Raw genomic sequence first — 57,671 nt, 5'->3', positions numbered from 1 at the left:
CCCACACCCCCCGTCAACGTGCTCGCGGTGGCCACCCGAGAGCCTTTGCACCGCAAGCAGCTCGGCCAGCTCCGGCAGGTCGCCGAGCGGCTGAGCGCCAAGGTCCTCGTCATGCCGCTGCTCAGCGGCGTGCACGACGAGTCGCTCGTCCGGGCGCTGCTGGCCGTCCGCAAGGAGCTGCCGGACGGCGCCCAGATCGTCCCCGTGCCGCTGCCGTCGCGCGGCGACCCCGAGCGCGACGTCCTGCTCCGCGCCCACGTCGCCGCCGCGTACGGCGCCACCCACCTGCTCGCCGAGCGGGAGATGGACGGCACCGCGATTCCGCTCGTCGTCCCCGAGCCGTGGGCCTACGACGCCGACGTCGAGGTCTGGCGGCCGGTCGTGCGCATCGAACCCGACCACGTCCAGGCCGAGCTGACCCCGGAGCGGCTGAACGAGCTGCTGGACGCCGGCGAGCCCGTCCCCGACTGGTTCACCCCTCCCGCGGTCGCCGCCGAGCTGGCCCTGGCGCGGCCCCCGAAGCACGCGCGCGGCATCACGGTGTTCTTCACCGGCCTGTCCGGCTCCGGGAAGTCCACGGTGGCGCGCGGCCTGGCCGACGCCCTGATCGAGCGGGGCGGCCGGACGGTCACGCTGCTGGACGGCGACGTCGTCCGGCGCATGCTGTCGGCCGGGCTGACGTTCTCCCGCGCCGACCGCGACCTCAACATCCGGCGGATCGGGTTCGTCGCGGCCGAGATCACCCGGCACGGCGGCACCGCCATCTGCGCGCCGATCGCCCCCTACGCGGCCACCCGCGCCGAGGTGCGGCGGATGGTGTCCGCGGTGGGCGACTTCATCCTCGTGCACGTCGCGACGCCGCTGGAGGAGTGCGAGCGCCGCGACCGCAAGGGCCTGTACGCCAAGGCGCGCGCCGGGCAGATCCCCGAGTTCACCGGCATCTCCGACCCCTACGAGGTGCCGGACGACGCCGACCTGACCCTCGACACCTCGGCGATGACGCCCGGCGAGGCGGTCGCCGAGGTGCTCGGCCTGCTGGTGGACGGCGGCTGGGTGCGTCCCGAATAACCCTTCCGCCTCGTTTGCCCCTCCCTACCCGGGTTATCAGCCCGGGGGGCGCGTCCCTTACCGTGGTACGGGAGTTTTCCTATATGTCAGGTAGGTCATGCCAATGGACTTCGATTGGACGATGGCGCTGGGGTCCTTCCTCGTCGCCATCATCGTCGGGCTGACCGGCATGGGCGGCGGCGCCCTGATGACGCCGATGCTCGTGACGTTCTTCGGGGTCAGCCCGCTCGCCGCCGTGTCCAGCGACCTGGTCGCCGCCGCCGTGATGAAACCCGTCGGCAGCGCCGTCCACTACCGGCAGGGCACCATCGACATGCGGCTGGTCGCCTGGCTGTGCGCGGGCTCGGTGCCCGCCGCGTTCTCCGGCGTGCTGGTCGCGCGGGCCCTCGGCCACGGCGACTCCATCGAGACCGTCATCAGCACCGCGATGGGCGCGGCCCTGATGATCGCCGCGGGAGGCCTCGTCCTGCGCGGCTACCTCTCCCACCGGAACCGCCCTGCCCACCGGAACCGCGCGGGCGAGCCCGACGGGGACGCGGCGCCGCGGGTCGGCGTCCGCCCCGTCCCCACCGTGCTGGTCGGCGCCGTCGGCGGCCTCGTCGTCGGCATCACCTCGGTCGGCTCCGGCTCCCTCATCATCGTCGCGCTGCTCGCCCTCTACCCGACGCTCAAGGCCAATCAGCTCGTCGGCACCGACCTGCTCCAGGCCGTCCCCCTGGTGTTCGCCGCCGCCCTCGGCCACCTGCTGTTCGGCGACTTCCGGATGGAGGTCACCACCGCCCTGCTCGCCGGCTCCGTCCCCGGCGTCTACCTCGGCTCCCGGATCTCCTCTCGCGCGCCGAGCGGCCTCATCCGCCGCGTCCTCGTCCTGGTCCTGCTCGCGTCCTCGCTGAAGATGTTCGGCCTCGGCGCCGTCCCGCTCGCCTGGACCCTGGTCGTCCTCACCGCCGCCACCGCGGCCGCCTCGCTCTACCTCCGCCGAACCGCCCGCAAGCGGGATACGCTGCCCTCTCCGGCCGTATCCCCCGGCGCCGCCGGTGCTCCAGGAGGACAGAGCGAACGTGGACCAACGATGGCCGCATGACACCGTCGACGTCCTCGGCGTGCGCGTCAGCCGCGCCGACGTCGCGCAGTTCCGGTCCTTCGTCGCCGCGGCCGTCAAGGAGCGGACGAAGCTGACCGTCACGTTCGCCAACCCGGACTACGTGCTCAAGGCGCAGAAGGACCCCGGGCTGCGCGACCTGATGAACGGCTTCGACCTCAACCTCCCGGACGGCTGGGGCGTCGTGCTGGCCGCGAAGATCTTCGGCCGTCCCGTCCCCGGCCGGATGGCGAACGACGACCTCACCGACGACCTGTTCGGGCAGCCCGCCGAGCAGGGCTGGCGCGTCTTCCTGTTCGGCAACGCGCCGGGCGTCGCCGAGGCCGCCGCCGAGAACGTCCGCGCCTGGTACCCGGGCCTGAGCATCGCCGGCACCCAGCACGGCCACTGGGCGGACGAGCACGGCCGGCTGCCCGAGCAGACCGCCGAGCGCCTCGTCGCCGAGATCAACGACGCCGCGCCGGACATCCTGCACGTCGGCCTCGGCACCCCGCTGCAGCAGCGGTTCGTCACCGAGTACCGCGACCGGCTCACCGCGCCCGTCATCATCACGTGCGGCGCCTACTTCGAGCACCTCGCCGAACGCCGCGAGTACTACCCGCGATGGGTCCTGAGACTGCGCGTCGGCTTCCTCTACCGGCTGGCCCGCGAACCGCGCCGCCTCTGGCGCCGCTACACCATCGAACTGGGCGCCTACCTGGGGCGGGTCATCCTCCACCGGATCCGGCACGGGAAGGCGTCCGCCGGGTGACCGCCGTCTCATTCGGATTGCGCTTCCCCGGAACTCCCGCCCGGCTTCTGGCCATGTGGTAGGACAATGCCATCACCATCCCCGGCCGCTTTCCGGAGCACCTTCATGCGCCCCTTCACCGCCTGCCTCACGGCCACCTCTCTCGCGGCGCTCGCCGTGTCAGCCGCGACGGGCACCGCCACGGCCGACACCGCCCAGCCGTCGGTCGTCTCGGCCAACCCGGTGAACAACACCCCGCACGTCCTGGACGGCACCGTCCGCGCCATCGCCGTCGTGGGGAACCTGGTCGTCGTCGGCGGCAACTTCGAGGAGGTGCGCGAGGCCGGCAGCGGCAAGAAGACGCTGAAGCGGCACAACCTCTTCGCCTACGACATGCGCAACGGCAAGATCAGCACGGTCTTCACGCCGAAGGTGGACGGCACCGTCCACGCGCTGCAGGCCGGCACGAGCGGCTGGGTCTACCTCGCCGGGACGTTCAAGACCGTCAACGGCACCAAGACCGGCACGGTCGCCTCGCTCAAGACCACCACCAACAAGGTGCACACCGGCTTCAAGCCCGCCGTGAACTACCGCGTCACCACGATGGTGCGGCGCGGCACCCGGCTCTACATCGGCGGCACCTTCACCAAGGCCGGCGGCAAGGCGCGCACCGCCCTCGCCCGGCTCAACGCGCTCACCGGCGCGGCCGACGCCGGGTTCGACTTCAAGGTGAGCACGCCGCGCTCCGGCGACCTCAAGGTGTACCGGCTGGCCGTCGACCCCACCGACAAGCGCATGGTGATCAACGGGACATTCACGCAGGTGGACGGTAAGCGGCGGCCCCAGATCGCGATGATCAACCTGGGCTCGGGCACCGCGAAGCTGTCGACCTGGGCCACCGAGGAGTACGCCGACGCCTGCAACCTCGCCGCGTTCGACACCTACATGCGCGGCATGGACTTCTCCCCCGACGGCAAGTACTTCGTCGTCGTCACCACCGGCGGCGGCTACGGCCGCACCGCGCTGTGCGACTCGGCGGCCCGCTGGGAGGCGTCGCAGACCGGAACCGGACAGAAGCCGACCTGGGTCAACTGGACGGGCGGCGACACGCTGCTGTCCACGTCGGCGACCGGCTCCGCCGTCTACGTCGGCGGGCACCAGCGCTGGCTGGACAACCCCCGTGGTCGCGACAGCGCCGGCCCCGGCGCGGTGTCGCGTCCCGGCATCGGCGCGCTCAACCCGTCCACCGGCAAGGCGCTCGCGTGGAACCCCACCCGGACCCTCGGGCACGGCGTCGAGGCCCTCGTCGCCCACCCCAAGGGCCTGCTGGTCGGCAGCGACACCGACCAGCTCGGCAAGGAGTTCCACGGCCGGCTGGGAATGTTCCCGGCCGGCTGAGCCCGGTGTGAGATAAAAGGGCGGGGAGCATCACGTGGAGGGGGGCCGGTCCGTGCGGCATCACGAACGGCACCACCGCCCCGACGCGCGCCGCTCCTCGCCCGTCCCGCCCCGCCGGGCGAGGCGGCGCGGCCCGCGCCCGTCCTTCTACTTCACCGCCGCGGGCACCCTCCTCGTCGTAGGCGGCTCCGCCGCGGCGGTCGCGCTGTCCGGCGCCGCCGTGAGCCGCGACGCCCGGACGGCCGCCGCGGGTGCGAGCACCGTCGTGCCGGCCTCCGCCGACACCTACGTGGTACGCGAGATGCCCGGCAAGGGGTTCGGCGGCGCACGCAAGATCACCGCGTCCGTGTGGCCCGCCTGGCACACCGAGGCCTACGTCGCGTTCGACGTCCCCCGCGGCACGCCCCGGGTCACCCGGGCCCGCGTCGAGCTGACCTTCGACCGCGCGGAGAACCGCCCGCGGCGGGTCGGGCTGCGCACGCTCCCCGGCGCCTGGACCGAGGACGGCACCTCCTGGCGCAACCGCCCGGTCGCCGGCGCCGTGGTCGCCACCGCGGCAACCGGCGGCGACACGGTCTCCTTCGACGTCGGCTCCCTGGTGCGCGGCCCCGGCCGCTACGCGTTCGCCATCACCAACCAGGGCACCCGCTCGGCGGCCTCGGTGCACTCCCGGGAAAGCGGCAACGGCCCCCGCCTCGTCCTGCGCACCCGGCCCGGCGAGGCGGCCCCGTCCCCGACCACGGCACCGTCCGCCTCCTCCACGAGCCTCCCCGAGCCCGCTCCGGAACCCACCTGGGACGCTCCGGGGCCCGCGAAGACCCCGAAGACGTCCCTGGGCGGCGGCAGGACGCTCTGCGGCCTCTCCCTCGAACTCCAACCGGGTGAGACGTTCCAGAAGGCCCTCACGCGCCTCGACGGCACGTACGGCGGCCTGGAGACCGTCCGGCTCTTCTACCGCGGCGTCCCGCCGGCGTGGCCGGGCAACCCCGACACCGGGAACCGGCCGCCCATCATCTCCTTCAAGCTCCCGCCCAAGGACATCCTCGCCGGCAAGTACGACAAGGCGATGACCCAGTGGTTCGCGACCGCCCCCCGCGACCGCGACGTCTACTGGGTCTACTACCACGAGCCCGAGGACAACATCGCCTCCGGCGAGTTCACGGCCGCCGACTACCGCGCCGCCTGGCGCCGCCTCCGCTCCCTCGCCGACAAGGCCGGCAACCCCCGCCTGCACGCCACCCTCGTCCTGATGGGCTGGAGCCTCGACCCGCTCTCCAAGCGCGACTGGCGCGACTACTACCCCGGTCGCGACGTCATCCAGGTCCTCGGCTGGGACGTGTACAACCTCGGCTGGAAGAAGGGGCGCTACGACTCCCCCGCCACCATGTACGACCGGGTCGTCGCCGTCAGCAAGGCCGAGAACCTCCCCTTCGGCATAGCCGAGACCGGCAGCTTCCTGGTCAAGGGCGACAACGGCGACCAGCGCGCCTCCTGGCTCCGCGCCACCAACGCCTACCTCGCCAAACGCCGCGCCCTCTGGGTCGCCTACTTCGACCTCAACTGGGAAACCGGCGACTACCGCCTCAACGACACCCAAAGCCGCAAGGCCTGGCAAGAGCTCTGTTAACCCAGGGGGACGACCCCCTGGAACCCCCGTTACGAGCCGGTCGATCCTCACGCCACGGTGCGGCTTGTCGTGACCGTGCGGGTTTGCGACGTGTCGCTGCGGTCGCCCGGCTCGACGGGCATGCGCGCTGCGCTCGCTGCACTCGCTCCACGCGCCTGCCCGTGACCGTGCTCACCCAGGGGGACGACCCCCTGGAACCCCCGTTACGAGCCGGTCGATCCTCACGCCACGGTGCGGCTTGTCGTGACCGTGCGGGTTTGCGACGTGTCGCTGCGGTCGCCCGGCTCGACGGGCATGCGCGCTGCGCTCGCTGCACTCGCTCCACGCGCCTGCCCGTGACCCCGGCTGAGCTTTAACCCAAGAGCGTTCGAATCGTTCACAGCAAAGAGCGCTCTTGGGTGGTGCACTTTTGTTGGGCTCTTGGAGTGGTGCTTAATTTTGTTGCGCGGGGCTCAGGCCGTGACTTGCGGGTCGGGCGGCCGGAGGGCGCTCTAGCGCCCGGAGGTCGCCCGACCCGACGGGCGGGGAGCCGCTTTGCGAGACGCGCCAGCGGATCGCAAAGTGGTTGCCCGCCCGCAACGGGGGGTTCCAGGGGGGTCGCTACCCCTGGAGAACGACAGTCCACATGGCGGCTCTGCTTGCTGCGTCTGTGGTCGCCGTCTTGTTGCCGTAGGTGCCGGTGGGGACGGTGCCGTTGCTGTCGACGATCAGGCTGGTGATGCGGCCGCTGCCGGAGCCGATGCCCGTGCCTCGGGTCTCGACGCCGGACGGTGCCGTCCAGGAGGTGGTGCTGGACGACTTGTCGCCCCAGTAGGTGATGGCCCACATACCGGCGGCGGCGACGGGCGCGTTGGGGCTGGTGTGCTCGGTCACCGAGCCCGGGTCGGCGCCCTTGGCCACCGCGGCGACCGGGTCGGTGGGGTCGGTGCCCGAGTAGGCGAGGAGCCTGATGTCGGCCTTGGTGTAGTCGCTCAGCTGGATGTTGACGCGGCTGCCGGCGTCGCCGGCCTGGGCCACGCGCTTCCAGAGGATCGAGGTGGCGCTGCCCGCGGTCTGGGTGTCGACCTGGGTCCAGCCGGCCGGCGGTGTCGTCATCGACGCGCTGCCGCTGTTGTAGGTGAGCACCATGATCATGCCGTCGCCGGGCTGGACGGCCGGGGGGACGTCGGCGTAGGCGGTCGTGACGTTGGCGTTGCCGCCCGCGCCGCCGCGGTAGGCGATGTTCACCTGGTTCGGCGCGACCGTGACCGTCTGGGATTTGGTGCCCTTACCGCCGCGGTTGTCGGTGACCGTCAGCTTGACCGTGTAGGTGCCTGCCTCGTCGTAGGCGTGTTCCGGGGTGGCGCCGGTGCCGGTCTCGCCGTCGCCGAAGTCCCACTCGTACGAGGCGATCGTGCCGTCGGGGTCGGACGAGCCGGACGCGTTGAAGGCGCAGTCGAGCGCGTCGCAGTTGCTGGTGAACGCGGCGTTCGGGGTCTGGTTCGGGGTCCCGGCGTAGAGGAAGACCGTCCGGCCCCGCCAGTCGGCGGTGCTGACCTCGGTCGGGGATCCCGAGGGCACGCCGGCCGCGGAGAACGCGACCCGGTACAGCCGGCCGTTGGAGTTGTTGACGTAGTAGAGCTTGCCGTCGTCGACGAACATGCCGCCGACGGAGCTCCAGCTCATGCCGGGCAGGTTGCCGACGGCGGTGGACTCCTGCGCGCCGACGACGTTGCTCTCCGGGTTGAAGGTCCGGAAGTACAGCGCGGACTGGCCGCGCGTGTAGTAGATCCGGCCGTTGGAGAAGAACATGCCGGCGATGTTCTGCACCTGCGAGTGCCAGGTGCTCATGTTGACGAGCTGGTCGCCGGTGTCGATGGCGGTGGGGGTGCCGAGGGCGGTGCCGTCGAAGGAGCGCCGGTTGAACGAGCCGTCCGAGGCGCCGTAGAACAGCTCGCCGTTCACCATGAAGGCGCCGCGGGCGGTCCGCCAGTCGACCCCGGCGGTGCCGTCGGCGACCTCGGCGCCGGTGGTGGTGCCGTCGAACGAGCGGTGCTTGAGGTAGTTGGCGGCGCCGACGCCGATGCCGCCGCCCGAGTAGACGTTGCCCGGCAGCTCGCCGGTGTTGTACGCGGGGACGGTCGTGCCGCCGGCGAGGGGGAACAGCGCGAGCTTCTGGTGGAACTCGCCGCCGATGTTGTCGGTGTCGCTGCCGACCCACAGGCCCTCGTCGGTGGCGAGCATGTCGAAGACGCCGACGCCCTTGTCCCGTCCGGGGTTCCAGCGGAACGGCAGGCCGCTCTCGGGGTCGAGCGCGGCGATGCCCTCGCGGCCGACGGCGCCCTGGCCGGGGCGGTCGCCGGCGAACGGGTTGTTGGCCCAGCGGAAGTGCCCGCCGACGTAGACGGCGGTGTCGGTGATCTCGACGGCGTAGCTGGTGTCGCCGCCGGTGTAGTTCACCCAGGTCGGCTGCTGGCCGCCGCCGGCCGCGGCGCTCTCCCAGCGGGCCTGGGTGTCGCACAGCTTGGACGAGCCGCCGTAGGCGCCGGTGGTCGTGACGACGAAGTACCGGCCGTCCGGAGAGAACTCGACGTCGCGCATGTAGGTGTCGAAGGACTGCGAGCACTGGTCGCCGTAGCGGGTGGTGTCCCAGTTCGCGAGACTCGCGGCGGTGCCGGTCAGGTCCACCATGACGATCTGGCGGCGGGTGCTGCCCGCGACCGAGCTGAAGTTGCCGATGCCGACGAGCTTGGAGCCGTCGGGGCTGATGTCCATCTTGTAGATCTGGGTGACGCCGTCGCCGGTCTGGGTGCCGGCGATGTTCAGGTTCGCGAAGTCGTCGCGGGCGCCGGTCTGCGGGTCGAGGGTGGCGAGGGCGGGGCGCGCGGCGCCGCCGGCGGTGGCGAAGGTGCCGCCGACGTACAGCCGGCCGCCGGCCAGCCGCAGGTCGCGGACGCGGGCGTCGAGCTGCGGGTTGAACGAGGTGATGGGGGCGCCGGTCTGGGCGTTGATCCGGGCGAGGACGAAGTGCCGGACGCCGTTGATCTCGCTGAAGTTGCCGCCGACGTAGATGGACTGGCCGTCGGGGGCGGGCAGCAGCGCGCTCGCCTCGCCCTTGTTGAGGCTGGGCGTGAAGGACGGGTCGATCGCGCCGGTGGCGGCGTCGAAGGCGAACAGCCGGTTGCGGGTGAGGCTGGGCTTGCCCGATCCCGCCTCCCTGACCTGGGTGAAGGAGCCGCCGACGTAGATCTTCGCGCCGATCTTGATGATCGACTTGACCTCGCCGTCCAGGACGTTCGGCGTGCTGTTCGCCGGATCGGCGCTGACGATCCGGCCGTGGTCGGGCTCGGACCCCCTCTGGTCCGCGCTGGCGGGACCGGTGACGGCAAGGCTCCCCGTCAGCGTTCCCAGTGCGAGCGCGGCCCCCGCGGCCAGAGCCCCCCACCTGCGTCTGCCCATCGACCCCTCCGTGCACGTAGAAGTAGAAGCGCCGTGTCTTGCCTGCGAAGGCAGACGGCGCCGCGCAATCGTAGCCAGCGGGCCGTGCGGCCAGCCGTTGCGATCAGCAACTTTCCGGTTCCGGTCACCGGACGGCGTCGCGATCGGGCCGGCGTCGGGCGTTCACGCGCATGCGCGGGCACGTCCATCGCGCCCCGCGGGGTACGCTGCGCACCTCGGAAGGACGCCTCCCCGGCCCCGGCGGACGACCGGATCCGGTGGCCGGATCCGGCCACGGGCCGTTGTCGCCCCTGGCAGACGGCGGGACGTCCTCCACCATGCGGCGTGCGTCCGGGGCCCGGACGGCGCGGTCCGCGCACCCGACGGTGCGTCCAGGGGAACGGAGTGGTGATTGGCCGGGATGCGAGGGATCGCGGGGAGCACACCCCTCGCGCCGCCGCGGCTCCTGCCGTGGCGGTTGCGGCCGGGGTGGCCGCTCGGCCTCGCGCTGCTCGGCTTCCCGCTGTGGTGGGTGCTCGGCCTGGCCAACGTCGTGCTGCTGGTCGCCAGCGTGCCGATGGCGATGACGCTGTGGCGGCGGCGCGGCACGCTCGTCGCGCCGAGCGGGTTCGCGGCGTGGCTGTTCTTCCTGGTGTGGGTCATGCTGGGCGTGCTCGTGCTGTGGGCGGACGCGCCCCTCGCCGAGCCCGGCGGCGGGTTCAGCCGGGTCCTCGTCTACGGCTACCGGCTCGCCTGGTACCTGTCGTTCACGATCGTGCTGCTCTACGTCGGCAACATGAGCGAGCGGGAGCTGCCGTCCGGACGGGTCGGCAGGCTGCTCGGGTTCATGTTCGTCGTGACGACGATCGGCGGCCTGATCGGGTCGTTCTTCCCGTCGATCCAGCTCACCTCGCCGGTGGAGATGCTGCTGCCGCAGGGGTTGACGAGCAACTCCTTCGTCCGCGACATCGTCCACCCGAAGGTCGCCGACATCGAGTCGATCCTCGGGTTCGAGCAGTCCCGGCCGATGGCCCCGTTCGCGTACGCGAACACCTGGGGCGCCGCCTACGCGTTCTTCCTCCCGTACTTCCTGCTCACCTGGATCGTGCGCGCCTCGACGCGGCGCCGGGTGTTCGCGCTGGCCGTCCTCGTCGCGTCGCTGTGGCCGGTCGTGTACTCGCTGAACCGGGGCCTGTGGCTGGCGCTCGGCGCGATCGGGCTGTTCGGCGTCGTCAAGCTCCTCCAGGTCGGCGGGCCCCGGGTCATCGCCTGGACGGCGGGCCTGGCGGCGGCCGGCGCGATCGTGGTGGCGCTGTCGCCGCTGCCGGGGCTCGTCCAGGACCGGCTGGACAACCCGCACAGCAACAACCGCCGGACGCTGCTCGCGGAGGAGACCACCCGCAGCGCCCTGACCGGGTCCCCGCTGGTCGGGTTCGGGTCCACCCGCAACGTGCAGGGCGACCTCGGCCAGGTCTCCGGCGGCGACAAGATCGGCTGCAAGGCGTGCGGGTCGCCGCCGCTCGGCACCCAGGGCCACCTGTGGCTGCTGCTGTTCGCCAACGGCGTGGTCGGGACGATCGTCTTCTGCGCGTTCTTCGCGATCCGGTTCCTGCGGCACTGGCGGGAACGCGGCGCGTACTCGCTGGCGGGCTGCGCCGTCCTGATCGCCTGCGGGCTTTTCATGATCACTTACGACATGGTGGAGGTACCGCTGTACACGGTGATGATCGCGGTGGCGCTGATGTGGCGGGCGAGCAGGGACGCCCGCTCCGCGGCGCGGCCGCGTCCCCGCCCCCGCGCGCTCGGCGGGGAGCAGGCCGAGGACCCGGCCGGCGAGCCGGCCGCGGAGGCCGTGGAGGCCGCCCGATGAGCGGCGGCGAGACGGAGACGCGGGCCGCCTGGATCGCGGCGGTCCGGGAGCTGTGGCCGGACGCGCGGGTCGAGGCGGTCGGGCCCGGACGGTCCGGGGACGCGCGGCGCGAGCTGGCGTTCCTGCCGGACGCCGAGCATCCGCGGCTGCTCGTCCCGGCGGGGCTGCCGCGCGCCACCGCGGCGGCGCTGCGCCGCTACAGCCACGACCTCGGTCTCAAGCAGCGCGCCACCCGCGGGCTGACGGCGGCGGCCGTGCGCACCGGGCTGCCCGAGCGGACGCTGCACGACCGGCTCCGCGTCACCGGCGGCGGCGCGTCCATCGAGGACCGGCTGGCCGAGCTGCTCGGCCGGCAGGTCGTCGTCAGCGTCGGCCTCGGCAGTGCGCGCGCGAACCGCAAGCCGATCCTGCACGTGCTGTCGCCGCGCGGGGAGCCGGTCGCGTTCGTCAAGGTCGGCGACACCGGCACGGCCCGTGGCCTGCTCGCCGGGGAGGCCGCCGCGCTGGCCTACCTGAACGAGCACCTGCCCCGGCCCGGGTCCCGCGGGCGGCTGCACGTCCCCGGACTGCTCCACCACGGCACCTGGAACGGCCTGGACCTGCTCGTCCTGGAGCCGCTCCCGACCAGCGCGCTCGGCTGGCGCCCGCGCGGGCGGGCCCCGGTCGCCGAGATGCGGACGCTGTTCGAGGTCGGCGGCGTCGAGCGGGCACCGCTGCGCGACAGCGGCTTCTGGGACGGGATGACCGCGAGCCCGGCCGGGATCCTTGACGAGCGGCAGCGCACCGCCTTCGGCGACGTCGTCGAGGGCGTCGGCAAGGCGCACGGCGACCTGGCCCTGGACTTCGGGGCCTGGCACGGCGACTGGACGCCGTGGAACATGGCCTGGTACCGCGGCGTCCTGCGCCTGTGGGACTGGGAGCGCTTCGCGCGGGGCGTCCCGAACGGGTTCGACCTGCTGCACTACCGGCTCCAGGAGGCGATGCGGACCGCACCGGGCCCGCCGTACGCCGCGTGGCCGGACGGGGCCGCCGCCGTGCTGCGGCCGCTCGGGCTGGCGGGCGCCGCGGCGGAGGCGACCGTCCGGCTCTACCTGCTGGAGCTGTGCCGCCGCTACCTGCTGGCCGCCCAGGAGCCGATCGGCGGGCCGCTGCGCGCCGACACCGAGCGCCTGCTCGGCCTCCTGCGCACCGACCTCGGGAGGAATCCGTGATCTCACGCCGCGACGCCCCCCCAGTGGGTCAAGGAGGCGGGCCGGGCCGCGACGCGCGCCGGCGGCCGGCTGACCTCCGGCGCCCGCATGCTCCCGGACTTCCTCATGGTCGGCACCCAGCGCGGCGGCACCACCTCACTGTTCCGGGCGCTGGCCGCGCACCCGGCGGTCGTCCAGCCGAACTTCCACAAGGGCGTGCACTACTTCGACGTCAACTACCCGCGCGGGCTCGGCTGGTACCGGGGGCACTTCCCCGTCCGGACGCTCGCCGAGAGGCGCGCGGACGGGGCCGCCCCGCAGGCGTTCGAGTCCGCCGGCTACTACATGCACCACCCGCTCGCGCCGGAGCGGATCGCGCGGGACCTGCCCGGCGTGAAGCTCATCGCGCTGCTGCGCGACCCGGTCGTGCGCGCCTACTCCGCGCACAAGCACGAGCTCGCCCGCGGGTTCGAGACCGAGCCGTTCGAGCGGGCCCTGGACCTGGAGCCCGAGCGGCTCGCCGGCGAGGTCGAGAAGATCAAGGCCGATCCCGGGTACGTGAGCCACGGCCACCGGCACCACTCCTACCTGGACCGCGGCCAGTACGCCGACCAGATCGAGCGGCTCTTCGAGCTCTTCGGGCGCGAGCGGGTGCTGGTGCTGTACGCGGAGGACTTCTTCTCCGAGCCCGAGCCCTGCTACGACTCCGCCCTGGACTTCCTCGGGCTGCCGCGGTGGCGGCCCGCGTCGTTCGAGCGGCACAACGCCCGGCCCGGATCGCCGCTGCCGGACCGTCTGCAGCGCCGCCTGGCCGACCACTACGCCCCCTGGGACGACAAGCTCGCCGCCCTGCTCGGCGCCGAACCCGCCTGGCGGCGATGAGGCCGCGATGAGCAAACGCATCCTCGGGCCGTCCAGCGTGCAGGCGGAGCCTCCGCTCGCGCCGGACTCCATCCCGGTCACCCGGTACGCGGGCGCGGTCCGCCGGCACCTGGCGGCCCTCCTGATCGCGGTCGTGGCCGGGTGCGGGGTCGGCGTCGCGAAGATCATGCTGACGCCGGCCACCTACACCGCGCGGATCTACGTGCTGGCGCCGCCGGTCACGCTGCATCCCGGCATCGAGCGCGGGTCGGCGATCGACACCAACACCCGCGCGCCCCGCGAGACCACGATGGACACCGAGGCCCAGCTCGTGTGGTCGGACGCGGTGCTGTCGCGGCTGCGGGAGCGGCCCGGCTTCGACGCGTCCGACGAGGAGCTGCGCGAGCGCATCGACCTGACCGTGCCGTCCAACACGCACGTGCTGACGATCGGCGTGCGGGCCGGCACGCCCCGGACCGCCAAGGACGGCGCCCAGGTCGTCGCCGACGCCTACCTGGGGCTGCGCACGAAGATCATGGGCCAGGTGCAGGAGAGCAACCGGCTGGCGCTGGAACAGAACGTCGAGCTGCTGAAGAGGCAGCTCGCCGCGCTGCCCGGCGACGAGGACGAGCTGCGCCGGCTCACCACGCGCACCCGCCGGCAGGCGCTCGTGAAGCAGATCCGCGACGTGGAGAAGCAGGTCGCCGCCACCAAGGCCAAGGCGGAGCAGCCCGGCGAGGTGCTGCGCACCGCGCCGCTGCCCGAGCGGCGCGACGACCCCGAGCGCGACATCTCCGGCGCCACCGGCCTCGGGCTCGGCCTGCTCGGCTGGATCGGCTACGTGCTGGTCCGCGAGACGCGGCCGCGCCGGATCCGGCGGCCCGCCGACCTCCGGCTGCACAGCCGCCACCCGATCATGGTGGAGGCGGCGACGCTCGGCGGCGGCCACCGCGAGGTCGCGCGGCGGCTGCGCAACCTGGTCTTCGACGCCGAGGCCACCACGGTGCTCGTCGCCGGCGTTCCCGGGACCGCGGGCACCGAGATCGCCTACGAGCTGGCCGAGCTGTGCACCGAGGGCGGCTCGCCGACGACCGTGCTGCGGATCGCCGCGCAGGGCGAGGGCGCCGAGCCGGAGCGCCCCGGGCGGGCGCCCCGCTCGTTCAACGTCCGGCTGGTGCGCAGCGACGACGACCGGCAGCTCACCCGCGCCGTCGACAAGGCGGGCCGGGTGTCGCGCATCGTCGTCATCACCACCCCCGACATCAACGGCGCCGACACCATCGCCGCGGCCGGGGCCAGCGACCTGGCCCTGGTCGTGGCCGAGCGGGGACGCGCCCTCGACCGCGAGGTCGCGAGCGGGGTGCTGGCCCTCGACCAGGCCGCCAACCCCGCCCGCGTCATCGTGCTCACCGCCCCCGCGCTCCGCGGCCCCGCACCCCGGGAGCCGCGGCGCGCACCCGGCCGCACCCCGGCGCGGGCCACCGCTCCCGGACGAGGTTGAGATGAACGGAACCGTCCCCGTGCAACGCGCGGTTAAAGTCGTGGAGAACATTCCGTCGAGCACGATTCGGATCGATGAGGGGGATCGTCGTGGGAGCTGACCAGACGGCCGACCCACAGGGAGGGCACCTGCTGTCCCTGGTCCGGCGGTACACGGCCGCACTGATCGTGCTCGCCGTGCTCGGCACCGGCGCCGGCGTCGCCCTGGAGATCGCCGTGCCGCCGCCGTTCAAGGCGACCGCGACGGTGCTGGTGAGCCCGCTGGAGGGCAACCCGTACTCGCCGGAGGGCCGCGGCGACGACCTGGTGAACCTGCAGACGGAGGCGCAGCTCGTCTCCACCGACAGCGTCGCCAAGATCGTCGAGAAGAAGCTCGGGCAGGAGGCGGAGGGCGACATCGCCGTCTCCGTCCCGCCCAACACCCAGGTGCTCAACCTCACCTACACGGCGGGCAGCTCCGGGCAGGCCCGCTCGGGCGCGCAGGCGTTCGCCGACGCCTACCTGGAGTACCGGACGCAGCGGGCGCAGAGCGTGGTGAACAACCAGCTCGCCAAGCTCAAGACGCAGGCCGCCCGGGTCGAGCGGCTGCTGCAGCGGGCCAACAACGAGCTGGCCGCGTCCTCCGGCTCCCGCCGCTCCACCCTCCAGCAGCGCGTCACCGCCTACACCAACCAGCTCGGCGTGATCGACGAGCAGTCCAACGACATCGCGAGCACCCCGCTCGACCCCGGCCAGGTCATCACCCCGGCGGACGCGCCGAGCGGCCCCGGCATCATCCGGCCCGCGATGTACGGCGCCGGCGGCCTGGTCCTCGGGCTGGTCGCCGGGTTCGTGATCATGCTGCTGCGGGAGCGGCTGAACCAGCGGCTGCGCAACACCGAGGCGATCGAGGGCCTCGGCGTCCGGACGCTGTCGGCGATCCCGGCGGGCGGCCCGCCCGGCGACACCCTCGCCCTGGTCAGCGCGCCCAAGAGCCCGGCCGGCGAGGCCTACCGGCGGCTGCGCGCCGCGGTCGTGGCGACCGCGCCGCAGACCCCGGTGGCGCTGCTGGTCAGCAACGCCACCCCGGGCGGCAGCGCCCGGCTGGCCAGCGCCAACCTCGCGGTCTCGCTGGCGTTCGCCGGCGCCAAGACGATCATGATCGACGCCACCACCGAGGACGTCGACGTGAGCGGCCTGTTCGGCGCGCGGGCCGGCAAGGGCCTGTCGGACACGCTGCTCAGCGGCACCGACCCGGCGACCCTGCTGATCCACACCGACTCCCAGCTGCGGCTGCTGCCGCGCGGGCCGCGCGCCCGCGAGGCCGCGCACCGGTTCAGCGGCCCGCGGATGCGCGAGACCGTGAAGGTGCTGCGCCGCCGCAGCGAGTACCTCATCGTGAACGCGGCGAGCCTGCACGACGCGGACGCGCAGGCGCTGTGCACCTTCGTGGACGCGGTCGTCCTGGTGGTCAACCAGGGCGTGACGACGCGGGAGGAGCTGCGCCAGGCGTACGTGGAGGCCGAGCGCGCCGGCGTCACCGTGCTGGGCGCCCTGCTGGAGCCGCCGGAGCAGCGCGGGCGCTCGCAGCGTCCCGCCGCGCAGCCCCGCCGGGCCCGGCCGCCCCAGGGCGGCGAGATGCGGGGCGCCGCGGGCGAGCCGCGCGGCGGTGAGCGCCACGCCGCCCCCGAGGCGTCGCTCGCCTGGGCTGACGACCCCGCGGCCGACGACGTCCGGCCCGCCGGGCGCGGCGAGGAGAAGCCGGGCTACTGGCCGGGCATGCCGCAGGACGAGGCCGAGGCGGACGCCGCCGAATCCGCGACGATGACCACGCAGGCGCTGCCGCAGGTCGGCCAGCAGCCCCGCACGGGCGAGGCGCGGCCGGCCCCGTCCCGCCGCCGCGGCGCGCCGCGGCCGGAGGGGCGCCGCCGCGCCCTCCCGCCCTCGCTGGACCCGCCGTCCGGGCCGGGCAAGCCCGTCGCCCCCCGGCCGGTCTCCCCGACCGACGTCACCCAGGGCACCGGGACGGCGCGTCCGCGCACGCCGTCCGGCGCGGAGGCCCCGGAGGCGGTGGAAGCCGCCGACCCGGAGACCGAGGCGGCGCTGGAGTCGGCGTCGTCGCGCACGCAGGAGGACATCTCCAAGTACATGCCGCCCGACCTGCCCGACGACGGCACCGACGCGCCGCTCCCCGCGAAGCCCCCGGGCGCCGCGCCCGGGGAGGTCGCGCCGCGCTACGGCAAGAAGCCGCACAAGGCCGGCCGCCATGCCGGGTCCTGACCCGGGGGCGGCGGCGGACGAGCGGAAACCGGGCGGGCCGGACTCCGGCCCCAACCTGAACAGGCTGGCCAGGGGCGGCGCCCTGAACCTGGTGGGCGCCGGCGTCGCGGGCGTCCAGGGCCTCGCGCTGGTCTTCATCGTCGCGCACCTGTACTCGCAGCGGATCGCGGGCACGTTCTTCGCGGCGACGTCGCTGTTCATCATCCTGCAGGCGGTCTCGGGCCTCGGCACCGACGCGGGCCTGCTGCGCTGGGTACCCCGCCATCTCGCGCTCGGCGACCGGGACGCGGCGCGGCGGACGGTGCCGGTGGCGCTCGTCCCGGTCGTGGCCACGGCCGCGGCCGGCGGGCTCGCGCTGGCCCTCACCGCGCCGTGGACGGCCGGGCACATCGGCGCCGGCGACCCCGGCCAGGCCGTGGACATGGTGCGGGTGCTGGCGCTGTTCCTGCCGCTCGCCGGCGCGCACGACGCCCTCCTCGCGGCCACCCGGGGCCACGGCTCGATGCGGCCCACCGTCCTCGTCGACAAGATCCTGCGGCAGACGCTCCAGGTCGCCGGGGTGGTCGCGGCGGCGCTGCTGGCCGACGACGCGGTGTGGCTCGCGCTGGCCTGGGCGGCGCCCTACCTGCCCTGCCTGGTCGTGGCCGCGCTCTGGTACCTGAAGATCAGCCGGGCCGGCCGCGCCACCGCCACCGCGGGCGCCCCGCCGGCCGCGGCCGGGTGGCGGCCGCTCGCGGGCGGGTTCTGGCGCTTCACGGCGCCGCGCGCCTTCGCGCAGGTCTGCCAGACGGCGTTCCAGCGCGCCGACATCGTGCTCGTCGCGGCGCTCAGCTCGCCGCGCGAGGCGGCGGTGTACACGGCCGCGACCCGGTTCATCGTGATCAGCCAGCTCGTCACGCAGGCCGTGCAGAACGTGATGCAGCCCGCGGTGAGCCGGCTGATGGCGCTCGCCGACCATGCCGGAGCGCAGCGGATCTTCGCCGTGTGCGCGTCCTGGAACCTCGCGCTCGCCTGGCCCGTGCACCTGTCGATCGCCGTCGGCGCCCCGGTCTACGTGGGCTCGTTCGGCGAGGGGTACCGCGGGACGGGCGAGGTCGTCACGGTGATCCTCGCGATGGCGATGCTGGTGGCGACCGCGACCGGCGCCCGCGACGTGATGCTGCTGATGGCGGGCCGCAGCGGGCTGAGCCTGGTCAACCAGAGCACCGCGCTCGGGGTGAACCTGGTGCTGAACGTGCTGCTGATCCCGCCGTTCGGGATCGCCGGGGCGGCGATGGCGCGGGCGTGCGGGCTGCTCGTCCGGACGCTGCTGGCCCTCGTCCAGGTCCGCCGGATCCTCGGCATGAGCCCGGCGAGCGCGGGCCTGTTCTGGGCGGGCGGCTCGGCGCTGGTGAGCTTCGCGGCGCTGCCGCTGGCCGTCCGGCTCGTGGCCGGATCCAGCCCCGCCGCGCTCGCATGTGCCCTGGTCCCGGGTGCGATCCTGTACTTTGCCCTACTGTGGGCCGGCCGCGAGCGGCTGGCCCTGACCGCCTTCGCCTCCCTGCTGCCGGGGAGGCGCGGCCGCGCCGCGTCCGCGCCCGCGGGCGCCCCCGCCCCGCCGGCCACCGACACGACACCTGCCAGGAGCGTCCATGCCCACGGGAATTGACATGCCGGGAATGCAGCGGGTCCGCCGCAAGTCCCGGGCGGTGCTGCGCAAGAGCGGGCTCGCGCCGAGCGGCCCGGTGTACGGGCGGCTGGTGGACGCGGGCCGGTCGCTGCCGATCCCGGCGGCGGCGCGCGTGGCGGTGTCCACGGCGGTGCTGCGCCGCCCGTGGAAGGTGCCGGTCCGGTTCGACCAGCTGCTCGTCGGCGCGCAGGGCGGCTGGACGGCCCGCGAGTTCGCCGAGCGCACCGGCGACCTGCTGTGGCCGTCCACCCCGTTCCTGGACGGCCCCCACGTCGCCCTGCTGCGGCTCGCGGACGAGCGTCCGGACCTGACCGACGAGGAGATCCTCGCCAGCGGCTACGGCCGGCTGGGGCTGCGCTGCATCGAGGCGGGCGGCGACTACTTCGGCGGCACCGACGAGGCCGGCGTGCTCGCCGCCGCCCGCGCGTTCATCGCCCGGTACCGCGGCGAGGAGGTGCCCGGCGCGCAGCCGCGCCCGCAGCAGAGCGGCCCGCAGGACCCGGTGCTCGTCGCGCCCGTCCGCGGCTCCGACCAGTACCAGATCCTCGACGGCCACCACCGGCTCGCGATCGCCGCGATGAGCGGCGCGGACGGCGGCAACGTCGTCGCCAAGTGGCTGCCCGTCACCACTCCCCTCCAGGACCTGCTGCTCAAGATGAGCTGGCTCGACGGCACGCACGAGCTGTACCAGCCGGTCGACGCGCCCGAGCTGCGGTCGGGGTGGACGACGGTCCGGCAGTGCACCGACCGGCTCGCCAAGATGGACGCCTTCCTCGCCGAGCGCGGCATCGCCGGGGGCCGCTACCTGGACGTCGCCAGCTGCTACGGCTGGTTCGTCGCGGAGATGGCCGAGCGCGGCTTCGACGCCGAGGGCATCGAGCGCGACCCGCTCGCCGTCCCGCTCGGGCAGGCCGTCTACGGGCTCCCGGACGGCGTCGTCTCCACCGGTGACTGCGTCGAGTTCCTCGGCGGCCACGACGCCGGCCGCTGGGACGTGGTGTCCTGCTTCAGCCTGCTGCACCACTTCGTCCTCGGCCGCGGCTCCGTCAGCGCCGAGGAGCTGATCCGGCTGCTCGACCGGGCCACCGGCCGGGTCCTGTTCTTCGACACCGGCCAGGACAACGAGGCGTGGTTCGCCGAGTCGCTGCGCGGCTGGGACCCGGCCCGCGTCGAGCGGTTCCTGCGCGAGCACACCGGCTTCGACGAGATCGTCGACCTCGGTCCCGACGACGACGCCCGCCCGCCCTACGAGGACAACTACGGCAGGCACCTGTTCGCCTGCGTCCGCGCGGCGTGACCGCCGCACGCCGCTCGCTCGCCGCGCTGCTGGCCGTCCCGGCGGTCCTCGCGGCGGCCGCGTGCGGCACGGCCGCGCCCGCGGAGCGGCCGCGCCCCTCCCCGCCGCCGCCCATCGGGGCCGCGGCCGGCGGGACCGGCGCCGTCTGGACGAGCGGCCTCAACTCCAACGGGCAGCTCGGCCGCCCCGGACCGGCGGTCGACCCGCGGCTCGGCCCGGTCACCGGCCCCGGCGGCCGGGGCGTGCTCGACGGGGCGCGCGCCGTCGCGGGCGGCGGGCGGCACTCGCTGGCGGTCCTCGCGAGCGGCGAGGTGGTCGCCTGGGGCGCCAACGAGGACGGCCAGCTCGGCGACGGCACCGCCCGCGACAGCGCCGTCCCGGTGCCCGTCCGCGCGGCCGACGGGCGTCCCGGACGGCTGGACGGCGTGGTCGCCGTCAGCGCCAACACCGACTTCTCCATGGCGCTGCGGAGCGACGGGACGGTGGTGACGTGGGGCGAGGGCTCGTCCGGCCAGCGCGGCACCGGCGACCGCACCGCCCCGCGCGTCCCCACGACCGTGCGGTCGCCGGACGGGCGCGGGCCGCTCCGCGACATCGTCGCGATCGCCGCCGACGGGCGCACCGAGCTGGCGCTGCGCCGCGACGGGCAGGTGCTCGCGTGGGGCGCCAACGCCTACGGCATGATCGGCGACGGCACCCGGGAGAACCGGCCGCTGCCGGTGCCGGTGCGCGGCCTGGACGGCGCCGGGCGGCTCCGGAACGCCGTCCGCGTCGCGGTCGGCGGCCAGCACGGCCTGGCGCTGCTGCGCGACGGACGGGTGGCGGCGTGGGGCCACAACGATCTCGGGCAGCTCGGCGACGGCTCCCGCCAGGACCGGCTCACCCCCGTTCTCGTGGCGGGCACGGGCGGCAAGGGCGTCCTGCGCGGCGTCACGTCCATCGCCGCGGCGGAGAAGCACAACTACGCGCTGCGCGAGGACGGCACCGTCGTCGCGTGGGGGAACAACACGGCCGGGCAGCTCGGCGACGGGACGCTGGAGCTGCGCGCCGCACCCGTCGCCGTGGCCGGCCGCAAGGCCGAGCGGATGCGGCGCGCCGCGCAGGTGTTCGCGGGCGAGGCGTACGGCGCGGCGATCCTGGCGGACGGGACCACGCTGACGTGGGGCGCGGGCGGCAGCGGCCAGCTCGGCTCGGGCAGGGCCGCGGCCCGCGGCAGGCCCGGCACGCTGGTCACGTCGGACGGCACCGCCCCCGGCAGGGTCCTGTCGGCGGGGGCCGGGGAACGGCACCTGATCCTGCTGGTGGGCTCCTAGGCGTCCTTGGGCGGCTCGGGCTCGCCCCGGCCCGGTTCGCCCGCCTCGGCGGGCTTGGCGGCCTCTGCGGACGGTTGCGCGGCGGGCGGCTGCGGGGCGGGGGCGGGCGGCGGTGCCGCGGCGGCACCGGGCGCGGCAGGGGCGCCGGCGGGCGCGGGGGTCGCCGAGCGGCGGCGCCACAGCAGGAACCCGGCACCGGCGGCCGCCACGGCGACCAGGCCGCCGCCACCGAGCGCGTACGGCAGGACGGAGCCGCCCTCGTCCTGCGGCGGCGCGGCCTCGGCGCCGGCGGCGGGCCCGGTCGGCTGCGCCTGCGCCAGCGTCTTCTCCTCCTGCTGCTGGACGGAGGCCTCCGGCGCGGGCTTGCCGTTGTTGCCGGGCTTGCCGGGCTTCGGCGGCGCGTACTTCGACTCCGGCAGCGTCTGGACGAACTTCAGCAGCGCCAGGTCGGGCTTGCCCCGGCCGGCCTTGACGGCCTTGTCGTAGACGGCCTTCACGCGGGCGGCGGGCAGCGCCGTCGACTTCACCCGGAGCTGGTCGCCGGCCAGCACCGCGTAGGTGCCCTTGCGCTGCATCCGGCCCGGCAGCTGGTTCAGGACGGTGGCGGGGTCGTTCCCCGCGGGCAGGATCGCGATGAACACCGGGACGGACCGGCCCTGCGCCGAGCGCAGCAGCTCCTGCGCGCCGTCCGACTGGTAGTACTTGGCATGCGAGTCGACGTAGTAGCCGCTCTCGGTGATGCCCTCGGCGACCGCGTCGAGGTCGACGTCCGCGAGCGCGGGCGCGGCGGTCAGTCCGAGCGCCGGCACCAGGGCCAGCGCCAGCGTCCCGGACGCGACGATGCGGCGGGAAGAGATGTTCACGGAAGTAGGCTCCTTTTGCGCTGGGATGGCCATGACGTTACCGGCGAGACGTGCGCTGAGGTGGCGAAAGCCCGGGAATGGACGGCCTCGCGTCAGATGCCGCGGCCGCGGGTGTGCAGGGCGAGCAGGACGCGCTTTCCCGAGACGACGCCGGACGCCACCGCGAGGGCGAACGGGACGCGGCGCTCGGTCGGATTCGCCTTGAGAGCGCGCGCCGACCAGCGCAGCGCGTCCCTGCGCCGGCCGACCGTCGCGCACCCGAACGCGAGCTGCCCGTAGACGCGTCCGGCGGCCCCCGGCTCGGCGCCGATCTCCGGGTAGTGCTCCAGGAACCACTCCAGCGCGGCCACCTTCGTCTCCCACGCCTGCGCGTAGTACGACGTCAGCCCCCACAGGACCCGGACGTACGGCTCGTCCACGTTCACGACGGGATGGCGGCGGGCGGCGCGCAGCGCCAGGTCCCAGTCCTCGCCCTGGCTGCCGGGGATCGTCTCGTCCACCATGCCGATCTCGACGAGCGGCTCCCGGCGCGCCACGTAGGTGGACGAGTGGACGCTCATCATCCGGTCGCGGATCAGGGCGTCGTAGGTGACGCGGCCGGTCCCCGCCAGCCGCGGCAGCTCCCGCCCGTCGAAGTCGATCAGGATGCCGGAGCTGCACAGCACCGCGTCCGGCTCGCCCTCCAGCGCCTTCACCTGGGCGGTGAGCTTGCCGGGCAGCCACTGGTCGTCATCGTCGCAGAACGCCACGAGGTCGGTGTCCAGGTGGAGGACGCCGGAGTTGCGGGCGCCGGCGAGGCCCGGCTCCCGGGTGTTGGCGATGACCTCGACGCGGTCGCCCGCGAGCGAGGCGTCCGGCTCGGCCCGGTCGAAGACGACGACGGCGCGCAGCTCGCCGTCGTAGTCCTGCGCCAGCACCGACTCCAGCGCGCGGCGCAGCAGCTCCGGCCGGTTGTGCGTGGGGAGCACGACTCCGACGGATGGGGGCATCGAGGGCCTGCCTTGTAGTTGTGGAGTGGGGGGCGTCCGGTCAGCGCGCGCCGGTGATCATGCCGGCGGCGACGGTGTTGTTGGTGGCCTCGTCGATCAGGATGAAGCCGCCGGTGAGGCGGTTGCGGCCGTAGTCGTCCACGAACAGCGGCTGCGTCACCCGCAGGGAGATGCGGCCGATCTCGTTCAGGCCGAGGCCCTCCGCCTGCTCGTCGCGGTGCAGGGTGTTGACGTCCAGGCGGTAGTGCAGGTCCTTCACCATCGCCTTCGCCGTGCGGGTGGTGTGCTTGATGACCAGCTTCGACCGCGGGGTGAGGGTCCGGTCCGGGGTCATCCAGCAGACCATCGCGTCGATGTCCTGCGCGACCTCGGGACGGTTGTTCGGACGGGCGATCATGTCGCCGCGGGAGATGTCGATGTCGTCGGCGAGCCGGAGCGTCACCGACATCGGCGCGAACGCCTCGGCGACCGGCCCGCGCGGCCCGTCGATGTGGGTGATCGTCGTGGTCAGCCCGGACGGGAGGTGCACGACCTCGTCGCCCGGCTTCAGCACGCCGCCCGCGACCTGGCCCGCGTAGCCGCGGTAGTCGTGCAGGTCGGGGTCGGTGGACGCGTGCGGCCGGATCACGTACTGCACCGGGAACCGCACGTCGATCAGGTTGCGGTCGGAGGCGATGTGGACGTGCTCCAGGTGGTGCAGCAGCGACGACCCCTCGTACCACGGCATGTTCACGCTGCGCTCGACGACGTTGTCGCCGTGCAGCGCCGAGATCGGGATGAACGTCAGGTCCGTCACCTCCAGCTTGGAGGCGAACGACGTGAACTCGTCCACGATCTGCTCGTACACGGCCCGGTCGTAGCCGACGAGGTCCATCTTGTTGATCGCCACGACCAGGTGCGGGACCTGGAGGAGCGTGGTGAGGAACGCGTGCCGCCGCGACTGCTCCAGGATGCCCTTCCGGGCGTCCACGAGGATGATCGCCAGGTCGGCGGTCGAGGCGCCCGTCACCATGTTGCGGGTGTACTGGATGTGCCCCGGCGTGTCGGCGATGATGAACTTGCGGCGCGGCGTCGCGAAGTACCGGTACGCCACGTCGATCGTGATGCCCTGCTCCCGCTCGGCCCGGAGCCCGTCGGTCAGCAGCGCCAGGTTCGTGTACTCCTCGCCGCGCTCGCTGCTGGTGCGCTCCACCGACTCCAGCTGATCCTCGAAGATCGATTTGGAGTCGAACAGCAGCCGGCCGATCAGCGTCGACTTGCCGTCGTCGACGCTGCCGGCGGTGGCGAACCGCAGGAGGTCCATGGTCTTCGCGGGCGGGGTCTTCGCGGCGCCGGTCGCGGCGGCCTGGTCCGTGCCGGCCATCAGAAGTAGCCCTCCTTCTTGCGGTCCTCCATCGCGGCCTCGCTGGTGCGGTCGTCGGCGCGGGTCTGGCCGCGCTCGGTGATCCGCGTCGCCGCGATCTCCTCGATCACCTCGTCCAGCGTCGCCGCGCCGGACTTCACCGCGCCCGTGCAGGACGCGTCGCCGACCGTCCGGTAGCGGACCGTGGCCTCGAACTCCGGCTCGTCATCGGCGCGGTTGGCGTAGCCCGTCTCGGCGTCCAGGAGCAGGCCGTCCCGCTCGAACACGCGCCGGGTGTGCGCGAAGTAGATGGGCGGGAGGTCGAGCTGCTCGCGCCGGACGTAGTCCCAGATGTCCAGCTCGGTCCAGTTCGACAGGGGGAACACGCGGACATGCTCGCCCTGGACGATCCTCGTGTTGAACAGGTTCCACAGCTCCGGGCGCTGGTTCTTCGGGTCCCACTGGCCGAACTCGTCGCGGAAGGACACCACCCGCTCCTTGGCGCGGGCCTTCTCCTCGTCCCGGCGGGCGCCGCCGAACGCCGCGTCGAACTGGTTCTCCTCGATCGCGTCGAGCAGCGGCGTGATCTGCAGCCGGTTGCGGGACGCCCGGCGCCCCTTCTGCTCGGTGACCCGGCCGCTGTCGATCGCGTCCTGCACCGACGCCACGACCAGCCGGACGCCGAGCTCGGCGACCCGCCGGTCGCGGAACTCGATCACCTCGGGGAAGTTGTGGCCGGTGTCGACGTGCATCACCGGGAACGGGATCGGCGCCGGCCAGAACGCCTTCTGGGCGAGCCGCAGCATCACGATGCTGTCCTTGCCGCCCGAGAACAGCAGCACCGGCCGCTCGAACTCGGCCGCCACCTCCCGGAAGATATGGATCGACTCGGCTTCGAGCACGTCTAGCTGGGACAGCAGGTAATCGGAACGCTGCATGGTCTGGGGCTCTCTCCACGCTGTTCTGGCAGATGCAACCGGTGGCACGGGACGGGCACTTGCCTTCCCACCGGATCGAACGCCCGCCCGCCGCGAATCAGTCCCGTCCATGGGACGGACGGTCAGGGCGGGGCGCCGTTCACGATGCTCGGCGGGAGGACGGCCCCCCGCCGGGCAGCAGGTCCCGGATGCCGGTCAGCAGCGTCGACGCCGACACGGGATGGCACACCAGGATATCCGGGAGCCGGGGGTCCTCCCGGTTGTACTCCAGCGGCGACCCGTCGATCCGGGACGCGTGCGCCCCGGAGCCGAGCGCCACCGCCGCCGGGGCCGCGGAGTCCCACTCGTACTGGCCGCCCGCGTGCACGTACGCGTCGACCTCGCCGAGCAGCACCGCGGAGATCTTCGCGCCGGCGGACCCGATCGGCACCAGCTCGACGTCGAGGCTCACCTTCTCGGCGAGCCGCCGCACGAACTCGGGCGGGCGCGTCCGGCTCACCGCGATGCGCAGCTTGCCCGCGTCCGGCGCCGGGACGTGCAGCGGCACCTCGCGCGGCGGTGCCTCGCGCGCCGCGGCCGGCCCGCCCGTGAGCGGGTCCGGGGCGCCCTCGTCCGCGCGGACGAGAACCGCGCCGCCGGTCGCGTCCGTGCGGAGCGTCAGGCCCTGCGCGGGCAGCGCCACCGCCCCCGCCGTAAGACGGCCCGCGCCGTCCTCGCCGCGCTCCCAGAGCGCCACGTGGACGGCCCAGTCGCGGCGGCCCTCCTCGGAGAACTCCCGGGTGCCGTCGAGCGGGTCCACGATCCACACGCGGCCCGCCGTGAGCCGCTCCGCGTCGGCCGTGTTGCGGGTCGGGGCGCGGTCGTCGCCCTCCGCCCGCTTCCCGGCGACCGACGAGCGCCCCTCCTCCGACAGGACGGCGTCGCCGGGACAGCGCTCCGCCAGCGCCGCCATGAGGTACTCGTGCGCCCGCAGGTCGCCCGTGTCCTTCAGGACCCGCGCGTCCGCGAAGCCCACCTCGTCCCGCACGCCGAGCAGCAACCGGCCCGCCGTGGCGGCGAGCTCCGCCGCCAGCACGTGGTCGTCCGCCGCGCCCGCCCTGGTCATCCCTGCACCACATTCCCGACTCGATCGGTCAGCTCGGTCCACTTTCTCATGCGTACCCGACGGGACCGCGCGCCAGGGTCGCCGTCCCACCCACCGGGCGGGCTAGTACGCGCCCGACCCCCGGACCACCGCCGACCAGGTCTTCCACATGATCTGGAGGTCCAGCGCCAGCGTCCAGTTGTCGACGTACCGCAGGTCGAGCCGCACCGACTCCTCCCACGACAGGTCGGAGCGCCCGCTCACCTGCCACAGGCCGGTCAGCCCCGGCTTCACCACCAGCCGCCGGTACACGTCGCCGCCGTACTGCGCGACCTCCTCCGGCAGCGGCGGGCGCGGGCCCACCAGCGACATCTCGCCGCGCAGCACGTTGAACAGCTGCGGCAGCTCGTCCAGGGAGTAGCGGCGCAGCCGGCGGCCGACCGCCGTCACCCGCGGGTCCTCCCGGATCTTGAACAGCACGCCGTCGTTCTCGTTGGCGGCCAGCAGCTCCAGCCGGCGCGCCTCCGCGTCCTGCACCATCGTGCGGAACTTCAGCACGGTGAACTCGCGTCCCCCGCGCCCGACCCGCGTCTGCCGGAACAGCACCGGGCCGTTGCCCGACAGCTTGATCAGCACCGCGATCAGCGCCATCAGCGGGCTCAGCAGCACGATCCCGGCGAGCGCCGCGACCCGGTCGAACAGCCCCTTCAGCACCTTGCGGCCGCCGTCCAGCTCCGGGTGCTCCACGTGCAGCAGCGGCAGGCCCGACACCGGCCGGATCGAGATCCGCGGGCCGGTCACGTCCATCAGCGCCGGCGCCACGACCAGCTCGACGTCGTTGCGCTCGATCTGCCACGCCAGCCGCCGCAGCGCCACCCCGTCCATCTCCGGGCACGCCAGGACGGCCACCGAGTCGGCGCCGATCCGGTCCGCGACCACCGCGGCCTGGCCGAAGTCGCCCAGCACCGGCACGCCCTCCACCTCGGCGACCGCGTCGTCCCCCGACGCCAGCGCCGGCGGCAGGCACACCGCGACGATGTCCATCCCGTGGTAGCGCTTCTTCTGCAGCAGCCGGATCAGGTCGGCCACCGACGTGCGGTGCCCGACCGCGACCACCCGGCGCATGCACTCGCCGTTCCAGCGCTTCTTGTGCAGCCACTTGCGCAGCCGGTACCGCGCCACCAGGGCCAGGAAGGTCCCGAGCGGCAGCGCCATGACCACGTAGCCGCGCGCCACCTCGGTCTTCGTCGCGTACGCCACGATCGCGACCGTCGCCGTCAGGATGAACCCGGCGCGCAGCACCCGGTGGAACTCCTCGTAGCCGACGCCCACGTACCGCGGCTGGTACGCCCGGACAGCACCAGCGTCGGCACCCACACCACCGGCAGGACGACCGTCAGCGCCACGTACGGCGCGTTCAGCTCGGTCGGGACGCCCGGGAACCTCAGCACGAAGGCGATCACGCCGGCCATCAGCATGCTGGCGAAGTCCAGGCACAGCGCGAGCCGCCGGTAGGATCCGCTCCAGCTCTGCGAGGACGCGCGTTTCTGCTCATGGCGAATCGATGACTCGGCCTGGACCTTGTCAACGACGGCCATAAACCACTCACCAATCCCCTGTAACACGCGCCCCGTCAGCGCGATTCACACCGAAGACGGCTGAAGGTCGCCTGAGGTTCACACGTATCCCGAACCTCGTCCGACGTGCATCCTACGACCGCTTTGCCGTGGTCACGGGCAGAACGCGGTCATCCGCTCCGCAGCGCATACAAACGGGGGCGAACACGCACGAAAGCGGCGTCCGGCCTGTCCGAATACCAGCCGGAAAGAAGTCCGCGGCGGCCGGATCCGGTCACCCCGCGTGGAAGACGTTCTGGGCCGTGGCCAGCCCCCCGGACAGCAGCGCCTCCACCGCGTCCGCCGTCCGGTCGACCTCGAGGTCGAGGTCCTTGCGCTCCGCCGCGGAGAAGTCCTTCAGCACGAACGCCGCCGCGTCCATCCGCCCCGGCGGCCGGCCCACCCCGAACCGCACCCGCAGGTAGTCCTTCGCCCCGAGCGACCTGGTGATCGACCGCAGCCCGTTGTGGCCGTTGTCACCGCCGCCCTGCTTCAGCCGCACCGCGCCGAACGGGATGTCCAGCTCGTCGTGCACGACGACCAGCCGCTCGACCGGGACCTTGTAGAAGTCCAGCAGCCCCTTCACCGGGCCGCCCGACTCGTTCATGAAGGACCGCGGCTTCGCCAGCACCGCCCGCACGCCCGCGAGCCGCCCTTCCAGCACGTCCGCACGCGCCCGGTGCGACTTGAACCGGCCCCCGGCCCGTGCCGCCAGGACGTCCAGCACCATGAAGCCCGCGTTGTGCCGGTTCTTCGCGTACGACGGCCCCGGGTTGCCGAGCCCCACGACCAGCCAGAGATCCGCGCTCACCCGTACTCCTCACAGCCGACGGCCCCCGCGGGTGCGCACACCCCGGGGGCCGTCGGCGGTCTTCGCCTATCCGCGGACCTACTCGGCGGACTCGTCCGCCTCGGCCGCCGGAGCCTCCTCCGGCGCCTCGGCGGCCTCGCCCTCGGCCGCCGCCTCCGTCTCGCCCGCGGACACGGTCGCGTCCGCGATCTGCAGGATCAGCGCCTCGGCGTCGAGCATCAGCGTGACGCCGGACGGCAGCTTCAGGTCGCCGGCCAGCACCTGCGTGCCGACCTCGATGCCCTCGATGGACAGGTCGACGGCCTGCGGGATGTGGGTCGCCTCGGCCTCCACCGACACCTGGACGACCTCCTGCTGCACGACGCCGCCCGGGACGACGTCGCCGACCAGGTTGACCGGGAGGTCCACGACGACCTTCTCGCCGCGCTTCACCAGCAGCAGGTCGACGTGCTCCAGGAACCCCTTGATCGGGTCGCGCTGCACGTCCTTCGGCAGGGCCAGCTCGGCGCCGCCCGCGAGCCCCTCGATGGTCAGCAGCACGTTCGGCGTCTTCAGCGCGAGCATCAGGTCGTGACCGGGCAGCGAGATGTGCTGCGGGTCGGTGCCGTGACCGTAGAGGACGGCGGGCACCTTGCCGGCCCGGCGGGTGCGCCGCGCGGCACCCTTACCGAACTCGGTGCGCGGCTCGGCGGCAATGCGTACCTCGGACACGGCGAAAACTCCTCGTTGTTGCGATCCACGGCCGTCCGGCACTGGACGTCCGCTGCGGACAGAGCGAATCAGGCGATGCTCGATGCGTCAGGCGCCTCGAAGATTCGTTGCGTTGCCCGGGGAGTACGGCCCCTGTCCCGACGCCGTACTGAACGACCCGGGGCATACGCGGATTCGACAAGCTTAGCGCATTCATGGCATTGCCCTGGGCCCCGGGGCGGCCTCCCGCGCCCGGGGCCCGGGGCGGCGCGACGCCGCCGGACCCGCCCGGCCCGCTAGCTGTGACCGCCGAAAAGGCTCGTCACCGAGCCGTCCGAGAACACCTCGTTGATCGCGCGGGCGACCAGCGGCGCGATGGACAGCACGGTCAGCTTGTCGAACTGCTTCTCCTCCGGGATCGGCAGCGTGTTGGTCAGCACCACCTCGGAGATCCGCGAGTTCTTCAGCCGGTCGACGGCCGGGCCGGACAGCACCCCGTGCGTCGCGGCCACCACGACCCTCGTGGCGCCGTGGTCGAACAGCGCGTCCGCCGCCTTCACGATCGTGCCGCCGGTGTCGATCATGTCGTCGACCACGACGCAGGTGCGGCCCGCGACCTCGCCCACGACGTCGAACACCTTGACCTCGTTCGCCACGTCCGGGTCGCGCTTCTTGTGGATGATCGCCATCGGGACGCCGCCCAGCCGGTCGCTCCACCGCTCGGTGACCCGCACCCGGCCGGCGTCCGGCGCGACGACCGTCACCTGGGAGGTGTCCAGCCGGCTCTCGAAGTGGTGCGCCAGCAGGTCGAGCGCGAACAGGTGGTCCACCGGGCCGTTGAAGAAGCCCTGGATCTGCGCGGTGTGCAGATCCACCGCGATCAGCCGGTCGGCGCCCGCCGTGACGAACAGGTCCGCCATCAGCCGTGCCGAGATCGGCTCGCGGCCGCGGTGCTTCTTGTCCTGCCGCGCGTACCCGAAGAACGGCGCCACGACCGTGATCCGCTTCGCCGACGCGCGCTTGAGCGCGTCCACCATGATCAGCTGCTCCATGATCCACTGATTGATGGGAGCGGTGTGACTCTGGATCACGAAGGCGTCGGAGCCGCGGACCGACTCCAGGAACCGCACGAACGTCTCACCGTTCGCGAAGTCGTAGGCGGACGTCGGCGTCAACTCGACATGGAGGTTGTCGGCTACTTCCCTGGCCAGGTCCGGGTGGGCTCGGCCGGTGAAGAGCATCAGCTTCTTCTGACCGCTCGCTTTGATCCCACTCACCTCTGACAACTCCCCCTCAATGGAACTGTGCCCTACCCGTGGGGTGTCGTCCCCACTTCCCCCGCGCACCGCGAAGGTGTCCGGCGCACGGGTTGCTCTGTCGTCGTTGTCGTTGTTCATGGAAGACGCCGCTGTCCTCCCCATCCCCGCCTGGGCGCGGGGCAGTCATCATCGGGCGCCGCGCTACGGCGCGCCCTCCTCGCCGTCCCTCGCCCGGCGGGCCGCCTCCGCCGCCGGGGTCCCCGGCCGCTTGCGCTCGACCCAGCCCTCGACGTTGCGCTGCCGCGCCCGCGCGACGGCCATCGCCCCGGGCGGGACGTCCTGGACGATCACCGAGCCCGCCGCGGTGTAGGCGCCGTCCCCCACCGTCACCGGCGCCACGATCATGTTGTCGCTGCCGACCTTCACGTGCGACCCGATGACGCTGCGGTGCTTGCGCACACCGTCGTAGTTCACGAACACCGAGCTCGCGCCGATGTTGGAGCCCGCGCCGATCTCGGCGTCGCCCACGTACGTGAGGTGCGGCACCTTGGTGCCCTCGCCGATGTCGGCGTTCTTGGTCTCCACGTACGTGCCGATCTTCGCCTTGCGGGACAGCCGCGTTCCCGGCCGCAGGTACGCGTACGGCCCGACGGACGCCTCCGGCCCGATCTCGGCCTCCACGCACACCGCGTTGATCACCGCCGCGCCCGCGCCCACGACCGTGTCGGTCAGCGTGCACCCCGGCCCCACCCGGGCGCCCTCGCCCAGGTGCGTCCGGCCGTGCAGCTGCGTCCCCGGGTGGACCTCCGCGTCCGGCTCCGCGGTCACCCCGACGTCGATCCAGGTGGACGCCGGGTCGATGATCGTCACCCCGGCCCGCATGTGGGCCTCGACGATCCGGTCGTTGAGCTGCCGGCGCGCCTGCGCCAGCTGGACCTTGTCGTTCACGCCCTGGGTCTCCACCCAGTCGGCGGCCAGGTGCGCGCCCGCCCGGTGGCCGTCCCCGCGCATGATCGCCACGACGTCGGTGAGGTACTCCTCGCCCTTGGCGTTGTCGGTGGTCACCCGCTTCAGGGCGTCGGCCAGCAGGGCGCCGTCGAACGCGTACATGCCGACGTTGATCTCGTTGATCGCGCGCTGCTCGCCGGTGGCGTCCTTGTGCTCGACGATCGCCGCGACGCTGCCGTCCGCCGCGCGGACCATCCGCCCGTAGCCGGTCGCGTCCGGCATCTCGGTCGTCAGGACGGTCGCCGCGTTGCCCTCGTCCTCGTGGGCCCGGACGAGCGCGAGCAGCGTCTCGCCGCGCAGCAGCGGGTGGTCGCCGTTGGTGACCACGACCGTGCCGGTCAGCGCGCCGGTCTGCTCCAGCGCCATCCGGACGGCGTGGCCGGTGCCGCCCTGCCGTTCCTGGACGGCCGCCTCGGCGTCCGGCGCGTGCTCGGCGAGATGCGCGACGACCTGCTCGCGCCGGTGCCCGACGACCACGACGAGCCGCTCGGGCTCCAGCTCGCGGGCGGCGGCCAGCACATGGCCGAGCATGGAGCGCCCGCACAGCTCGTGCAGGACCTTCGAAGTACGGGACTTCATCCGGGTGCCCTCGCCCGCGGCGAGAACGATGACGGCGGCCGGGCGGCTCGCAGCGCTCACAAGGAGGCTCCTCGGCATCGCGGACGGGATCGACGACGAGCCCGCCCACCTGCGACATCGCACACGGCGGACCCGATACGGGCAGGATACCGCCCGACCCGCTCCTGTCACCCCGCCGCCCGCCCGGACCGGCATCCAGGAACAGCCGTGTCAGCTCCGGCGCAAGGACTCGAACCTTGTCTAAGGGCACCAAAAACCCTTGTGCTGCCAATTACACCACGCCGGATCGGAGTAGACGGATCCGGACAGAGCCGCGAACCGACCGGCCCCAACGATACCTACACCGGCGCCGGTGATCCCACCTCATTGCGGCGATGGCGGCGGGCCCGCGACCGGGCCGGACGACCGGGCAATTTGCCGGAATCGGTGTAGAACCGCCGCTATCGGGCACCCCGTCCCCGAGCCGCGCGAGGGCACCGCCGACGGCCGGCCGGCGCGCGAACGTCCGCTTCGCGCGCGGCGTTCGCCCTGGTGAGAGGAACGTCACCGGGGCGTCCACAACGCCAGGTCCGGCGCCCGGTCACCCTGGAGTTATGTGGCCGTTAGGGCAGTTTCTCGCCGTTTAAACCGTTCGCTGCTGGGCAACTTACGGATCCGTAGGTTACGGTAGCGTAGGTATGGCTGCCCCTAGTCGCAGGAAGTGGTGACGCATGACAACTGCCCCGACCATGGATCCTCCCCGCCCGCAGCGGCGTCCCGAGCTCGCGCCCGAAAAGCAGGGCAACGCCGAACGCGTGCTCGTCGCCGTGTTCACCGGCGTGCCCTTCCTGGCCCTGTTCGCGGCCGTACCGCTCGCCTGGGGCAGGTTCCTGGGCTGGACGGACGTCGTGCTCACGGTGGTCTTCTACGTGCTGTCCGCCGCGGGCATCACGGTCGGCTACCACCGGTACTTCACGCACGGGTCGTTCAAGGCCCGGCGCGGCCTGAAGATCTTCATGGCCCTGGCCGGGAGCCTGGCCATCGAGGGGCCGGTCATCACGTGGGTGGCCGACCACCGGCGGCACCACAAGCACTCGGACAAGGACTTCGACCCGCACTCGCCGTGGCGGTTCGGCAACGACTGGAAGGCACTGACGAAGGGGCTGGCCTGGGCGCACTACGGCTGGCTGTTCGACGCCAACCGGACGTCCAAGCAGCGGTTCGCCAAGGACCTGCTGAACGACCGCGACATCCGGCGCATCCATCTCGCGTTCCCCGGCCTGGTGGCGGTGTCGTTCCTGCTGCCCGCGGTGCTCGGCGGGCTCGTCACGATGTCGTGGACGGGCTTCCTGACCGCCCTCTTCTGGGCCGGCTTCGTGCGGATCACGCTCGTGCACCACGTGACGTGGTCGATCAACTCGATCTGCCACACCTTCGGCAAGGAGGAGTTCGAGGTTCGCGACAAGTCCCGCAACGTGTGGTGGCTGGCCATCCCGTCGCTCGGCGAGTCGTGGCACAACCTGCACCACTCGGACCCGACCTGCGCACGTCACGGCGTACTCAAGGGCCAGGTCGACATCAGCGCGCGCATCATCTGGGCGTTCGAGAAGACGGGCCTCGCCTACGACGTCCGGTGGCCGAACCACGACAGGCTGGCCACGAAGCGCACGAAGCAGGCGGCTTGACCGTCACAATTGATTCCGTGACAGAACCCGCTCCCAGGCCCCGCAGAAAGCGGATGACCGGCAAGGAACGACGCGAGCAGCTTCTCGACATCGGCCGGACGCTGTTCGCCGAGCGCGGGCTGGACGGCACCTCCGTGGAGGAGATCGCGTCGGCGGCCGGCGTGTCGAAGCCCGTGGTGTACGAGCACTTCGGCGGCAAGGAGGGCCTGTACGCGGTCGTCGTCGACCGGGAGTTCGAACGGCTGCTGCGGCTCGTGACGGACTCGCTCGACTCCGCGGTCCACTACCGGAGCAAGCTGGAGAAGGCCGCGCTGGCGCTCCTGGAGTACATCGAGGAGCATCCGGACGGGTTCCGGATCATAGTGCGCGACTCGCACGGCGGCACGGGCACCGGCAGCTACGCGAGCCTGCTGAGCGAGATCGCCGGCGAGGTCGAGTACATCCTGGCCCAGGAGTTCGACCGGCACGGCTACGACGACAAGTTCGCGCCGCTGTACGCGCAGAGCCTCGTCGGCATGGTGGCGCTCACGGGCCAGTGGTGGCTGGACGTGCGCAAGCCCCGCCGCGAGGACGTCGCCGCGCACATAGTGAACCTGGCGTGGAACGGGCTGTCCGGCCTGGAGCCGAAGCCGTCCCTGGATCCGCGTCGGCGCCGCAAGGAGATGGAGCGCCTGGAGAAGCGCGCCGAGAAGGCCGCGGCGAAGGCCGAGAAGGCCGAGGAGAAGGCGGCGGCGCGCGCCGAGAGGGCCCAGCGCAAGGCACGCCGCGACCTGGACGGCCTGGACGGCCTGGCCGACCCGTCAATGTGACGGCAGGCCGCAACCGGTGGCCGTCCGGAGTTCGTCCGGGCGGCCACCGGCCAGGGGTCGCCGGTCTCGGGTCGCGAGTCCGGGAGCTGCGGACGCCGCCCGTCCGGCCGGGTTGGGCACCGCAGGGGAACGAGTGGCTTCCCCCGGCGGGCGGGCGGCATCCCGTCTAGGTCCTCCGCGTGGCGATCACGAAGATCCGCCGGAAGGGGAACAGGGTCCCGTAGGGGGCGGCGGGATAGGCCCGCCTGAGCCTCTCGCGGTACTCGGCGAGGAACTCGCCGGCCTCCTCGGGATCGAGGGCGGTGAGGACGGGTCGCAGCGCGGTGCCCTTGACCCATTCGAGGACGGCGTCCTCACCCTGGAGCACCTGCGTGTAGGTCGTCTCCCACGCGTCGACGTCGCAGCCGTGGCGGGCGAGCAGGTCGAAGTAGCCGGCCGGGTCGAGGACGGGCGCGTCCCGCTGGAGGGAGCCGAGCTTGCCGCGCCACCGCGCGGAGCGGCCCTGCTCGCGCAGGAGCACGTGGCTGGGCGCGTCGAAGTTGCCGGGGACCTGGAAGGCGAGCCGCCCGCCGGGGGTGAGGGAGCCGGCCCACCGGGGCAGCAGGTCGGGGTGTTCGGGGACCCACTGCAGGACGGCGTTCGAGACGATGAGGTCGGCGGGCCGCTCGGGCGCCCAGGCGGTGACGTCGGCGACCCGGAAGCCGAGGCGGCCGGGGATCTCGTGTTCGCGGGCGGCCGCGATCATCTCGGGCGAGGCGTCGAGGGCGTCGATGACCGCGTGCGGCCAGCGCGCCGCGAGGGAGGCGGTGAGCTCGCCGGACCCGCAGCCGAGGTCGGTGACGCGGGCGGGCGGCGGGCCGCCGAGCCGCCCGACGAGCTCGGCGAAGGGCCGGGAGCGCTGGTCGCTGAAGATCCCGTACTGCACGGGATCCCACACGGCGTCACTTTGTCTCGACATCAAGAGACATAGTGCCGTACCTATATCTTGATGTCAAGAATCCTGGCCTGCCGGCGTCCGGCGGGTCGCCGGCGCCCCCTGTTTCTCGATATCAAGACAGGTAGGGTGTCGGCATGCGCGATGAGGTCGACAGGCTGGTCGAGGCGTGGAACACCGAGCGTCCGGACTTGGACGTCCGGCCGCTGCAGGTGCTCAGCCGCGTGTCCCGGCTGGCCCGCCACCTCGACCGCGCCCGCCGCGCCGTGTTCGCCGACCACGACCTGGAGTCGTGGGAGTTCGACGTGCTCACCGCGCTGCGCCGGGCGGGCGCCCCCTACCAGCTGAGCCCGGGACGGCTCCTGAAGGCGACCCTCGTGACGTCCGGCACGATGACCAACCGCATCGACCGGCTGGCCGCGGCCGGGCTGGTGGAGCGGCACCCCGACCCGCTGGACAAGCGCGGCGTCCAGGTCCGCCTCACCGAGGCGGGCATGACCCGCGTCGACGCCGCGTTCGCCGACCTCCTGCGCCGCGAGCAGGCGATCCTGGAGACGCTCTCCCCCGACCAGCAGGCGGCCCTCGCCGGTCTCCTGCGCACCCTCCTGGTCCCCTTCGACGTGTGACCGGGCCCGGGGCCGCGCTCAAAGGGCGAGGGCGGCTTCCAGGGCGGCGGCCAGGCCGCAGAGGCGTTCCTCGCCGCCGGCCGGGCCCACCAGCTGGACGGACGCGGGCAGGTGCGAGCCCGGCAGCGGGACGGGCAGGGCGAACGCTGGAAGGCCGGCGACGTTGATCTGGCCGGCCAGCGAGGTGAGGACCAGATCGGACTCGTCCTCCTCGCCGGGTTCGGGGGCGACGCACGGCAGCACGGGCAGGGCGATCGCGGCGTGCCGGGCGAGGATCGCGTCCAGTTCGGCCCTGATCGCCGTCTGGACGCCGAGGGCCCAGCCGAGCCTCCCCGCGCGGGAGACGTCGATCAGGTGCTGGAGGCGCCGCCCGATGCGCCCGCTGAGCTTCTCCGGTTCGGCGAGCAGCGGGGCGTTCTGCCGCGGCCCCTCGTCGCCGATGATGAACCCGTTCGCGGTCGCGGCGTCGGCGTAGTGCGCGGACGTCACGTCGGCGAAGGGACCGAGGCGGCGGAGCGCGTCGTCGACGGCGGCGTCGATCGCGGGGTCCACGCCGTCCACGCGCAGGCGCGCGATCGTCCACGACGGCTCGTACAGGACGGGCGTGAAGCCGGGTTCGATCAGGCGCATGCCGAGGACGACGGCGCCGACGTCGCGTCCCATCGGCCCGACGACGTCCAGCGTCGGCGACAGCGGGTACACGCCGTCCAGGGGGACGCGCCCGTTGGTGGTCTTCAGCCCGGCGACGCCGCAGCACGCGGCGGGGATGCGGATCGACCCGGAGGTGTCGGTGCCGAACGCGACGTCGGCCTCGCCGGTGGCGACGGCGACGGCGGAGCCGCTGGACGAGCCGCCCGGCACGCGGGACGGGTCGAGGGGGTTCACCGGCGTGCCCGACCACGGGTTGACGCCGTCGGCGGCCAGGCACAGCTCGTTCAGGTTGGTCTTGCCCGCGATCCGGGCGCCCTGCGCGCGGGCGGAGGCGACGACGGGCGCGTCGGCGGCCGCCGGTCCGGCGCGTTCGGCGACGGCCTGACAGCCCGCGGTGGTCGGCAGGCCGGCGACGTCGATGGCGTCCTTGACCGCGAGGCGCGGACCGTCGCCCGGCTCGCCGGTCTCGACGATCCAGGTCGTCATCCGAGGTCCTCGGCGAGCATCAGCCACTCCTCCTCGACCGCGGCGGCCTCGGCCTGGATCTCCTTGAGCCGCGCGTCCAGTTCCTGGAGCCGGGCGTAGTCGGTGGCGTGCGCGGCGAGCTCCTCGTGCAGGCGGGCCTCCTGCCCGGCGAGCTTCTCCAGGCGGCGTTCGAGGCGGTCGAGCTCCTTGCGGGCCTTCCAGTCCTGGCCGCCGCCCTTGGGCTTCGGCGGCGCGGGCGCCGGCTCGTCCCGGACGGCGCCGGGCTTGGGCGCGGTCCCGGCGGCGCGGCGCTGGAGGTACTCGTCGACGCCGCCGGGCAGCATCGACACGCGGCCGTCGCCGAGGAGCGCCACCACATGGTCGGTGATGCGCTCCAGGAAGTAGCGGTCGTGGCTGACGACGACGAGCGTCCCCGGCCAGCCGTCCAGGAGGTCCTCGACCTCGGTGAGCGTCTCGATGTCGAGGTCGTTCGTCGGCTCGTCCAGGAGGAGGACGTTGGGCTCGCCCATGAGGAGCCGGAGGAGCTGCAGGCGGCGGCGTTCACCGCCGGACAGGTCGCCGACGGGCGTCCACTGCCGGTCGCCGGGGAAGCCGAGCCGTTCGAGGAGCTGGCTCGCCGTCCACTCGCGCTTGCCGACGGTGACGCGGCCGCGGATCTCCTCGACCGACTCCAGCACGCGCCGGGACGGGTCGAGATCCTCCAGGTTCTGCGACAGATGCGCGAGCTGGACGGTCTTGCCCTGCACGACCGTCCCGGAGACGGGCCGGACGGACCCGTCCAGCAGGCGCAGCAGCGTGCTCTTGCCGCTGCCGTTCACGCCGACGAGGCCGACCCGGTCCCCCGGGCCGAGCCGCCACGTCATGCGGGTGAACAGGTCGCGCCCGCCGAGCTCGACGGTCACGTCCTCCACGTCGTGGACGGTCTTGCCGAGCCGCGCGGTCGCGAAGCGGGTCAGCTCCACCGAGTCGCGCAACGGCGGCTCGTCGGCGATGAGGGCCTGCGCGGCGTCCACCCGGAACTTGGGCTTGGAGGTGCGGGCCTGCGGGCCGCGGCGCAGCCACGCCAGCTCCTTGCGGAGCAGGTTCTGCCGCTTGGCCTCGGTGGCGGCGGCGATCCGTGCCCGCTCGGCCTTGGCCAGGACGTAGGCGGAGTAGCCGCCCTCGTAGCGCTCGACGCGGCCGTCGACGACCTCCCACGTCCGGTCGGTGACCTCGTCGAGGAACCAGCGGTCGTGGGTGACGACGAGCAGCGCCGCCTTGCGGCCCCTGAGGTGCCGGGCCAGCCAGTCGATCGCCTCGATGTCGAGGTGGTTGGTGGGCTCGTCCAGGAGCAGCAGGTCGGACTCGGGGACGAGCAGCCGCGCCAGCGCGACCCGGCGCCGCTCGCCGCCGGACATGCCGGCGAGCGGCGCGTCCAGGTCGAGGTCGGCGAGCAGCCCGGCGAGGATGTCGCGGACGCGGACCTCGCCCGCCCACTCGTGCTCGGCGCGGTCGCCCAGCACCACGGAGCGGACGGTCGCGCCGTCCGGGAACGCGTCGCGCTGGGTCAGGTGGCCGAGCCGGAGGCCGCGGGCGTGGGTGACGCGGCCGCCGTCGGGTTCGGTCTCGCGCGCGAGGACGGACACGAGGGTGCTCTTGCCGCCGCCGTTGCGGCCGACGACGCCGACGCGGTCGCCTTCGTCGAGGCCGAGGGACACGCCGTCGAGCAGTGGCGACGGCCCGTAGGCCTTGGCGACGTTCTCAAGATTGATCAGATTCACGACGCTTCAAGCGTATTGCCTTCCCCGCGCCGCCCGCGCGGCCCCGCGATCAGTACCCGGGCGGCGGCGGGCCCTGCTGCCCCTGCTGGCCCGGCGGGTAGGGCGGGCCGGGCGGATAGGGGGCGCCCGGCGGCCGGTACGCCGTCCCGGCCTTCCGCTTCGACCTGTTGGCGAGGACCACCACCAGGACGACGGCCCCGATGACGAGGGCGAGGACGAGCCCGAACAACAACAGGACCAGAAGACTGGAGAGCATCCGCATCCGCCTTATCGGGGAAGGTGCCGGGGGGACTGCTCGCGAGCCTACTGCCCGCCCGCGTCCCCTGACACGACCCTTTCGGGCGCGTTGCGGCGCAGTGCCCGGTCGCGGCGGACGGCCAGCAGGACGAGCGTCACCATCATGAGGAGCGCCACGACGCCCATCAGCCCGGACAGGTACGTCATCGCTCCACCTCGCCGGATGATTCGGTGCCGGAGGGAATCGCTGTCACGGGTAGGAGACGCCCGGCATGGGGCGGAAGTTCGCTTGTGTGACGGAAGCAGCTACCGCGGCGCTGTCATACGACCGTGGCGCCCGGGACGGGACCGGACGCCCGCACGATCTGCCCGGCGACGCCGGCGCCGTCCAGCGCGTCCGCGAGCTCGGCGGCGTCGTCGGCGCTCTCGGCCAGGAAGGCGCACGTGGGGCCGGAGCCGGAGACGACGGCGCCGATCGCGCCGAGGTCGCGCCCCGCGTCGATCGTGCGGCGCAGCGACGGGCGCAGCGACAGCGCGGCCGGCTGGAGATCGTTGGTCAGCGCGGCGCCGAGGCCCTTGGCGTCGCCGGTGGCGAGCGCCGTCATGAGCTGCTCGGACACCCGCGGCAGGGTCGCCGCCTCCCCAGCCTCCGCGCGGAGCCGGTCGCACTCCCCGTACACGGCGGGCGTGGACAGGCCGCCGTCGGCGGTGGCGAACACCCAGTGGAAGGTTCCGCGGGCGAGGGCGGGGGTGAGGCGCTCGCCGCGCCCGACGCCGACGGCGGTGCCGCCGAGGACGGCGAACGGGACGTCGCTGCCGAGGTCCGCGCCGAGCTCCATCAGGTCGTCCCGGGTGAGGGCGGGCCGCTCCCGGTCGTCCCAGAGGCGGGCGCAGCCGACGAGCGCCGCGGCGGCGTCGGCGCTGCCGCCCGCCATCCCGCCGGCGACCGGGATCGCCTTGCGGATCCGGAGCCGGACGTCCGGCCGGACGCCGAGGCGCGCGGCGACGAGGCCCGCCGCGCGGGCGGCGAGGTTGCCGGGGCCGGCCGGGACGCCGCCGACCGGCACGCGCGAGTGCGGGGCCGCCTGGACGCGCACCTCCAGGCTCCCCGCGGGTTCGACGGTCACCTCGTCGAACAGGGAGACGGCGTGGAACACGTTGACGAGGTCGTGGTAGCCGTCATCGCGGAGCGGTCCGACGCCGAGCTGGAGGTTCACCTTGGCGGGGACCCGTACCGTCACTGCGTTCACTCGCGAAACCCTACGGGACCCTCATCCGCCGCTGGTGACGGGGAGGTTGCGCGGGTTGAAGTACGGGGTCGTCGCGAGCTCCCGGAGCGCGGAGGCGGCGTGCTTGTCGCCCACCACCGAGTAGGCGCGGCGCTTGTCGCGGGCGCTTTCGGCCTGCTCGTCGGAGTTGAAGTACACGACGGCCTTGACCTGCGGGTCCTGGAGCGTCTTGGCCGCCTCGCGGAGCCACTCGGCGCGGCGCGGGCCGTAGGACTTCGGCACCCCGAACTCGGCGATCATGATGGGCTTGCGGCGCCCGCGGGCCCACTCCATGAACAGCTTCACGGCCTCCGACAGGTCGCGGTAGTCGTAGTCGCCGCCGGGCTGGGCGTCGGCGCAGATCCAGTCGACCTGGTCGTCGCCGGGGTAGTAGGAGCCGGCGTTCGCACCGCTGAAGCCGCGGGCGGTGGGGCACCACACCCACGCCACGTTGTCGACCTTCTCCCGCTTGAAGATCTCCCGCACGTGCTTCCACGCGGCGATGAAGTCGTCCGCCGAGTGGACGCGCTTCGCGTTGGAGGACTTGTCCATGTCGCGCGACCAGCGCAGGAAGACCGGCTTGCCGAGCGCCTTGACGGCGCGGGCGCGCCGCTCGATCAGCTCGTCGTGCTCGCCCTGGACGATCTCGCGGGTGTCGGCGCCCGCCCAGGTCAGCAGCAGGTAGCGGTTGCCGCCGGCGACGGACTTCTCCAGCGCGCCGGGGAAGTCGCTCTTCCAGCCGCGGTAGCTCTGCACGATGTCGAGCTGCCGGCCGAGCTGCCGCTCGAAGCCGGCGACCGGCGCCATGCCGGGCTTGCCGGCGTCCTTCCCGGTCGGTGAACCGGAGGGCGAAGCGGACGCGGAACCCGAGGGCGAGTCCGAGGGCGAGTCCGAGGGGGACGCGGACGGGGACGGCGAGCCGGACGGCAGGCCGGTGCCCTCCGGCGGCACCCAGGCCCCGAAGTAGGCGCCCTGCTTCGGCGGGACGGGCGCCACGCCCGCCCGCGCGGTCGTGGTGATCTTCGGCGCCGCGCCCGCGCCGTCCCCGCAGCTCGCGGCGACCGTCGCGATCATGCCGGCGGTCGCGAGCAGCGCCGTCGCCACGATCGGCATCCTGGCCCGCGTCGTCCGCGAACGCGCCTTCACATCGACCTCCGGCTCCGTGCTGATGCTTGTGATCCCCGAGAGGCGACGCTCAGGGGGTGTGGGGATGATCTCCCCGGCGTGAAGGACCATACTCGGCAATCCGGGCGAAGGCGGCCACGTCCAACGCTTCTCCCCGGGCCCGCGGGTCGACCCCGGCGGCGCGCAGCGCCTCCTCGGCGGCGGGCGCGGACCCGGCCCACCCGGCGAGCGCCGCGCGCAGCGTCTTGCGGCGCTGCGCGAACGCGGCGTCGACCACGGCGAACACCTCCTCGCGGGACGCGGCGGTCGGCGGCGGGTCGCCGCGGGTGAACGCGACGAGCCCCGAGTCGACGTTCGGCGCGGGCCAGAAGACGGCGCGGCCGACCGGCCCCGCCCGGCGGGCCGTCCCGTACCAGGCGAGCTTGACCGACGGCACCCCGTAGATCCGGCTGCCGGGCGCCGCGGTCATCCGGTCGGCGACCTCGGCCTGCACCATGACGAGCGCGGTCCGCAGCGACGGCAGGACGGCCAGCAGGTGCAGGACGACCGGGACCGCGACGTTGTACGGCAGGTTCGCGACGAGCGCCGTCGGCGGCGGGCCCGGCACCTCCGCGATCCTCATCGCGTCGGCGCGCACGACCTCCAGCCGCTCCGCGAGCCCGGGCTCCCGCGCCGCGGCCGTGGCGGGCAGCTCGGCGGCGAGCGCCGGGTCGATCTCCACGGCGACGACGCGGCGCGCCGCCGGCAGCAGCGCCAGCGTGAGCGACCCCAGCCCGGGGCCCACCTCGATGACGACGTCGTCCGGGGCGAGGTCCGCGGCCCGGACGATCCGGCGCACCGTGTTGGCGTCGATGACGAAGTTCTGGCCGAGCGTCTTGGTCGGCCGGATGCCGAGCCGCCCGGCCAGCTCGCGCACGTCCGCCGGCCCGAGCAGCCCCCTGGTATCCCCCACGTCCTGATTGTCGCAGCTCAGGAGAAGAGGAATTTCCCGCAGTTGGGCCACTGGCCCTGCCAGCGTCCGTTCACCTTGTTGTACAGGAGTTGGGCCCGGTAGGTCTGCTCGCCCGAGCTGGCGTCCGACGGCCGGCCCTTCCCGCCGACCGACGTCCACGTGGCCATGGAGAACTGGTAGAGGCCGTAGTACCCGGCCGGGTTCACGGCCTTCGGGTTGCCGCCGGACTCGCACTTGGCGAGCCCCGCCCAGTTCAGCCGCGCCGCCGAGCCGGTGCTCGCCGACTTCGGGCCGACCGCGAGGATCCGCGCGACCGGCTTGCGCTTCACCTTCTGCGCGATGATCTTCTTGACCTTCTTGCCCTTGCGGCGGACGTAGGCGACCTGCACGATCTTGACGCCGGCGCGGCCCTTGCGCAGCTCCTTCTCGCTCCACGGCGGGACCGACGAGCTCTTCTTGCGGATCGTCGGCGCGGGCGTCTTCACGACCTTGGTCACCGGCGCCGACAGCAGCCGCATGATCTTGATCATGTTCCCGGCGGGCTGGTCGGCGGCCGGCTTGACCAGGTCGTGCGGGCCGAGCGCGATCTTCGCCTGCTCCAGGACCTGCTGGACGGTCGTGCCGGTCGTCATCGTCTCGGTCTTCTTCGCGTCGACCACGATCACGATCTTGCGCGGGGCGGGCGCGCTGGTGCGGGGCGCGTCGGCGACGGCCCCGGTCTTCGGGGACGCCGAGCCGCCGTCCCCGCCGCACGCGGTCAGCGCTCCGGTCGCGAGCAGGCTCGCCGCGAGCAGGACGGGGACGGCACGGGGCACGGGTGCGCGACGCGCGGTTGTCCAAGGCACGGGAGGTTCCTCCAGGGGGGCCGGGCTCGGGGGCGCCCGTTCGACGGGCCAGACATTAGAGCCCCGCGCCCGTCCTCCGCCACCTCAACGCCCTCACCCGCACCTTGTGGGCGATACGTCCCTTTTGTCCCACTAGGTCACCAAGGACCGAAGGCGCGCTCCCCGTTCGCCGCGATCGCGGCGCACAGCTCCGCCACGTCCACGCCCTTGACCTCCGCCATCGCCCGGACCGTGTGCGGGATCAGGTAGGAGGCGTTCGGCTTCCCGCGGTGCGGGATCGGGGTCAGGAACGGCGCGTCCGTCTCCACGAGGACGAGGTCGAGCGGCGCCGCGCGCAGCGCCTCCCGCAGCGGCTCGGCGTTCTTGAACGTGACGTTCCCGGCGAAGCTCATCAGGTAGCCGTGCTCCGCGCAGATCTCCGCCATCGCGGCGTCGCCGGAGAAGCAGTGGAAGACGACCGTGTCCGGCGCGCCCACCTCGTCCAGGATGGCGAGCACGTCGTCGTGCGCCTCCCGGTCGTGGACGACCAGCGCCTTGCCCGTGCGCTTGGCGATCTCGATGTGCCCGCGGAACGCGCGCCGCTGGTCGTCCTTCGGCGCCCAGTCGCGGTAGTAGTCCAGGCCCGTCTCGCCGATCGCGCGGACCTTCCAGTGCGCGGCGAGCAGCTCGACGTCGGTGAGGACGGCGTCGGAGATCCCCGTCGTCTCGTTGGGGTGGATCGCGACCGCCGCGTACACGTCGTCGAACTCGCCGGCGGCCTCCACGGCGAACCGGGAGGACGGCAGGTCGCAGCCGATCGTGACGATCCGCGCGATCCCGGCCGCCTTCGCCGACTTCAGCTGCTCGTCCACGGGCGTCTCGACGATGTCGAGATGGCAGTGGCTGTCGAAGACGTCGACGGGCAGGCGCTCGGGCAACGGCGGGTAGGACCGTGAGGCCTGCCCGTCCCCGTCTCGGGTCACGTGTTCTCCAGCCTGGCGAGTTCCTCGTCCACCACGGACGTGTCGAGCTTCTTGAACAGCGGCGTCGGCTTGGCCAGCGGCACGCCCGGCTTGATCGGCATCGACTCCCAGCGCGCCTCGGTGGCGTAGTCGCCGGTGAGGACGCGGTAGTCGGGGCCGCCCTCCTCCGACACCGTCTTCAACTCCGGCATGCCGCTCCACACACCCTGCCCGCCGAGCATCTCGTACACCTTCTGGGACGAGTTCGGCAGGAACGGCGTCAGCAGCGTCTTGGCGTCGTCGACCACCTGCAGCGCGGTGTGCAGGATCGACTTGACGCGCTCGGGGTCGTCCTTCAGCTTCCAGGGCGCCTGGTCGGACAGGTACTTGTTCGCGTCGCGGACGACGTCCAGCGCCTCGGTGATCGAGTTCTTGAACCGGGACCGCCCGAGCTCGGCGCCCACGGCCGCGAACGCGTTCCGGCTGCGCTCCATCAGCGCCCGGTCGGCGTCGGTGAGGTCGCCCGCCTCCGGGATCGCGCCGTAGTTCTTCGCCGCCATGTTCACCGACCGGTTGACGAGGTTGCCCCACGCGGCGACCAGCTCGTCGTTGTTGCGGCGGACGAACTCGGCCCAGGTGAAGTCGGTGTCCTGGTTCTCCGGCCCGGCGACCGCGACGTAGTAGCGCAGCGCGTCGACGTCGTAGCGCTCCAGGAAGTCCTTCACGTAGATGACGACCTGGCGGGACGAGGAGAACTTGCGGCCCTCCATCGTCAGGAACTCCGACGACACGACCTCCGTCGGCACGTTCAGCGCGCCCAGCGAGCCGGGCGTGCCGCCCTTGTCGCCCTGGCCGCTGTAACCGAGCAGCATCGCCGGCCAGATCTCGGCGTGGAAGACGATGTTGTCCTTGCCCATGAAGTAGTAGGACAGGGCCTCCGGGTCCTGCCACCAGGCGCGCCACGCCTCCGGGTCGCCGGACCGCCGCGCCCACTCCACCGACGCGGAGAAGTAGCCGACGACCGCGTCGAACCACACGTACAGCTTCTTGGCCGGGTTGTCGCGCCAGCCGTCCAGCGGGATCGGCACGCCCCAGTCGAGGTCGCGACTGATCGCGCGGGGCTGCATGTCGTCCAGCAGGTTCAGCGCGAACTTCAGCACGTTCGGCCTCCACTGGCCCTGCTTACCGCGCAGGTACCGGCCGAGGACCTCGGTGAACGCGGGCAGGTCGAGCATGAAGTGCTCGGTCTCCACGAACTTCGGCGTCTCGCCGTTGATCCGGGACACCGGGTTGATCAGGTCGATGGGGTCGAGCTGGTTGCCGCAGTTGTCGCACTGGTCGCCGCGCGCCCCGTCGTACCCGCAGATGGGGCAGGTGCCCTCGATGTAGCGGTCCGGGAGCGTCCGGCCGGTGGACGGCGAGATCGCGCCCATTGTCTTCTGCGGGAAGATGTAGCCGTTGTCGTAGAGGCCCTTGAAGACCTCCTGGACGACCGCGTAGTGGTTCAGCGTCGTCGTGCGGGTGAACAGGTCGTAGGACATCCCGAGGCCGTGCAGGTCCTCGGCGATCACCGCGCTGTACCGGTCGGCCAGCTCGCGGGCGGTCACGCCCTCCTTGTCGGCCTGCACCTGGATCGGCGTGCCGTGCTCGTCGGTGCCGCTGACCATCAGGACCTTGTTGCCCGCCATCCGCTGGTAGCGGCTGAACATGTCGGCGGGCAGCGCGAAACCGGAGACGTGCCCGATGTGACGGGGCCCGTTGGCGTACGGCCATGCGGGCGCGGTCAAGATATGACGGCTTGACGAGGACATGGAATCAAGGGTAGTCGCGTCACGGCGGCACCGGCACGCGAGTAGCCTGGCCCGCATGCCCCAGATCACCTCCGACGACTCCGCTGCGCGGACGGTGACCGGCGGCGAGCCGAAGGACGGGCCATCCGGGAGCCTTCTCGCGCGGGCCGCGCGCCGGGTGCGGCGGACCCGCCGGGTCGTGTGGCTGTCGCTGCTGGTCACGGCGGCGACGGTGCTCGCGCAGTGGACGGTCATGACGCCGCCCCTGTACTTCGACCCGTACTACGTGTGGCTCGCCGCCCGCGACTGGCCCGACATCCCGCTCGCGCAGTGGCCGTTCGACGAGGTCCCCCACCAGGTCACCCGGATCGGGCTGGTGCTGCCCGCCCGGCTCGCCCAGGAGGTCCTCGGCGACGGCCAGGCCGCGTACTTCGCCGTCGCCGGGCTCGGCGGCGCCGCGTTCTTCGTCGGGACGTACCTGGTCGTCCGCTCCCTGTTCGGCGACGTGGCGGGCGTCGCGTCGGCGGCGATCCTGCTCGTCCACCCGTTCTTCACGATGACCAACCCGTTCGGCCACGAGATCACCTGGTCGACCGGGGTGATGCTCCCGGACATGCCGGGGGCCGGGCTGTTCACGATCGGGATGGCCGGGCTCGTCGTCGCGAGCCGCAGGACCGGCCGGGCGCAGATCCGAATGCTGCTGGCCGCCGGGGTGTTCCTCGGCGCCTCGTTCCTCGTCCGCGAGTTCCTGGCGTTCCTGTTCCTCGCCATCCCCGCCTACCTGGCGCTGCTGCGGATCCCGTGGCGCCGCAACGTCACGGTCGGCGCGCCGATGCTCGCGATCCTCCTGCTGAACTTCCTCCACAACCAGATCGTCTGGGGCAGCCCGCTCGCCGGGCTCGTGTCGGCGGCCGAGCACGGCGGCCAGTCCCGCGACTACGTGACCCGCGCGCTCGCCGCCCGCTCGTTCCTGCGCGCGATGCACGACTGGAACCCGCTCGGCCTCGTCTTCACCGCCGCGCTGGCCCTCACGATCGTCGGCTGGGCCGTCACCCGCGACCGGCGCCTCGGGCTGTGCCTGGTGTGGTTCTTCACGCTCGCCGTCCCGCTGACGCTGTTCTCCGGCGTCCTCGACCCGAACAGCATCTCGCTGCGCGCGTGGCTCCAGCGATACTGGTTCTCGGTGCTGCCCGCGCTGCTCGCCGGCGGGTTCGGCTCGCTCATCCTGATGTTCCGGATGCTGCCGTCCGGCCTCGTCTCCCGGCTGCGTCTGCGGACGGTCGTCGTCCCCGTCCTCGCGGTCGTGCTCGGCGGGACGTACGCGGTCGCCGCCGTCCGCGCCGTCCCGGACCTGCCGCGCGACAGGGCGTGGAACGAGCTGCGCGGCTATCTCGGCGACCACCGCGACATCACGCTGATCTGCGCCGACCGGCGGCTCGCGCAGACCCTCACCTTCTACACCCGCGACATGTGGGGGCGTCCGGTCTGGCGCGGCGAGATCCGCGACTTCCCGCACTACCTGGGGCAGGTCCCGCGCAACGCGACGGAGGGCCCGATGCTCTACACGCGCTGGCGCGGCATGGAGTCGCAGATCGGCGGCGGGTGGCGGCCTTCCCCGGCCGAGGGCTGGACGCTGATGTGGCGCTCGTCGGACGGGGTCCTGGAACTCTGGAATCCCCCCTCCGGGGGGTCTGGGGGGTCGTCCCCCCAGAAATGACGCGAATCCTCCGCCAGCACTGGCTAAGGGCTAGCGGGTCCAAGCGACCCAGTCGCCTTCGACGGTGCGCCGGCTGTCGACGACCTTCCAGCCGGGCGGGGCGCCTTTCGGCCAGGACGCGGTGGCGGGCTTGTCCTTCGGCCACGCCAGGACGACCATGTCGACGTTCTGCGGCGGCGGGGTCCAGCGGGCGTCGAAGACGCTGCCGTCGCTCCACCAGGCCCAGTAGTACTGCGACAGCCGGATCGTCCACCAGATGTTCCAGTCGACGGCGATGGAGCGCTGCTTCGTCAGGTCGACGCTGTCCCGGATGTCGGTGTGGGCGGTCTCGGCGCGCACGAGCGGCTGCGCGATCCGGTCGGTCGCGGTGGCGCACATGCCGACCGCGACCACGGCCAGCAGGCCGGCCAGCACTAAGGGCCCGTGGCGGCGGAGCCGGACGGCCGCCACCGACACGCCGAGCAGGACCAGGCCGGTCAGCGTGGCGTGCCAGAGGCGGAACGCCGTCCAGTCCCAGGTCAGGAAGGCCGTCTCCGGGAAGTCGTAAGCCGTGAAGGTGTACTGGGTGAGCAGGTCGCCCGCGTACCACTGGACGACGCACGCCGCGACCACCGCGAGCATGGCCGCCGCACCCGCCGCCCACAGCACCGTCCTGCGCGCGGCGGACGCCAGGACGGCGACCCCGGCCGTGAACAGCACCGGCGTGACGCAGGCGAGGTAGCGGCCGTACACGTAGTTGCCGATGCGGTACTCGACCGGCAACGCCGCCGAGGTCGCGAACGCGATGCCGGCCACGAGCGCGAGGACGGCGAGCGCCAGCGCGCGCACCGGGCCGGGCCGGCCCGGCGCCGCTGCGGGCCGGACCGCGAGGAAGGCCGCCGTGACGAGGCCGACGGCCGCCACACCGCCGGTGGCGACGGCCTGGTACCAGACCTGGCCGGTGCCGAGCGACAGCATCCAGCCCCACCCGTCCAGGGTGGTGAGGCGCCGGACGACGTTGCCGCCGAGGTCGTTGTCGCCCTGCGGGTACATGTGCGGCAGCAGCGACCGGTTCAGCAGCATCCCGGCGGCCGTCGCGGCGGCGAGCACGAGCGCGGCGCCGGACGAGGCGCGCCAGGACCGCCAGCGCAGCACGAGCGCGGCGCCGAGCAGCGCCGCGTGCACGGCCAGCAGGATCGCGCCGCGCGTGTGGCAGGCGTAGGCGTACGCCACCAGCAGCGACGCGCCCGTCCCGGACAGCGCGAGCCGGACCGACGAGCGGCGGCCCGCGGGCGGCGGGGCGTCCAGCCAGGCGTGGACGAGCAGCAGCCAGCCGACGAGGACGACCGGGAGGATCGCGTCCGTCAGGACGAACTCGGAGTAGAACAGCACGCACGGCAGCAGCGCGGTCACGTGCGCGAAGACGTACGACCAGCGCCGCCGCAGCCGGAACCGGCGCAGCAGGAGGTAGGCCAGCGGCAGCATCACCGCGCTGACCAGCGCGTTGATGACGAGCGCCGCGCGGTAGACGCCGACCGGGCCGGTCGCGAACCAGAACGCGGGCGTCAGCAGCAGCGGGTAGCCGCCGCGGTACACGGTCCCGAACGACATGTCGGCGTCCGGGCCGCCGGTCAGGACGCGGGCGGCGAACAGGTACCCGGACTCGTCCGGCGTCGCCACCGGCACCGTCTGCCCCGATCCGAGCCACAGCCGGATCGCGACCTGCGCGGCCCAGCCGAGCACGAACAGCCAGACCCAGCCGCGGCGGTCGGGCCGCGGCGGCGCGGTGCCACGATCCGCCGGCGTGACCGGCGGCCGCGCGACGGCCGTACCGCCGACCCCAGGGGACGCGGCGTCCGGTGTGCGCGGCCTCATCGGCCCGCGGCGCGCCGGGCGCGGACGGTCGGGTAACGGAGATCCATCGACGGACAAGCCTGTCATAGTGCGTACGGGGAACCGGGCCCCGGCGTGGAAGCGCTCGGCAACGGGCGGCCGCGCCGGGTCAGCTCTCCGACGCGCGCTCGTCGCTCTCGGACGTCATCGCGGGGGCCTTCCCGCCCTCGTCGCCGCTCTCGGCCTTCTCCGTCTTCGCCGCCTTCTCGGCCTTCTCGGCCTTCTCGGCCTCGCCGCGGGCCACCTTGCGCACGGCGGCGTCCACGACGCCCGCGGCCTCCTCGGCCACGTCGGTGATCGGCGGGTGCTGGCGGCGGCGGATGCCGAGGATGCTGACGAACAGCGAGGCGAAGATGGCCTGGAAGCTCATCACGAGCGCGGTCGCGGCGGGGACGACGATGCGCAGGGAGTGCCGCGGGTCGAGCTCGCCGAAGCTGTTCACTCGCCAGTGCAGCAGCGACGCGACGAGGCCGGCGAGGCCGGCGACCGCGAGCAGGCCGCCGAGCAGCAGGCCGCGTTCCAGGCTCCACCAGTCGATGATCTTCTGGACCCTGCTGTCGTGCGGCAGGAATCCCTCCTGCATCGCGTAGACCTTGGTGAGCAGCGCGAACAGCACCGCCTGGAAGCCGATCACCAGCGCGGCGGACGCGCCGACCAGCGTGTCGACGTCGAACGCGATCTCCCCGACGGTGACCGGGCCGGTGGACAGCGCGATCCCGGCGACCAGGCCGAGCGTCATGAAGACGAGGCCGGGGATGAGGAACAGCCAGCGCGGGCTGTAGAGCATGAGGAAGCGCAGGTGGCGCCAGCCGTCCCGCCAGGTGTTCAGGTGCGGGGCGCGGGTGCGGCCGTCCGGGGACAGGGTGGTCGGCACCTCGCGGATGTCGTAGCCCTGCAGGGTCGCCTTGACGACCATCTCGCTGGCGAACTCCATGCCGCCGGTCTGCAGCCCGAGCCGCAGGATGGCGTCCTTGTCGAAGGCGCGCAGCCCGCAGTGGAAGTCGCCGATCTTGCTGCCGAAGAACAGCCGCCCGACGAAGCTGAGCACCGGGTTGCCGAGGTAGCGGTGCAGCGGCGGCATGGCGCCGTCGGCGATGCCGCCCTTGAACCGGTTGCCCATGACGAGGTCGGCGCCGTCGCGCAGCTCGTCCAGGAACGGGCCGAGGGTGGTGAAGTCGTAGGAGTCGTCGGCGTCGCCCATGGCGACGTACCTGCCGCGCGCGGCCCGGATGCCCCCCATCAGGGCGTTGCCGTAGCCCTTGTCGATCACCGGCACGACACGCGCGCCCGCGTCCCTGGCCAGCTGCTGGCTGCCGTCGGTGCTGCCGTTGTCGGCGATGACCACCTCGCCGTCGATGCCCTTGTCCTCGAAGAAGCCGATGGTCTTGCGGACGCAGGTCTCGACCGTCTCGGCCTCGTTCAGACATGGCATCACTACGGAGAGTTCCACGCGATCTCCTTCGTTACCCCTGGTGACCGTCTGCGGTGTTGTTCAGTAATCTCTGTTTTCCCGCGGGGCGGCCCGTCGTCGTTCATGATGCCTGCCGAGGACGGGTAATGATGGCCGCTCTCGTCAAGAGCACCCGTATCGTGTTGCCCACTTGCAACCGAAAAACCCTCTCCGCCACGGTCGCGGGCGGCAGGCTAGGACGTCAAGCATACGGGCACAGCGGCCCGGAAAGGGTGGGCGGCTGTGACGCGTGCCGGAGAACGCAGTGCCACCGGACCGGGGGCCGGACACCGAAGGGGAGGTGCGGCAGTGGCGGGGGATACGCCGCGGGGCACCGCGCTCGACGATGCGGCGCAGGGCGGCACGGCCCTGGCCACGGCGGGCGGGGCCGCCGTGAACGGGCCCGCGGCGGGGTCGAAGGTCGACACGCCCGGCGGGACGGCGACCGCGACGGATTCGGACACCGCCATTAAGGACGGTCCGGAATCCGGCTCCCCGACCGGCCCGGAAACCGGGGACCCGCCGGGCGGCGAGACCTCCGCCGCAGGTGGCCGACGGCGCGCCCGCGGGCTCTGGACGCTCGCGCGCCGGCACCCCGCGTTCAGTGTGATCATTACCACAGCGGCGCTGCTCCGCCTGGTCGCGATGCTCGGCTACCAGCCGGTGATGTTCTTCAACGACAGCTTCGACTACCTGAACGTCGCGATGGACCCGTACCCGCACCCGCTGCGGCCCGACGGGTACTCGTTCCTGCTCGTCCTGCTCAAGCCGTTCCACAGCTTCGCGCTCGTCGCCGCGCTGCAGCACCTCATGGGCCTCGGCATGGGCGTGATGATCTACGCGCTGCTGCGCCGCAAGTTCCGGCTGCCGGGCTGGGGCGCCGCGCTCGCGTCCGCGCCGGTGCTGCTGGACGCCTACCAGCTGCAGCTGGAGCACCTGGTGCTGTCGGACACGATGTTCACCTTCCTCGTGATGTGCGCGGTGACGCTGCTGCTGTGGCACGACCGCCCCACCTGGAAGATCGCCGCGGCGGTCGGGCTCATCGTCGGACTGGCGTGGCTGACCCGCTCGGTCGGGATGCCGGTGCTGCTCGGCGTGCTGGTGTACATGCTGATCCGGCGCAGCGGCTGGAAGGTGATGGCCGTGACGCTGGCCGCCTGCTCGCTGCCCGTGCTCGCCTACGCGGGCTGGTACAAGGCCGACAGCGACAAGTTCGCGATCACCGAGAGCAACGGGATCTTCCTGTACGCCCGGGTGTACAAGTTCGCCGACTGCCACCAGATGAAGAACCTGCCGGTGAGCGAGTACCCGCTGTGCACCGAGCCCGCGAACCGGCTGCCGAACTCGCAGGACGGCATCTGGAACGCCCGCTCCCCGCTCAACCGCTACACCGGCACGCGGTTCAGCCCGGAGAACAACGCGCTCGGCAACGACTTCGCCAAGCGGGCGATCATCGCGCAGCCCGCCGACTACCTCCAGGTCGTCGCGCACGACTTCTTCCGGGTGTTCCGGTGGGACCGGACGGTGTTCCCCGACGAGGCGACGTACTCGCAGTACGAGTTCCGCAAGACGAGCAGGCCGCTGCCCGACTGGCACATGCCCCGCGGCGGGACGGCGTCCCAGGACGCGAAGGGCTACGAGCACGGGGACGCGCGCACGCAGGTCGTGGAGCCGTTCGCCGGCGTCGCCCGCGGCTACCAGGACGTCTTCTACCTGCGCGGAACGATGATCGGTGGCATCCTGCTCGTCGGCCTGGCCGGGCTGGTCCCGCTGTGGCGCCGGTTCGGCGGCGCGGCGCTGCTGCCCTGGACGCTCGCGACCGGGCTGCTGCTGGCCCCGGCCGCGACCGCCGAGTTCGACTACCGGTACGTGCTGCCCGCCGTCCCGCTGGCGGCGCTCGCCGCGGGCATGGCGTTCACGCCCGAGGTCCGCGGCACGGTCGCCGGCTGGGCGCGCCGCCTCCGCCGCCGTGCCGCCTCGACCCCGAAGGACGAGCAGGAAGCACAGGACGCGCAGACCCCGGTGGACGTGCAGAAGGCCACGGCGTCCCAGGTGCCGTCCTAGAGGGTCCTAGAGGTCGCCCTTGGGGCGCCTACCAGGCGTGCATCCGGCGGAGATGGAACACCATCGCCACATCGCTGCTGCTGCGGGCCTTCGGCACCTCGCCCTGCCTGCCGCGCACCGCGGACAGCGCCTTGATGTTCTCGCTCCCGCACTTCGGGCAGCACCGGTCCATCCACGGCGTGGTGCAGGGCTGGCCGTCCCGCACGTAGATGACCGCCTCGTTGCCGTGCCCGTCACCGGAGTGCCGGACCTCGAACTCCTCGTCCCAGGTCGTCGCGCAGCTCAGGCACTCCAAGCCCCAGACCTCGTGGCTCGTCCATGCATCCAGCACGGCATTCACCCCCTCGGCGGCCGCCTCACACGGTTCTGACTCCATGGTGACCCCGCCGGCACGGTTCTGCCACGCCCTCGGTCACCCGATGTTCTGTATGCCCAGAAAGAACCGGATGGACCGTTCCGATGCCGTGACTATTTCCTCGCCTGGACGACCGCGTCATAGACCGTCCGCTTCGGGGCGCCGTTCTCCCGGGCGACCTCCGCGATCGCCTGCTTGCGCGGCGTTCCGGCCTCCTCGCGGGCGGCGACCGCCGCCGCCAGGTCGGCCGGGTCCGACAGCCCCGGCCGCTCCGGCGCGCCGCCGACGACCAGCGTGATCTCGCCGAGCACGCCGTCCCGCGCCCATTCGGCGAGGTCGCCGAGCGGCCCCCGCCGGACCTCCTCGTAGGTCTTGGTCAGCTCGCGGCACACCGCCGCGGGGCGGTCGGCGCCGAACGCGTCCGCCATCGCGGCGAGGGTGGCCGGCAGCCGGCGCGGCGACTCGAAGAAGACCAGCGTGCGGGGCTCGTCCGCCAGCGCGGCCAGCCGACGGGCCCGCTCGCCCTGCTTGCGGGGCGGGAACCCCTCGAAGCAGAACCGGTCCGTGGGCAGGCCCGACACCGCCAGCGCGGTCGTGACGGCGGACGGCCCCGGCAGCACCGTGACCGGGACGCCCGCGGCGACCGCCGCGACGACGAGCCGGTACCCGGGATCGGACACGCCCGGCATGCCCGCGTCGGTGATGACCAGGACGTCGCGGCCGGCCAGCAGGTCCTCCACCAGCCCCGCGGCCCGCGCCCGCTCGTTCAGGTCGTTGTACGACACCACCCGGGCCGCGATCTCCACGCCGAGGTCGCCCGCGAGCCGCCGTAGCCGCCGCGTGTCCTCGGCCGCGATCACCGGTGCGTCCGCCAGCGCCGCCCGCAGCCGGGCGGAGGCGTCCTCCGCCCGGCCGATGGGCGCCGCCGCCAGCAAGAGAGTCCCAGTCACAGAGGTATCTTCCCAGCGGCGCGATCCCCGGGAACCCGGGCCCGCCCGGGACGACGGGCGGGGTCCGCGCTTCGGCGCGCATCCCGGCGGCCGGGCGCCCGTACGATGGCGTGATGGCGACGACGGATCTGGCCTCGGCTCCCGCTCCCGCGTCGCGGCGGCGGCCGCCCTCGCTCCGGGAGTGGCTCGCCCCCGCGATACCGGGGAGCCCGCTGCTGTCCTGGCTGGGGCCGCTGCTGGTCACGGCGATCGCCGGGTACCTGCGGTTCGACCGGCTGGGGTCGCCGAAGGCGGTCGTCTTCGACGAGACGTACTACGCCAAGGACGCGCTCGCCCTGCTGAAGTACGGCTGGGAGCACAACACCGTCGAGAACGCCGACAAGATGCTCATCGCCGACCCGGACGCGCACATCTGGGGAAGCGGGCCCGCGTTCGTCGCGCACCCGCCGTTCGGCAAGTGGATGATCGCGATCGGCGAATGGATGTTCGGCGCGACGCCGTTCGGCTGGCGGTTCATGCCGGCGCTGGTCGGGACGCTGTCGGTGCTGATCCTGTGCCGGGTCGCGCGCCGGATGACCGGGTCGACGCTGCTCGGCTGCGCGGCCGGGCTGCTGCTGGCGCTGGACGGCCTGGCCTTCGTCACGAGCCGGGCCGCGCTGCTGGACGTGTTCGTCATGTTCTGGGTGCTCGCCGGGTTCGCCTGCCTGGTGAACGACCGCGACCGGTCCCGCCGCGATCTCGCCGAGAAGATCGAGCGCGGGCACACCTCGGTGTACGGGCCGTTCCTCGCGCACGGCTGGCGCTGGGGCGCCGGTGTCTGCCTCGGCCTCGCCTGCGCGACCAAGTGGACGGGGATCTTCTACGTCGCCGCGTTCGGGCTGATGGTCGTGCTGTGGGACTACGGCGCCCGCCGGGCGGCCGGGGTGCGGGCGCCGTTCGCCGGGACGATGCTGCTGGAGGCCGTCCCGGCGTTCGTCCAGCTCGTCGTGGTGGGCCTGGTGACGTACCTCGCGACCTGGTGGGGATGGATCTTCAAGCCGGGCGGCTGGGGACGCGGGAAGGCGTCCGACCACCTGCTGCTGCGCCCGTTCGAGGCACTGCCGGACCTGTGGCGCTACCACTCGGAGATGCTCGGCTTCCACACCGGGCTGGACGCCAAGCACCCGTACCAGTCGTGGCCGTGGGACTGGCCGGTCCTGCGCCGTCCGGTCGCGTTCTTCTACACCGAGCCGAAGAACGCGTGCGGCGGCGCGTCCCGCTGCTCCCGCGAGATCCTCGGGATCGGCACGCCCGCGCTGTGGTGGGGCGCGCTGGTCGCGCTGGTCATCGTGGTGTTCATCTGGCTCATCCTGCGGGACTGGCGGGCCGGGGCGATCCTGCTCGGGTTCCTCGCGGGCTGGCTGTCCTGGTTCCCGTCGGCGTTCGCCGAGCGGACGATGTTCCTGTTCTACGCGACCCCCCTGATCCCGTTCATGGTGCTGGCGGTCGTCCTGGTGCTGGGGTATCTGATCGGGCCCGCCCCGGCGGGGATGGCGGGCGCGCACGCGGCGCGTTCCGGCGAGAGCGGGTACGACGGGAGCTACGCCACCGCCGACGACCTGCCCGAACGGCACGACGCGGGCGGGGGGCGCCCGCCTTCGCCGCTTCAGGGCGCCGGCCTGCGGCGGCTGGTCGGCGCCGCCGCCGCGGGCGCGTTCATGCTGGTGGTCCTGGCGAACTTCGCCTACTTCCACCCGATCCTGTCGGCGCAGACGCTCCCGTACGACGACTGGCACGAGCGGATCTGGTTCCAGTCCTGGGTCTAGGCCGTCCGCCGGTCTATGCGGCGGCGTTCGCGGTGACGGCCGCGGCCCTGACCGGACGCAGCGTCCGGCCGCCGAGCATGCACAGGAGCAGGGCGAGGACGCCGCCGGCACCCGCGCCCGCGAAGGCGCCGGGGACGCCCGCGAGGTCCTGCCCGATCCCGGAGACGAAGGAGCCCAGCGAGCCTCCCGCGCCGACCGCCGCGACGACCCACGCGAACGCCTCGGTGACGGTGCCGCTCGGCGCGAGCCGGTCGACGAGGCTGAAGCTGCACGCCAGGACGGGCGCGAGGAAGACGCCGGAGAGGAACGCCAGCACCGACATGACGGGCAGGCCCGGCGCGAGGACGAGCGGCACGTACCCGGCGGCGAGCGCGGCCAGCAGCCAGGGCAGCCGGTGGTGCGGCTCGCCGGCCCAGGAGCGGGCGCCGTAGACGATCCCGCCGATGAGCGCGCCGCCCGCCATGCAGGCCAGCAGCAGCCCGGACGCGAGGTCCCGGCCCTGCTCCTCGGCGTAGGCGACGACGGCGACGGCGTAGACGCCGAGCGCGACGCCGGCGCAGGCGAGGGACAGCAGCAGGACGCGCAGTCCCGGGGAGCGCAGCGGACCGGCCCAGTCGGAGGCGCGCGGCGCGCCCCGCCACCGGCGGGACGGCCCGGACAGCGCGACGACGAGCGTCCCGGCGATGCCGAGGGCGCCGGTGATCAGCAGCGCGGTCTCGGTGTTCACGAGGGCCGCGGCGACGACGAGCAGCGGCCCGACGGTGAAGATGACCTCCTGGGCGGCGGCGTCCAGCGCGTAGGCGGCGTCGACCTGCTCGGGGCCGTCGAGGACGTCCGGCCAGAGGGCGCGCAGCCCGGCCTCCAGCGGCGGGGTGGCGAACCCCGCGGCG

General features: G+C 73.2%; 45 protein-coding genes, 1 tRNA gene and 1 pseudogene (2 of these 47 cut by a window edge). 19 read left to right on the top strand and 28 right to left on the bottom strand.

The features are described from left to right. From cysC to BM339_RS11790, 5 genes are all read left to right on the top strand, one after another. Positions 1 to 1,068, top strand: partial view of an adenylyl-sulfate kinase gene (gene cysC, locus BM339_RS11810; RefSeq protein ID WP_075020849.1) — the 3' portion only. It extends 453 nt beyond the left edge of the window; the window shows 1,068 of its 1,521 coding nt (coding positions 454–1,521); the start codon falls outside the window, past its left edge; its stop codon occupies positions 1,066 to 1,068. 103 nt (positions 1,069 to 1,171) lie between these two features. Further along, the gene (locus BM339_RS11805) at positions 1,172 to 2,152 is read left to right on the top strand and encodes a sulfite exporter TauE/SafE family protein (protein ID WP_021599176.1); all 981 of its coding nucleotides are present in this window, start codon (positions 1,172 to 1,174) and stop codon (positions 2,150 to 2,152) included. Further along, a complete protein-coding gene (locus tag BM339_RS11800) occupies positions 2,130 to 2,921 on the top strand; it encodes a WecB/TagA/CpsF family glycosyltransferase (RefSeq protein ID WP_075020848.1) in 792 nt (263 codons plus the stop codon). Before BM339_RS11805 ends, BM339_RS11800 begins: the two co-directional genes overlap by 23 nt. A 105-nt stretch (positions 2,922 to 3,026) precedes the next feature. After that, positions 3,027 to 4,298: a TolB-like translocation protein gene (locus BM339_RS11795; RefSeq protein WP_021599178.1), complete on the top strand. Its 1,272-nt coding sequence runs from the start codon at positions 3,027 to 3,029 to the stop codon at positions 4,296 to 4,298. A gap of 52 nt (positions 4,299 to 4,350) precedes the next feature. After that, complete coding sequence (locus BM339_RS11790) at positions 4,351 to 5,925, top strand: CBM96 family carbohydrate-binding protein (protein ID WP_143118371.1); 1,575 nt, start codon at positions 4,351 to 4,353, stop codon at positions 5,923 to 5,925. Between the two features lie 600 nt (positions 5,926 to 6,525). Here the strand turns inward: BM339_RS11790 and BM339_RS11785 are convergent. Further along, entirely contained in the window at positions 6,526 to 9,363 is a 2,838-nt protein-coding gene (locus BM339_RS11785) for a PKD domain-containing protein (protein ID WP_075020847.1), read from the bottom strand. A gap of 400 nt (positions 9,364 to 9,763) precedes the next feature. On the opposite strand from BM339_RS11785, the gene BM339_RS11780 reads away from it, so the two are divergent. From BM339_RS11780 to BM339_RS11745, 8 genes are all read left to right on the top strand, one after another. Continuing rightward, positions 9,764 to 11,212 (top strand): hypothetical protein, encoded by a 1,449-nt coding sequence (locus BM339_RS11780; RefSeq protein ID WP_024935985.1) that lies wholly within the window; start codon positions 9,764 to 9,766, stop codon positions 11,210 to 11,212. Next, the gene (locus BM339_RS11775; RefSeq protein WP_021599644.1) at positions 11,209 to 12,423 is read left to right on the top strand and encodes a hypothetical protein; all 1,215 of its coding nucleotides are present in this window, start codon (positions 11,209 to 11,211) and stop codon (positions 12,421 to 12,423) included. Before BM339_RS11780 ends, BM339_RS11775 begins: the two co-directional genes overlap by 4 nt. An 87-nt stretch (positions 12,424 to 12,510) precedes the next feature. Continuing rightward, on the top strand, positions 12,511 to 13,284 hold the full coding sequence (locus BM339_RS11770; RefSeq protein WP_083597555.1) for a sulfotransferase domain-containing protein: 774 nt from the start codon (positions 12,511 to 12,513) through the stop codon (positions 13,282 to 13,284). Positions 13,285 to 13,291: 7 nt separating this feature from the next. Next, complete coding sequence (locus BM339_RS11765; protein ID WP_075020845.1) at positions 13,292 to 14,764, top strand: GumC domain-containing protein; 1,473 nt, start codon at positions 13,292 to 13,294, stop codon at positions 14,762 to 14,764. A gap of 89 nt (positions 14,765 to 14,853) precedes the next feature. Further along, positions 14,854 to 17,022 carry a tyrosine-protein kinase domain-containing protein gene (locus BM339_RS11760; RefSeq protein WP_177287674.1) on the top strand — a complete coding sequence of 723 codons (2,169 nt, stop codon included), beginning with the start codon at positions 14,854 to 14,856 and terminating at the stop codon, positions 17,020 to 17,022. Next, positions 17,009 to 18,670, top strand: coding sequence for an MATE family efflux transporter (locus tag BM339_RS11755; protein WP_075020843.1), 1,662 nt, complete (start codon positions 17,009 to 17,011; stop codon positions 18,668 to 18,670). Before BM339_RS11760 ends, BM339_RS11755 begins: the two co-directional genes overlap by 14 nt. Then, positions 18,654 to 19,988, top strand: a complete 1,335-nt coding sequence (locus BM339_RS11750) for a ParB N-terminal domain-containing protein (protein ID WP_250371840.1) — start codon at positions 18,654 to 18,656, stop codon at positions 19,986 to 19,988. Before BM339_RS11755 ends, BM339_RS11750 begins: the two co-directional genes overlap by 17 nt. Further along, positions 19,985 to 21,301, top strand: a complete 1,317-nt coding sequence (locus BM339_RS11745; RefSeq protein WP_024936794.1) for an RCC1 domain-containing protein — start codon at positions 19,985 to 19,987, stop codon at positions 21,299 to 21,301. The genes BM339_RS11750 and BM339_RS11745 overlap by 4 nt, the downstream gene beginning before the upstream one ends. Here BM339_RS11745 and BM339_RS11740 read toward each other — a convergent pair. The 11 genes and pseudogenes from BM339_RS11740 to BM339_RS11690 all read right to left on the bottom strand — a co-directional run bounded on the left by BM339_RS11740 (position 21,298) and on the right by BM339_RS11690 (position 32,766). Beyond that, positions 21,298 to 22,164 carry a hypothetical protein gene (locus BM339_RS11740; protein WP_075020841.1) on the bottom strand — a complete coding sequence of 289 codons (867 nt, stop codon included), beginning with the start codon at positions 22,162 to 22,164 and terminating at the stop codon, positions 21,298 to 21,300. The genes BM339_RS11745 and BM339_RS11740 overlap by 4 nt on opposite strands. A gap of 92 nt (positions 22,165 to 22,256) precedes the next feature. Continuing rightward, positions 22,257 to 23,153: a glycosyltransferase family 2 protein gene (locus tag BM339_RS11735; protein WP_033332087.1), complete on the bottom strand. Its 897-nt coding sequence runs from the start codon at positions 23,151 to 23,153 to the stop codon at positions 22,257 to 22,259. A gap of 40 nt (positions 23,154 to 23,193) precedes the next feature. Then, complete coding sequence (locus tag BM339_RS11730) at positions 23,194 to 24,456, bottom strand: sulfate adenylyltransferase subunit 1 (protein ID WP_024935496.1); 1,263 nt, start codon at positions 24,454 to 24,456, stop codon at positions 23,194 to 23,196. 59 nt (positions 24,457 to 24,515) lie between these two features. Further along, on the bottom strand, positions 24,516 to 25,433 hold the full coding sequence (gene cysD / locus BM339_RS11725; protein ID WP_021596076.1) for a sulfate adenylyltransferase subunit CysD: 918 nt from the start codon (positions 25,431 to 25,433) through the stop codon (positions 24,516 to 24,518). A 139-nt stretch (positions 25,434 to 25,572) separates the two neighbouring features. After that, the gene (locus tag BM339_RS11720) at positions 25,573 to 26,538 is read right to left on the bottom strand and encodes a 3'(2'),5'-bisphosphate nucleotidase CysQ (protein ID WP_083597554.1); all 966 of its coding nucleotides are present in this window, start codon (positions 26,536 to 26,538) and stop codon (positions 25,573 to 25,575) included. 102 nt (positions 26,539 to 26,640) lie between these two features. Further along, positions 26,641 to 28,115, bottom strand: a pseudogene (locus tag BM339_RS11715) (sugar transferase). A gap of 253 nt (positions 28,116 to 28,368) precedes the next feature. Beyond that, the gene (pth, locus tag BM339_RS11710; protein WP_075020840.1) at positions 28,369 to 28,944 is read right to left on the bottom strand and encodes an aminoacyl-tRNA hydrolase; all 576 of its coding nucleotides are present in this window, start codon (positions 28,942 to 28,944) and stop codon (positions 28,369 to 28,371) included. A gap of 78 nt (positions 28,945 to 29,022) precedes the next feature. Continuing rightward, on the bottom strand, positions 29,023 to 29,655 hold the full coding sequence (locus tag BM339_RS11705) for a 50S ribosomal protein L25/general stress protein Ctc (RefSeq protein ID WP_021596081.1): 633 nt from the start codon (positions 29,653 to 29,655) through the stop codon (positions 29,023 to 29,025). Positions 29,656 to 29,930: 275 nt separating this feature from the next. Continuing rightward, positions 29,931 to 30,911: a ribose-phosphate diphosphokinase gene (locus BM339_RS11700; RefSeq protein WP_024935497.1), complete on the bottom strand. Its 981-nt coding sequence runs from the start codon at positions 30,909 to 30,911 to the stop codon at positions 29,931 to 29,933. Positions 30,912 to 31,094: 183 nt separating this feature from the next. Then, positions 31,095 to 32,540 carry a bifunctional UDP-N-acetylglucosamine diphosphorylase/glucosamine-1-phosphate N-acetyltransferase GlmU gene (glmU, locus tag BM339_RS11695; RefSeq protein WP_021596083.1) on the bottom strand — a complete coding sequence of 482 codons (1,446 nt, stop codon included), beginning with the start codon at positions 32,538 to 32,540 and terminating at the stop codon, positions 31,095 to 31,097. A 154-nt stretch (positions 32,541 to 32,694) separates the two neighbouring features. Then, positions 32,695 to 32,766 (bottom strand) — tRNA-Gln (locus BM339_RS11690). A gap of 424 nt (positions 32,767 to 33,190) precedes the next feature. Here BM339_RS11690 and BM339_RS11685 point away from each other — a divergent pair. Continuing rightward, complete coding sequence (locus BM339_RS11685; protein WP_024935498.1) at positions 33,191 to 34,144, top strand: acyl-CoA desaturase; 954 nt, start codon at positions 33,191 to 33,193, stop codon at positions 34,142 to 34,144. Between the two features lie 17 nt (positions 34,145 to 34,161). Then, positions 34,162 to 34,953, top strand: a complete 792-nt coding sequence (locus BM339_RS11680; RefSeq protein ID WP_337959908.1) for a TetR/AcrR family transcriptional regulator — start codon at positions 34,162 to 34,164, stop codon at positions 34,951 to 34,953. A 166-nt stretch (positions 34,954 to 35,119) separates the two neighbouring features. Here BM339_RS11680 and BM339_RS11675 read toward each other — a convergent pair whose 3' ends face one another. After that, positions 35,120 to 35,911: a trans-aconitate 2-methyltransferase gene (locus BM339_RS11675; RefSeq protein WP_075020839.1), complete on the bottom strand. Its 792-nt coding sequence runs from the start codon at positions 35,909 to 35,911 to the stop codon at positions 35,120 to 35,122. Between the two features lie 113 nt (positions 35,912 to 36,024). Between BM339_RS11675 and BM339_RS11670 the strand changes: the two genes are divergently transcribed. After that, positions 36,025 to 36,513: a MarR family winged helix-turn-helix transcriptional regulator gene (locus tag BM339_RS11670; protein ID WP_021596087.1), complete on the top strand. Its 489-nt coding sequence runs from the start codon at positions 36,025 to 36,027 to the stop codon at positions 36,511 to 36,513. 18 nt (positions 36,514 to 36,531) lie between these two features. Here BM339_RS11670 and BM339_RS11665 read toward each other — a convergent pair whose 3' ends face one another. From BM339_RS11665 to metG, 10 genes are all read right to left on the bottom strand, one after another. Continuing rightward, complete coding sequence (locus tag BM339_RS11665; protein WP_075020838.1) at positions 36,532 to 37,650, bottom strand: amidase; 1,119 nt, start codon at positions 37,648 to 37,650, stop codon at positions 36,532 to 36,534. After that, the gene (locus tag BM339_RS11660) at positions 37,647 to 39,410 is read right to left on the bottom strand and encodes an ABC-F family ATP-binding cassette domain-containing protein (RefSeq protein ID WP_075020837.1); all 1,764 of its coding nucleotides are present in this window, start codon (positions 39,408 to 39,410) and stop codon (positions 37,647 to 37,649) included. The genes BM339_RS11665 and BM339_RS11660 overlap by 4 nt, the downstream gene beginning before the upstream one ends. Positions 39,411 to 39,459: 49 nt before the next feature. Continuing rightward, positions 39,460 to 39,666 carry a hypothetical protein gene (locus BM339_RS11655; protein WP_143118370.1) on the bottom strand — a complete coding sequence of 69 codons (207 nt, stop codon included), beginning with the start codon at positions 39,664 to 39,666 and terminating at the stop codon, positions 39,460 to 39,462. Positions 39,667 to 39,713: 47 nt separating this feature from the next. Further along, positions 39,714 to 39,854: a hypothetical protein gene (locus BM339_RS49745; protein ID WP_021596091.1), complete on the bottom strand. Its 141-nt coding sequence runs from the start codon at positions 39,852 to 39,854 to the stop codon at positions 39,714 to 39,716. A gap of 113 nt (positions 39,855 to 39,967) precedes the next feature. Continuing rightward, positions 39,968 to 40,897: a 4-(cytidine 5'-diphospho)-2-C-methyl-D-erythritol kinase gene (locus BM339_RS11650; protein WP_024935500.1), complete on the bottom strand. Its 930-nt coding sequence runs from the start codon at positions 40,895 to 40,897 to the stop codon at positions 39,968 to 39,970. 21 nt (positions 40,898 to 40,918) lie between these two features. Next, positions 40,919 to 42,061 carry a glycoside hydrolase family 26 protein gene (locus tag BM339_RS11645; protein ID WP_256255309.1) on the bottom strand — a complete coding sequence of 381 codons (1,143 nt, stop codon included), beginning with the start codon at positions 42,059 to 42,061 and terminating at the stop codon, positions 40,919 to 40,921. Positions 42,062 to 42,110: 49 nt separating this feature from the next. Continuing rightward, on the bottom strand, positions 42,111 to 42,992 hold the full coding sequence (rsmA, locus tag BM339_RS11640; protein WP_024935501.1) for a 16S rRNA (adenine(1518)-N(6)/adenine(1519)-N(6))-dimethyltransferase RsmA: 882 nt from the start codon (positions 42,990 to 42,992) through the stop codon (positions 42,111 to 42,113). A gap of 17 nt (positions 42,993 to 43,009) precedes the next feature. After that, positions 43,010 to 43,837 carry a resuscitation-promoting factor gene (locus BM339_RS52275; protein ID WP_276526550.1) on the bottom strand — a complete coding sequence of 276 codons (828 nt, stop codon included), beginning with the start codon at positions 43,835 to 43,837 and terminating at the stop codon, positions 43,010 to 43,012. Positions 43,838 to 43,974: 137 nt separating this feature from the next. After that, positions 43,975 to 44,799: a TatD family hydrolase gene (locus BM339_RS11630; protein WP_075020834.1), complete on the bottom strand. Its 825-nt coding sequence runs from the start codon at positions 44,797 to 44,799 to the stop codon at positions 43,975 to 43,977. After that, positions 44,796 to 46,589 carry a methionine--tRNA ligase gene (gene metG / locus BM339_RS11625; RefSeq protein WP_075020833.1) on the bottom strand — a complete coding sequence of 598 codons (1,794 nt, stop codon included), beginning with the start codon at positions 46,587 to 46,589 and terminating at the stop codon, positions 44,796 to 44,798. Before metG ends, BM339_RS11630 begins: the two co-directional genes overlap by 4 nt. Positions 46,590 to 46,644: 55 nt before the next feature. Between metG and BM339_RS11620 the strand changes: the two genes are divergently transcribed. After that, positions 46,645 to 48,285, top strand: coding sequence for an ArnT family glycosyltransferase (locus BM339_RS11620; RefSeq protein ID WP_143118369.1), 1,641 nt, complete (start codon positions 46,645 to 46,647; stop codon positions 48,283 to 48,285). Between the two features lie 30 nt (positions 48,286 to 48,315). Here BM339_RS11620 and BM339_RS11615 read toward each other — a convergent pair whose 3' ends face one another. Then, positions 48,316 to 50,139, bottom strand: a complete 1,824-nt coding sequence (locus tag BM339_RS11615; RefSeq protein WP_075020832.1) for a hypothetical protein — start codon at positions 50,137 to 50,139, stop codon at positions 48,316 to 48,318. A gap of 127 nt (positions 50,140 to 50,266) precedes the next feature. Next, positions 50,267 to 51,607: a glycosyltransferase family 2 protein gene (locus tag BM339_RS11610; RefSeq protein WP_244938432.1), complete on the bottom strand. Its 1,341-nt coding sequence runs from the start codon at positions 51,605 to 51,607 to the stop codon at positions 50,267 to 50,269. A gap of 309 nt (positions 51,608 to 51,916) precedes the next feature. Between BM339_RS11610 and BM339_RS11605 the strand changes: the two genes are divergently transcribed. After that, entirely contained in the window at positions 51,917 to 53,671 is a 1,755-nt protein-coding gene (locus BM339_RS11605; RefSeq protein ID WP_083597552.1) for a phospholipid carrier-dependent glycosyltransferase, read from the top strand. Between the two features lie 28 nt (positions 53,672 to 53,699). On the opposite strand, the gene BM339_RS11600 is transcribed toward BM339_RS11605, so the two are convergent. Both BM339_RS11600 and rsmI read right to left on the bottom strand, forming a co-directional pair. Beyond that, positions 53,700 to 54,002 carry a hypothetical protein gene (locus BM339_RS11600; RefSeq protein ID WP_021594626.1) on the bottom strand — a complete coding sequence of 101 codons (303 nt, stop codon included), beginning with the start codon at positions 54,000 to 54,002 and terminating at the stop codon, positions 53,700 to 53,702. Positions 54,003 to 54,139: 137 nt separating this feature from the next. Next, the gene (rsmI, locus tag BM339_RS11595) at positions 54,140 to 54,976 is read right to left on the bottom strand and encodes a 16S rRNA (cytidine(1402)-2'-O)-methyltransferase (RefSeq protein ID WP_033332095.1); all 837 of its coding nucleotides are present in this window, start codon (positions 54,974 to 54,976) and stop codon (positions 54,140 to 54,142) included. A 113-nt stretch (positions 54,977 to 55,089) separates the two neighbouring features. Here rsmI and BM339_RS11590 point away from each other — a divergent pair, with 113 nt between their 5' ends. Then, positions 55,090 to 56,781 (top strand): dolichyl-phosphate-mannose--protein mannosyltransferase, encoded by a 1,692-nt coding sequence (locus BM339_RS11590; protein ID WP_075020831.1) that lies wholly within the window; start codon positions 55,090 to 55,092, stop codon positions 56,779 to 56,781. A 13-nt stretch (positions 56,782 to 56,794) separates the two neighbouring features. Here the strand turns inward: BM339_RS11590 and BM339_RS11585 are convergent, their stop codons facing one another. After that, a protein-coding gene (locus BM339_RS11585; RefSeq protein WP_075020830.1) for an MFS transporter crosses the window boundary here: on the bottom strand, positions 56,795 to 57,671 show its 3' portion. The gene runs 326 nt beyond the window's last position; 877 of the gene's 1,203 nt are visible here — the last part of the coding sequence; its start codon lies beyond the right edge, outside the window; the stop codon is at positions 56,795 to 56,797.

Origin of the sequence: Actinomadura madurae (assembly GCF_900115095.1) — a bacterium.
Classification (GTDB): Bacteria; Actinomycetota; Actinomycetes; order Streptosporangiales; family Streptosporangiaceae; genus Spirillospora; species Spirillospora madurae.
The sequence above is the reverse complement of the archived record's forward strand: the minus strand, read 5'-3'. Positions and strand labels throughout refer to the sequence as shown.

Coding starts and splice junctions, on each gene's coding strand:
- BM339_RS11755 (WP_075020843.1), top strand. CDS start 17,009: ATGCCGGGTCCTGACCCGGGGGCGGCGGCGGACGAGCGGAAACCGGGC.
- BM339_RS11770 (WP_083597555.1), top strand. CDS start 12,511: ATGCTCCCGGACTTCCTCATGGTCGGCACCCAGCGCGGCGGCACCACC.
- BM339_RS11675 (WP_075020839.1), bottom strand. CDS start 35,911: ATGTCGAGACAAAGTGACGCCGTGTGGGATCCCGTGCAGTACGGGATC.
- BM339_RS11765 (WP_075020845.1), top strand. CDS start 13,292: ATGAGCAAACGCATCCTCGGGCCGTCCAGCGTGCAGGCGGAGCCTCCG.
- BM339_RS11775 (WP_021599644.1), top strand. CDS start 11,209: ATGAGCGGCGGCGAGACGGAGACGCGGGCCGCCTGGATCGCGGCGGTC.
- BM339_RS11780 (WP_024935985.1), top strand. CDS start 9,764: ATGCGAGGGATCGCGGGGAGCACACCCCTCGCGCCGCCGCGGCTCCTG.
- metG (WP_075020833.1), bottom strand. CDS start 46,589: ATGTCCTCGTCAAGCCGTCATATCTTGACCGCGCCCGCATGGCCGTAC.
- BM339_RS11665 (WP_075020838.1), bottom strand. CDS start 37,650: ATGACGACCTGGATCGTCGAGACCGGCGAGCCGGGCGACGGTCCGCGC.
- cysD (WP_021596076.1), bottom strand. CDS start 25,433: ATGCAGCGTTCCGATTACCTGCTGTCCCAGCTAGACGTGCTCGAAGCC.
- BM339_RS11655 (WP_143118370.1), bottom strand. CDS start 39,666: ATGCTCTCCAGTCTTCTGGTCCTGTTGTTGTTCGGGCTCGTCCTCGCC.
- BM339_RS11730 (WP_024935496.1), bottom strand. CDS start 24,456: ATGGACCTCCTGCGGTTCGCCACCGCCGGCAGCGTCGACGACGGCAAG.
- BM339_RS11785 (WP_075020847.1), bottom strand. CDS start 9,363: ATGGGCAGACGCAGGTGGGGGGCTCTGGCCGCGGGGGCCGCGCTCGCA.
- BM339_RS11735 (WP_033332087.1), bottom strand. CDS start 23,153: ATGCCCCCATCCGTCGGAGTCGTGCTCCCCACGCACAACCGGCCGGAG.
- BM339_RS11590 (WP_075020831.1), top strand. CDS start 55,090: ATGGCGACGACGGATCTGGCCTCGGCTCCCGCTCCCGCGTCGCGGCGG.
- BM339_RS11750 (WP_250371840.1), top strand. CDS start 18,654: ATGCCCACGGGAATTGACATGCCGGGAATGCAGCGGGTCCGCCGCAAG.
- BM339_RS11615 (WP_075020832.1), bottom strand. CDS start 50,139: ATGAGGCCGCGCACACCGGACGCCGCGTCCCCTGGGGTCGGCGGTACG.
- BM339_RS11795 (WP_021599178.1), top strand. CDS start 3,027: ATGCGCCCCTTCACCGCCTGCCTCACGGCCACCTCTCTCGCGGCGCTC.
- BM339_RS49745 (WP_021596091.1), bottom strand. CDS start 39,854: ATGACGTACCTGTCCGGGCTGATGGGCGTCGTGGCGCTCCTCATGATG.
- BM339_RS11805 (WP_021599176.1), top strand. CDS start 1,172: ATGGACTTCGATTGGACGATGGCGCTGGGGTCCTTCCTCGTCGCCATC.
- BM339_RS11620 (WP_143118369.1), top strand. CDS start 46,645: ATGCCCCAGATCACCTCCGACGACTCCGCTGCGCGGACGGTGACCGGC.
- BM339_RS11685 (WP_024935498.1), top strand. CDS start 33,191: ATGACAACTGCCCCGACCATGGATCCTCCCCGCCCGCAGCGGCGTCCC.
- BM339_RS11720 (WP_083597554.1), bottom strand. CDS start 26,538: ATGACCAGGGCGGGCGCGGCGGACGACCACGTGCTGGCGGCGGAGCTC.
- BM339_RS11670 (WP_021596087.1), top strand. CDS start 36,025: ATGCGCGATGAGGTCGACAGGCTGGTCGAGGCGTGGAACACCGAGCGT.